This window comes from Streptomyces sp. NPDC019890, assembly GCF_044903445.1.
GTDB lineage: Bacteria > Actinomycetota > Actinomycetes > Streptomycetales > Streptomycetaceae > Streptomyces.
In genome coordinates, this window is the sequence record NZ_JBJDQK010000004.1 from 306253 (window position 1) to 357657 (window position 51405).

Below are 51405 nucleotides of genomic sequence, written 5' to 3' on the forward strand. Positions count from 1 at the left end.
GATGCCCTCGATCGCATGGCCCGCCCCCGCCCGCAGGCCGACCGCGATCGCGACCGCCTCCTCGTCGTCGAGGAGCAGCGGCGGCATCGCGGCCCCGGCGACCAGGCGGTAGCCGCCCACCGCGCCCTTCGTCGCCTCCACCGGATAACCGAGATCCCGCAGCCGGTCGATGTCGCGCCGGATCGTCCGCGGACTCACCTCAAGGCGCTCGGCGAGCTCGCTGCCCGGCCATTCGCGCGGAGTCTGGAGGAGGGAGAGCAGATTCAGCAGTCGTGCCGGAGTGTCCGTCATGTTTCCAGGATGCCAGCGAACTAGGACGCGACCTGACCTATATGGCCGCTACCTTCTTGCCATGAGTTCACAGCCCGCCGTACCGGGTACGGCTTCAGACCGCCGCCGATGGATCGCGCTCGCCATCGTCATGACCGCGGCCTTCATGGACCTGGTCGACGTCACCATCGTCAATATCGCGATCCCGAGCATCGAGCGGGACCTCGGGGCCTCCTTCGGCGCGATCCAGTGGATCACCGCCGGATACGCGCTCGCCTTCGCCGCCGGTCTGATCACGGGAGGCCGGCTCGGTGACATCTACGGCCGCAAGCGGCTGTTCCTGATCGGCATCACCGGCTTCACACTCGCCTCCGCGCTCTGCGGCTTCGCCCCGAACGAGGAGATGCTGGTTGCCTCCCGGCTGCTCCAGGGCGCGGCCGCCGCGATGATGGTGCCGCAGGTGCTCGCGATCATCCATGTCACCTTCCCGGCGCACGAACGCGGCAAGGTCTTCGGGATGTTCGGCGCGATCATCGGCCTCGGCGCGGTGTCGGGCCCGCTGCTCGGCGCACTGCTGACCCAGTGGAACCTCTTCGGCCTCGAATGGCGGCCGATCTTCCTGATCAACCTGCCGGTGGGCATCGCCGGGCTGATCCTTGGCCGGAAGTTCATCAGCGAGTCCCGCGCCCCGAAGGCGCTCCGGCTCGACCTGGTCGGCGTCGCGCTCGTCACCCTCGGTCTGCTGATGCTGATATACCCGCTGACCCGCGGCCGCGAGCTGGGCTGGCCGCTCTGGGGCCATCTGTGCATGGTCGGCAGCCTGGTCGTCTTCGCCGTGTTCGTGGCGTACGAGAAGCACAAGACGCGCAAGGACGGGTCGCCGCTCGTCGAGCTGTCGCTGTTCAAGGTGAAGAGCTTCGCGGCCGGCATCGCCGTGCAGCTCACCTTCGGGATCGTCTGCGGGATCTTCTTCCTGGTGTGGACGCTGTACATGCAGATAGGTCTGGGCTGGAGCCCGCTGCGCGCGGGTCTGACCGGCGTCCCGTTCTCGATCGCGGTCTCGACGGCGGCCGGGTTGTCCGTACAGAAGCTGGTGCCCCGCTTCGGCCGGAAGGTGCTTCAGGCGGGCGCGGTGACGATGGCCGCGGGTCTGCTGCTCTACATCTGGGAGGCCGGGCGCTACGGCACCGGGATCCACTCCTGGCAGATGGCGCTGCCGTTGGTGGTCATGGGCGTCGGCATGGGGCTGATCGTGGCGCCGCTGACGGACGCGGTGCTGTCGGACGTGCCGCGCGAGCACTCGGGCTCGGCGTCCGGACTGATCAACACCACCATGCAGATGGGCAATGCGCTGGGGCTGGGTCTTGTCTCGGTGGTCTTCTTCGGCTCGATCGACGACCGGATGGCGCCGAGCGCGGTCGGGACGGCGTTCGCGGAGGCGTTCCAGAACTCGCTGTGGTGGGTGGTGGCGGTGCTGGTCGTGATCTTCGCGGTGATGTTCGCGCTGCCGGCGCGGCCGAAGCAGCATGTGGAAGGCGCGGAGCCGGACCCTGTCGAGGCCGCCGTGGAGCCCGCGCTCGCCCACTGAGGCGTCTGCCTGCGGGAAGCGAGAAGACCCGGCCCCGAGAGTCCTCGGGGCCGGGTCTCCGATGTACGACTCGGACGTGGTCGTGGCGAGGTCAACGTACCCGCGCGCGCAGCTCCATCGCTTCGCGCGCGGTGTGCTCGGCGCAGTACACCTCGCACATATGGCGGCCGTCCGGCGTCGCCGTGTGCTCCACTTCCCACAGGCTCGTCTCGGTGCCGTCGAGCAGCAGGAACGCGTGCTCGTACAGCGTGAAGCCCGCGTCCTTGCCTTCCACCTGGCACTGACGGCCGAAGACCTGCGTGATGTGGTGGGCGAACGCGGCCCGCAGCCGGAGTGCGGTCTCCTCGCCCGGCCGGTCGGCGTTCTCCGCGCGGCGCAGCACACGGCGCGCGTGGTCCGCGGAGTTGTCCGGGACGTACATCCGGGGGAGCGGGGCGGGAGGAGCCGTCATCACACTGGCGAGGAGCTCCAGATCGGCGTCGAGATCCGCGTCACAGACGGCGTCGGGATCACCGCCCGCGGAGCCAGCAAAGCCCGGGAAACCGGCGGGCAGCCGGGATGCGGCGAGCCGGGCCTCCGACTCCTCGGTGTACAGCTCGTGCTGCTCGTCGCTGTCGCGACCTGTGTTGTGCACCAGCTCCCACAGCACGAGCGAGCTGCCGTCGCTGAGCAGATAGGCATGCCGGTACGTCGCGCGGTGCAGGGCCGCGCTGTGGTGCGAGGAGTGCAGCGAACTGGCGTGCGCCAGCGCCGATCCGAGCCGCTCGACCGTCGCATCCGGCAGGTCGAAGGAGTTGAGCGCCCGACCCAGGAGTCGCTCGAGGTGCGTCTCGGTTGTCTCGTAGGGATCGTTCAAGGTGGGTCTCCAGGCCGTCGCCGCAAGTCACTTGGTGATAGCTAAACGTAGCGCTTGGGTCTGACAACGTGTCCGGGGTTCGGGAAAACGAGGGGCGTGCGGGGGAAGTTCCCGCCCCCCGGGCAACCGCCTTGTCCCGTACGTCAGTCGATGTCGTACAGGTCCCGGTACGAAGGGAAGACCCCGCCGGGACCCTCGACGCCCCGGGCCACGAGGACCGCCCGTACGATCGCCCGCGTCACCACGTCCGCGCCCGCAGCGAGCACTTCGTTGAGGGCGAGCGGGCTCGCGGCCGTCAGTGGGACGGCGCCGGTGGCGAGGGTGAAGACGGTGTCCCCGTCGTTGAGGAGATGCACCGGGCGTACGGCGCGGGCAATGCCGTCGTGCGCCGTGCCCGCGAGCTTCTGCGCCTGGGCACGGGTGAGATCGGCGTCGGTGGCGACGACGGCGAGGGTCGTGTTGAGCGGGGGGCGGCCGTTCTTCTCGCGCACCTCGGTGAGCCGGAGCTGGGCCGCGGCGTGCACGTCGGGGCTGGGGTACGCGATGCGGCCGCCGATGTACTGCCCGTACAGCGCGCCCGTCCGCGGATCCACCGCCGAGCCCACGGCGTTGGCCACGACGAGCGCGGCGACGGTGATCCCGGAGTCCAGGACGGTGCTCGCGGTGCCGATCCCGCCCTTGAGCTGCCCGACGACCGCACCCGTGCCCGCGCCGACGCCGCCCTCCTCGACCGGCGCGCCCTCGTCCGTACGGGCTGCTGCTTCGACGGCGGCACGTCCGGTTGCGGCGTCCGGTCTGGCGCGCCAGTCGCCGCCGCGGCCCAGGTCGAAGACGCAGGCGGCGGGGACGACCGGCACGACATGGGACGGGGCGGGGCCCACCCGTACGCCCCGGCCCTGCTCCTCCAGCCATGCCATCACGCCGGCGGCGGAGTCGAGGCCGTAGGCGCTGCCGCCCGTCAGTACGAGCGCCTCGACGCGCTGGACGAGATTGCGCGGGTCGAGTGCGTCGGTCTCCCGGGTGCCGGGGCCGCCGCCCCGTACATCCACGGCGGCGATCGCGCCGCCCGCGGGGGCGAGGACGACGGTGGTGCCGCTGAGGGCGCGCTCACCGGGCACACGCGCGTGGCCGACGCGGAGGCCGGTCACGTCCGTCAACCCGCCGGCCGGCTCGTGCGCGAGTCCGCCCGTCGGGGCGTCATGTGTTGCCATGACGCCCATGCGTACCACGGGACTTGGCCCCGCACCCCGGACCTCGGAATGTCGCGGCCGTGGCGTCGGTCACGACGCGGCCGCCGTCCGGGCGGTGAGCGTGACGCCGACCGCGACCGCCGCCGTCGCCACGAGACCGGCCGCCGGGACCGCCCACTCCCCGGCGAACGTGCAGAGCAGAATCGCCGCCGAGGTGGCGGGCAGGATGAGTTGCTGGGCGATCCCCACCTTGAAGTAGCGCGCGTGCAGTGCCCACACCAGCAGCATGAAGACGGCGGCGGGGACGGTGACGGCGGCCGACGCTGCCGTGGTGGAGATATGCGCCTTGCCCACGGCCTGCTCCACCGCCACCTCGATGCCCGCGCCGATCGCGGCGGCCGACGCAAAGATCCCGTAGTGGCCGTAACCCCACAGGAATCCCTCCTTGTTGGAGGCAAGGCGGTCGTGGGCGGGGACCACGAAGTAGATCCACCAGGCGGCGAAGACGGTCAGGAGCCCGCCTGCGGCGATCGGCAGCACATCGCCCAGCGCGTCGTTCTCGTCGACGCCGGACTTCACGGCGACGGTGGCCGCGGCGATGGTCTCGCCGAGCACGATGATGGTGAACAGGCCGTAGCGCTCGGCGATGTGGTGCGGGTGCCAGTGGGTGTGGAAGTCCTTCTCGGCGTACACCGGCACGCACATCTCGGCGATCGCCATGACCAGGAAGATCCAGCCGCGGGCCGACTCGGGCGTGAACAGCAGGGCGCTCCAGCCGATCTGACAGAAGATCACGCCGCTCGCGTACCGCAGGGCCATGGTCCGCTCGGCGCCGGACGCGGCCCGCGCGACTCTCAGCCACTGCGAGGTCAGCGCGAGGCGCATCACCAGATAGCCGAGCCAGACGAGGAGGAAGTCGCGGTCCTGGAAGGCGCGGGAGACACCGGCCGCGAGGATCAGGACGCCGGCGATCTGGACGAGGGTGACCACGCGGTAGAGGGCGTCGTCGTTGTCGTACGCCGACGCGAACCAGGTGAAGTTCATCCACGCCCACCAGATGGCGAAGAAGACCATCACGTAGCTGAGGATGCCGTCCGCCGTGTGCTGCTCGGCGACGGAGTGCACCAGCTGGATACCGGCCTGGGCGATCGCCACGACGAAGCAGAGGTCGAAGAAGAGCTCAAGGGGGGTTGCGGCGCGGTGCTCCTCGTCGCGCTGCCGGGCGACGAGGGGGCGGAGGGGGCGCAACGGGTTCGACGGATTCGGCGGGTTCGATGGGCTGCCGGCGCGTGGCGTGTCAGTCATATGCCAAGCACAGCAGAGGGCGGGTGGCGGGCGACCTGGACGCGCGAGGGTGCGGTGGTGGGGCGGGGCGTGGGGCGGGCGCGGCGGCTGGAGTCGGCGGTTTGTCCGCCCCACCCCCGCCCCTTCCCGAAACCGGGGGCTCCGCCCCGGGCCCCCGGGCTGTCGGGGCTCCGCCCCGGGCCCCGCGCGGCAGCTTCGCGCCGCGGACGCAGCCTGCGAGCCTGCCGCCGTCTCCCGGGGCGGTGCCCCCCGGGCCCCCGCACGGCAGCTTCGCGCCGCGGACACAGCACGCGGGCTCCCCACCGCGCCCCACCCGCGGCCCGTACTCGTCGCTGCCGCCGTACCCTGGACGCATGAGTACCGCCCCCGCCCCCGGACCGCGTGATGCGAAGCAGCCGCGGCAGCAGGCCCCGAAGCCGAAGCTGATCTTTGACGATCCGCTGGACCAGCAGTCCTCGGACGATACGGACCGTGGGTGGGGGGAGCGGCCTCTTGCGGGTGGCGACAGTGCATCCGATCTCGCGCGCTTCCTCGACGAAAAGCCGCCCCACCACATCTGAGCCGTCGCTACTGGTCGCGCCCCGAGCCCCGCTGGGCCACCAACGCGTCGCGGATCTCCTTCAGTATTTCGAGCTCGGTCAGCTCGACCACTTCCTTCGCGCCTTCCTTGGCCGCCTCCCGGTCCGCCCGCCTCGCCAGGTACTTGGCCATGGGCAGGACCATCAGGAAGTAGACGACGGTAGCGGTGATCAGGAAGGTGAGCGTGGCGCTGAGCACCGAGCCCCACATGATCGGAATGCCGCTGGTGGCCTCGCCGGTCTTGGGGTCGGTCACACACGGACTCTTCAGACAGTAGGTGTACTTGGTGAGGTCCTTCGTGCCGAATGCCCCGACCAGCGGGCTGATGACGCCCTTCACCACCGAGTTCACGATCTGGGTGAACGCCGCGCCGATGACCACTGCGACGGCCAGGTCGATCACATTGCCGCGCATCAGAAAGGTCTTGAAGCCCTCCAGGACGCTGACCTTCTTCTCGTTCACCACTGATCCTCTCTTCGTATGTGCAGGACACGGAATCAAACGCTCCGCAACCTACGTCAGCGCCTGACCACGCTGTCCGGTCCGCGTATACGAAGAGATGGTCTGACGAGACGTCAGTAAGATTCAGCACACTGTCACCGCCAGCCGGGAGGTCGCCCCCGCGCCCGCCAGCGCTGCTGCGGTGGCCCGTGGAACGGACAGCACCACCAGCGCGCCGCCGTCCCCAACCGGCTCCCGAGTCATGGGTACTTGGGCGACCCGCGCCCCCGACGCCACCACCCGCGCATCGGAGGCTTCCCCAGCGGGGGAGTCGGCGGCGGCGATCACATCGACCCGGTCTCCCGGGCGCAGCAACCGCACCGTCGCGGCGTCCGCGATGCGCACCGGAGCGGACACCATCTCGGCGGCGGGCCGACGTTCGCGCTGCGCCGCCGTTGGCGCCCCGGCCTCCGTGCCGTCCGCCCCACGGGCACCCGAAGCGGCAAGCGCCGCCGCCGTCATGGCGAGACCGGCCGCCAGCGCACGGCGTCGCCGACGCATCGCCCGCCGCAGCCGGTGGGCCCCGCCGCGCACCCGCACGGGCGTGAAGGGCGGCACACCAAGAGGTTCAGGCGCGGGAGAAGAAGGGAGGGGAGGAAGGGGAGGGGGAGAAGGGAGGAGCGACATGACACGCACCGCCTGTCGTGAGGAGTGGAGCAGGAGTGGAGCTGGACCAAGCACTCCTCACGATCCACCGTCCGCCCGCATCCTGCTGACGCCTGTGGACGACCCCTGCCCTGTGGACAACTCCCTCACCCGGGCGAGCGATTACGGCAGCTCGATCCCCGGATCGATGCCGCCCAGCGCCCTCCGGCACAGACAGTCCCGCGCCCCGTCCGCCGGCAGCCCCGCCACCGCGTCGAAGAGCACCGTACGCAGTCGGTCCACATTGGCGGCGAAGACCTTCAGCACCTCCTCGTGGGAGACGCCCTCACCCGATTCGGCCCCCGCGTCCAGGTCCGTCACCAGGGTCATCGACGTGTAGCAGAGCTCCAGCTCACGGGCGAGCATCGCCTCCGGATGTCCGGTCATGCCGATCACCGACCAGCCCATCGCCGCGTACCAGCGCGACTCCGCCCGGGTCGAGAAACGCGGCCCTTCGACCACCACCAGCGTCCCGCCGTCCACCGGCTCCCAGTCGCGCCCGCGCGCCGCGGCGAGCGCGGCCTTGCGCCCCTCGGGGCAGTAGGGATCGGCCGGCGACACATGCACCACGTTCGGAATGCTCCCGTCCGGGAGCGGCAGCCCGTCGAAATACGTCTGCGCCCGCGTCTGCGTACGGTCCACGAACTGATCCGGTACGAGCAGCGTTCCCGGCCCGTACTCCGGCCGCAGCCCGCCCACCGCGCACGGTCCCAGCACCTGTCGTACGCCCACCGACCTCAGCGCCCACAGATTGGCGCGGTAGTTGATGCGGTGCGGCGGCAGATGGTGGCCGCGCCCGTGCCGGGGCAGGAAGGCGACCCGGCGCCCGGCGATCTCGCCGAGGAAGAGCGAGTCGCTGGGCGGGCCGTAAGGCGTCTCCACCTGGATCTCGGTGACGTCGTCGAGGAAGGAGTAGAAGCCCGAGCCGCCGATCACACCGATCTCGGCGGAGTCCGACAGTGCGTTCGCGTTGGTCGCCATGGCGATCACAGTATCCGGACGCAAAAACGCAGAGGACCCCACCGTACGAAACGGCAGGGTCCTGCGGAGGCGAGGATCAAGCAGCCAAGATCAAGCCAGGATCAAGCAGCCAGGATCAAGCAGACAGGTCAATCGGGCGTCAGGCGGCCGAGCTGCTGCCGCTCGACGAGGACGTGCTCGACGAGGACGAGGACGAGGACGTGCTCGACGAAGACGAGGTCGACGTCGCGGGCTTCGAGTCCGACGACTTCGCGCTCGTGGACGAGGCCGACGACGCGGGCGCGCTGCTCGACGACGACCCGCGGCTGTCATTGCGGTAGAAGCCGGAGCCCTTGAAGACAATGCCGACCGCCGAGAACACCTTCTTAAGGCGTCCGTCGCAGCCCGGGCATACGGTCAGGGCGTCATCGGTGAACTTCTGCACCGCCTCGAGGCCCTCGCCGCATTCGGTGCACTGGTACTGGTACGTAGGCACTGTGTCTTCCTCCTGGCACTCTCACTCTATGAGTGCTAACGACGGTCCATAGTGACGTATTCCGCTGGATCAGTCCACCGCCACGGGCACGCGGTGACCCATGCCACGTGCCGCGATCCGCCCCGAAGCCCTCGGCGAGAGCCGCGAGCGCAGGGCCAGGAGGGTGGTCAGCGCCAGCACGGTGCCGACCAGCGGGACCGCGAATCCGGCGCTCGCGCCGTTCTCGTCGGCCAGCCGTCCGGCGACCGTCACCGCCGCCGCCTGGCCCAGCGCCACCGCGCCCGTCAGCCAGGTGAACGCCTCGGTGCGTGCCGAGGCGGGTACCAGTGACTCCACCAGGGTGTAGCCGCTGATCAGGGCGGGCGCGATGCAGAGGCCGATCAGCAGCCCAAGACTCGCGAGGAGTGCCACCGAGTGCACCGTCCAGAGCGCGGAGGCCGCCAGAGTGAGCCCGGCATAGCCGAGCACCAGCCGCCGCCGCGGCCCGCTCTTCCACGCGACTGCGCCGCACGCGATGCCCGCCAGCATGTTGCCGGCCGCGAAGATTCCGTACAGCAGACCGTTGGCTCCGGGGTTGCCGATCTCCTCGGCGAAGGCGGTCAGTGAGACCTGCATTCCACCGAAGACCGAGCCGATGCCGAGGAAGGCCACGGCGAGCACCCGGACTCCGGGGACGGAGAGGGCGGACACGTGCGGCCGGTCGGCCGTCGCGGCGGGCCGGACCGCGGGCTGCGTACGGCTCTGGGCGGCGAAGAGCAGACCACCGGCCAGGGTCAGTCCGGCCTCGGCGATCAGTCCGGCCGCCGGGTGGACGCCCGTGGCGAGCGCGGTCGCGAGCACCGGCCCGACGACAAAGGTGAACTCGTCGGTCACGGACTCGAAGGCCGCCGCCGTCGACATCAGTGGCGAGCCTTCCAGCTTGACGGCCCAGCGGGCGCGCACCATCGGGCCGATCTGCGGTACGGACGCACCCGTCGGGACGGCGGCGGCGAACAGCGCCCACAGGGGCGCGTGCGCCAGCGCGAGCGCGATCAGAGCGGCACCGGAAGCGGCGTGCACCAGCACGCCCGGCAGCAGTACGGCCCGCTGTCCGAAGCGGTCGGCGAGCTTGCCGCTCTGCGGTGCGAACAGGGCCATGGAGACGCCGGTGACGGCGGCGACCGCGCCGGCGCTGCCGTACGAACCGGTGGTGTGCTGGACGAGCAGCACGATGCCGATGGTCAGCATCGCGAAGGGCTGGCGTGCCAGGAAGCCGGGGAGCAGGAATGTCCAGGCGCCCGGGGTGCGCAGAAGCTGCCCGTAGCCAGGACGGTTCTCGACCGTGGATGCCACGGTCCGTGCCTTTCTGCCGCCTGGTAGCGCTCCCCTGGGTGTACGGGAGCCGCCGAGAGCTGTCCTCTTGCGCGGATCTGCGGTAGATACCGGGGCCTACTGCGAGGGCTCCGCGGCCGCCATACGGTCGCGCCAGCTCTGCGTCAGGCAGAGTTGGTCGATCAGTGTGCCTTCATGATACAGGGATTCTCGCGATCGCTCCTGGGAAATGGGTCACACAGTCACCGATCCGCCTGCGATTAGCCGGATCTTCTTCCACGGTTTCCCCGGCCCGGGTGGTTTCCGGGATTCCGGGGTCTCGGAGCCCGGGCGGATTTTGGCCGCGTTCCGGGGCTCCCGAGGGTTCCCAAGGGCGCACGTCGTCCCGCCGCCTCAAGCGACTCCGCCGACTCCGCCGACTCCGCCGTTTCCACCCGTCCCCAGCCAGTCCGCCAGCTTTCCGCCCTGGCCGACGGCCCGCAGCCGCCGCTCCGCCGCGTCCCGCACCGGATCCGTCGCCACCACCAGCAGCTCGTCGCCCCGCCGCAGCACGGTCGTCGGCAGCGGTACGAAGCTCTTCCCGTCCCGTACGACAAGGGTGACCGCCGACCCCGGGGGCAGCCGCAGCTCCGCGACCTCCACTCCGTGCATCTTCGACTCGTCGGGGATCGCCACCGAGAGCAGATGCCCGCGCAGCCGCTCCAGCGGCGCCGACTCGATGCCCAGGTCGGCGGCCTCCGAACGGTCACCGAGCCGCAGTGCCTTCGCCACCCACGGCAGCGTCGGACCCTGTACCAGGGTGTAGACGACGACCAGGACGAAGACGATGTTGAAGACCCGGTCGCTGCCCTCGATGCCGTACACCATCGGGATGGTGGCGAGAATGATGGGCACGGCGCCGCGCAGGCCCGCCCACGACATCAGCACCTGCTCCCGCCAGGGAATACGGAAGGGCAGCAGACTGGCGAACACTTCCAGCGGCCGCGCCACCACGGTCAGCACCAGGCCCACGACCACGGCCGGCAGGATGTCGTCGCCGAGTTCGTGCGGGGTCACCAGCAGGCCGAGCAGGACGAACATGCCGATCTGGGCGATCCAGCCGAGCCCTTCGGCGAATCCGCGGTTCGCGGGCGCGTGCGGGAGCTTGGAGTTCCCGAGCACCATCGAGGCGAGATAGACGGCGAGGAAGCCACTGCCGTGCGCCATGGCGCCGGCGGCGTACGCGACCACCGCGATCGCCATCACCGCGATCGGGTACAGACCCGATGCGGGCAGCGCCACATGCCGCAGCCCGAAGGCGCCCAGCCAGCCCGCCGTGAGTCCGATTGCCGCACCGATCAGCAGCTCCAGCGCGATCTTCCCGACCAGCACGTACCAGTCGTCGATGGGTCCGGCCGTCGAGAAGGCCACCACCAGGATCACCACGGGGGCGTCGTTGAAGCCCGACTCGGCCTCCAGCACACCGGTCACCCGGGACGGCAGCGGCACTCTGCGCAGTACGGAGAAGACCGCGGCGGCGTCCGTCGACGAGACGACCGCACCGATGATGAGCGCCTGCCGCCACTCAAGTCCGACCAGATAATGAGCTCCTGCGGCCGTGATGCCCACGCTCACCGCGACGCCGACGGTCGACAGTGCGACCGCCGCGGGCAACGCGGGTTTGACCTGCTTCCACTTGGTGCCAAGTCCACCCTCGGCCAGGATCACCACAAGCGCGGCATAGCCGATCACCTGCGTCAGCACCGCGTCGTTGAACTGGACGTGGAAGATGCCGTCCTGACCGATCGCGACCCCTATACCGAGATACAGGAGCAGGCTGGGAAGCCCGCTGCGGGAGGAGATGCGCACGGCCGCGACGGCGATGAGCAGAACGAGCGAGCAGATGAGCAGGAGTTCATTGAGCCGGTGGACAGTCAGTGGCCGATCCTTCCCCTCGCGCCTACGTGCCGGATCGTTCCTCCGACGGGCGACACATCGTTACCTTACCTAATCTTTAACATTTCCTTGCCGTGGTAGATCATTTGTGCGAGCCCTGAGGTCCGGGGACCGGCTTACGGATACCGCGTCAGGGCCGGTGGAACGCTGCGCCTATGGTTGCTCCAGCACTCCAGGACCAGCCTGCGCCTCGAAGGACAGCGATGCCCGCCAACACAACCGCCTCTTCCCCCAAGAAGAAGAAGGGGCGACGCGCCCGCCTGCTCGTGTTCTTCCTGGTGCTGGCGCTTGTCGCGGGTGTCGGATACGGCACGTACTGGAGCATCAGCACGGTGCGCGCCTCGTATCCGCAGACCAACGGGACGATCAAGCTCGCGGGCCTCAAGGGCCAGGTCGAGGTCAGGCGCGACAGCTTCGGCATTCCGCAGATCTATGCGGACAGTGACGAAGACCTGTTCCGCGCCCAGGGCTTCGTCCAGGCGCAGGACCGCTTCTGGGAGATGGACGTCCGCCGCCATATGACGGCCGGCCGGCTCTCCGAGATGTTCGGCTCCGGACAGGTCGAGACGGATGCCTTCCTGCGCACCCTCGGCTGGCGCCAGGTTGCCGAGCGGGAGTACGAGACCAAGCTCTCGCCGGACACCAAGAAGTACCTCCAGGCGTATGCGGAGGGCGTCAACGCTTATCTCAAGGGCAAGGACGGCAAGGAACTCTCCGTCGAGTACGCGGCCCTGTCCTTCGCGAACGACTACAAGCCCGAACAGTGGACTCCGGTCGACTCGGTGGCCTGGCTCAAGGCGATGGCCTGGGACCTGCGCGGCAATATGCAGGACGAGATCGACCGCTCGCTGCTGACCAGCAGGCTCACCGAGAAGCAGATCAAGGACCTCTACCCGGAGTATCCGTACGACAGGAACAAGCCGATCGTCCAGGAGGGCGGGATCAGCCCCGCCACCGGGAAGTTCGATCCGGACGCCAAGCCGTCCGACGTGTCGGGCAACGGCGGACAGGGCAGCGCGGCAGGCGCGGCCCAGGGCCTCAACTCCCAGCTCGCCGCGCTTTCGAAGACGCTCGACACGATCCCCTCGCTGCTGGGCCCGAGCGGCAGCGGCATCGGCTCCAACTCCTGGGTCGTCTCCGGCAGGTACACGACGACCGACAAGCCGCTGCTGGCCAATGACCCGCATCTCGCGCCGCAGCTGCCCTCCGTCTGGTACCAGATGGGGCTGCACTGCCGTACGGTCTCCCCCTCCTGCCAGTACGACACCGCCGGCTACACCTTCTCCGGCACGCCGGGCGTGATAATCGGTCACAACCAGAACATCGCCTGGGGCTTCACCAACCTCGGCGCGGACGTCACCGACCTCTACCTGGAGAAGCTGTCCGGCGACAGCTACGAGGTGGGCGGCGAAGAGAAGAAGCTGACCACCCGCAAGGAGGTCATCAAGGTCGCGGGCGAGTCCAGCAAGACGATCACGGTCCGCTCCACCGGGCACGGACCGCTGGTCTCCGACCGCAGCAGCGAGCTGGAGAAGGTCGGCCGGCAGGCCCCCGTGTCCAATGCCGCCCCCGACCGCGGCGCCGGATACGCGGTCGCGCTGCAGTGGACCGCGCTCCAGCCCGGCAGGTCCATGGACGCGATCTTCGAGCTCAACCGCGCCAAGGACTTCAAGTCCTTCCGTGCGGCCGCCAAGAACTTCGAGGTTCCCTCGCAGAACCTCGTCTACGCCGACGCCGAGGGCCACATCGGCTACCAGGCCCCGGGCACGATCCCGGTGCGTGCCAAGGGCGACGGCTCGGTCCCCGCGCCTGGCTGGGACCCCGCGTACAAGTGGAAGGGCTTCATCCCCTTCGACGAGCTGCCGTACGAGTTCGACCCCGACCGCGGCTACATCGTCACCGCCAACCAGGCGGTCGTGGACGCCAAGAAGTACCGGTATCTGCTCACCAAGGACTACGGCTACGGCACCCGCAGCCAGCGGATCAACGACCTCATCGAGTCGAAGATCCAGGGCGGCGGCAAGATCTCGACCGAAGACATGCGCGCCATGCAGATGGACAACAGCAGCGAGATGGCCAAGCTGCTGACGCCGTATCTGCTGAAGATCGACATTTCGGACCCGTACGTCCGTGAGGCACAGAAGCTGCTGGAGGGCTGGGACTACACCCAGGAGCCGGACTCCGGCGCGGCCGCGTACTTCAACGCGGTCTGGCGCAATGTCCTCAAACTCGCCTTCGGCAACAAGCTGCCCAAGGAGCTGCGGGTGGAGGGCGAGTGCCTGAACGTCCGCCCGGCCGACAGCTCGGCCCCGGACGACGAGCTCAGCGAGCGGGTGCGCGAGTGCGGCCAGCGCGACACGGAGTCGGCGCAGCCGGACGGCGGCGACCGCTGGTTCGAGGTCGTACGCAGGATCCTCAAGGACGAGGGCAACGAGTGGTGGCGGGCACCGGCCGGACGTACGGAGAAGGCGGCGACCAACCGTGACCAGCTGCTCGCCCGGGCCATGGACGACGCCCGTTGGGAGCTGACCGCCAAGCTCGGCAAGGACGCCTCCAGCTGGAGCTGGGGCAGGCTGCACCAGCTGACGCTGAAGAACCAGACGCTCGGCACCGACGGTCCCGGCTTCCTGCAGTTCGTGCTCAACCGCGGCCCGTGGAATCTGGGCGGCGGCGAGGCGGCGGTCAATGCGACCGGCTGGAACGCCGCAGGCGGGTACGGCGTGATCTGGGTGCCGTCGATGCGGATGGTCGTCAACGTCGGCGACTGGGACAAGTCCCGCTGGATCAATCTGAGCGGTGCCTCGGGCCACGCGTACAGCGCGCACTACACCGACCAGACCGACAAGTGGGCCAAGGGCGAACTCCTCGACTGGGCCTACGGCGAGCAGGCGGTGAAGGCGAAGACCGTCGACACCCTCAAGCTCACGCCGTAAAGCGTCTGATCGACCCGGGTGTGACCACCGCGTGCACGGGGTGGTCGTGCGGCTCCTGCGGGACCCGCTCGACCACCTCGTTCGCGTACAGCAGCACCACCAGCGCCGGGTCGGCGCCGGCCGCCGTCAGGCGGGCGAGCACCCGGTCGTACGAGCCGCCCCCGCGGCCGAGACGCATACCGCGCGAGTCCACCGCGAGCCCGGGAAGGAGCACGGCATCCGCTTCGATCACTGCGTCCACGCCGAGCCGCTCGCCGTCCGGCTCCAGCAGGCCGCGGCCGGCCCGCACCAGATGCTCCGGGCCCTCGTACACGCCCCAGTCCAGATCGTTGTCCGGCTTCAGGACCGGCAGCAGGACGCGTACGCCCCGCGCGCGCAGCGCGTCGAGCAGCGCGCGCGTGCCGGGCTCGCGCCCGACCGAGACATATGCCGCGACTGTGCCCGCATCGGCCAATTCCGCAAGGCTCAGGGCCTGTCGGGCGAGAACCGCGGCGGCCTGTTCGACGTCTTCAGTGGACATCAGGCCCCGGGCCGCGAGGAGTTCGCGCCGTACCGCACTCTTTCCGGACAAGTCGCCACACATCGCGCGATCACAAACCTCTCGTATACGCCTTTATGAGAAGGAAGTTAACCGGAGGCTCATCTTCAGCGCATAGTCACCGGATATGGTGATCCGCATGACTCAGTCGCACCCCAGGATCAGCAAGGCTGTCATCCCCGCCGCAGGCCTCGGCACCCGGTTCCTGCCGGCCACGAAAGCCACTCCCAAAGAGATGCTGCCTGTGGTCGACAAGCCCGCGATCCAGTACGTCGTCGAAGAGGCGGTCTCGGCCGGGCTCTCCGACGTGCTCATGATCACGGGCCGCAACAAGCGCCCCCTCGAGGACCACTTCGACCGCAATTACGAGCTGGAGGAGGCGCTCAAGAGCAAGGGCGACGCCGGCCGGCTCGCAAAGGTCCAGGAGTCGAGCGACCTCGCCACCATGCACTACGTCCGTCAGGGCGACCCACGCGGCCTCGGCCACGCCGTCCTGTGCGCCGCCCCGCACGTCGGCGACCAGCCCTTCGCGGTCCTCCTCGGCGACGACCTCATCGACCCGCGCGACCCGCTGCTCGCCCGTATGGTCGAGATCCAGGAGCGTGAGGGCGGCAGCGTCATCGCGCTGATGGAGGTCGACCCCGCCCAGATCCATCTGTACGGCTGCGCGGCCGTCGAGGCCACCGGCGAGTCCGACGTCGTCAGGGTGACCAAGCTGGTCGAGAAGCCCGACCCGGCCGAGGCCCCGAGCAACCTCGCCATCATCGGTCGCTATGTCCTGGACCCGGCCGTCTTCGAGATACTTCGCCAGACCGAGCCGGGCCGCGGCAACGAGATCCAGCTGACCGACGCCCTGGAGAAGCTCGCCGAGGACGAGAAGGTGGGCGGCCCGGTGCACGGGGTGATCTTCAAGGGCCGCCGGTATGACACAGGCGACCGCGGGGACTATCTGCGGGCAATTGTCAGACTCGCGTGCGAACGTGAAGACCTGGGCCCGGAGTTCCGGTCCTGGCTTCGCAGTTATGTGACCGAGGAGATGTAACACCGTGAGCAGCACGATCTGGTCGGTGGACGACCACCTGGAGGACATCCTCGGCGCGATCCGCCCGCTCGATCCGATCGAGCTGCAGCTGCCCGACGCCCAGGGCTGCGTCCTGGTCGAGGACGTCACCGTGCCGGTCGCGCTGCCGCCCTTCGACAACAGCTCCATGGACGGTTACGCGGTCCGCATCGCCGACGTCGCGGGCGCCGGCGAGGAGTTCCCCGCGGTCCTCACCGTGATCGGCGATGTGGCGGCAGGCAGCGGCGGGCTGCCCACGGTCGGACCGGGCGAGGCCGCCCGCATCATGACCGGTGCCCCGCTGCCGCCCGGCGCCGAGGCGGTCGTCCCGGTCGAGTGGACCGACGGCGGCACCGGCGAGGGAGCGGCCACCACGATGCGTCCGGCGGGCGAAGCCCCTCAGGGCGCGAGCGGTGAGGTCCGCGTCCACCGCCCGGTCGAGGCCCGCGCCCATGTGCGCTCGCGCGGCAGCGACGTCCAGGCGGGTGACCTGGCGCTGGAGGCGGGCACGGTGCTCGGCCCGCCCCAGATCGGTCTGCTCGCCGCCATCGGCCGCGGCACCGTGCGGGTGCGGCCCCGGCCGCGCGTCGTCGTGCTCTCCACCGGCAGCGAACTGGTCCAGCCCGGCGAGAGGCTGGCCGAGGGGCAGATCTACGACTCCAACAGCTTCGCCCTGTGCGCCGCCGCCCGCGACGCGGGCGCGCTGTCCTACCGGGTCGGTGCGGTCACCGACGACGCGGAGATCCTGCGCGCCACCATCGAGGACCAGCTGATCCGCGCCGATCTGCTGGTCACGACGGGCGGCGTCAGCGTCGGTGCGTACGACGTCGTCAAGGAGGCGCTCTCCTCGGTGGGTGACGAGGACGTGCCGGGCAGCGGGGTCGACTTCCGCAAGCTCGCCATGCAGCCCGGCAAGCCGCAGGGCTTCGGCTCGATCGGCCCGGAGCACACGCCGCTGCTGGCCCTGCCGGGCAATCCCGTCTCCTCGTACGTCTCCTTCGAGCTGTTCGTACGACCCGCGATCAGGGCCCTGATGGGGCTGAAGGACGTCCATCGCCCGAAGGTGCGGGCCGCGCTGAAGGCCGACAAGGCGCTGTCGTCACCCGAGGGCAAGCGGCAGTTCCTGCGCGGTGCGTACGACTCCGGGTCGGGCACCGTCTCCCCGGTCGGCGGCTCCGGCTCCCATCTGATCGCCGCCCTCGCCCATGCCGACTGCCTGATCGTCGTCCCGGAGGCGGACACCTCGGTGGAGCCCGGGGCGGAGGTGGAAGTGGTCCTCCTCGGCTGACCTGCTTACGGTGGCGGTACCGTGTCTGCCCACACAGGCCCCGCAGGGCCCTGACCGGGAGCGCCACAGCAGATGAGTACCCAAGGCAGGCTGACGCACATCGACGAGGCGGGGGCGGCCCGTATGGTCGACGTCTCGGGAAAGGACGTCACCGCACGCACCGCCCGCGCCAGTGGCCGGGTGCTGGTCTCCGCGCAGGTCGTGGAGCTGCTGCGGGGTGAGGGCGTCCCCAAGGGCGATGCGCTCGCCACGGCCCGGATCGCGGGCATCATGGGCGCCAAGCGCACCCCCGATCTGATCCCGCTCTGCCACCCGCTCGCCGTATCCGGCGTCACGCTGGATCTGGCGGTCGCCGACGACGCCGTGGAGATCACCGCCACGGTGAAGACCACCGACCGTACGGGGGTCGAGATGGAGGCCCTGACCGCGGTCTCGGTCGCCGCCCTCACCGTCGTCGACATGGTGAAGGCCGTCGACAAGGGCGCGGTGATCACCGACATCCGGGTCGAGGAGAAGACGGGCGGCAAGTCCGGCGACTGGAGCCGGTCATGAACCCGCCGCGCGCCGGTGAGGTCTACAGCCACAGCCACGGGACGGGATCCGAAGCGGCCCGGCGTGCCCTGGTCGTCACCGCCTCCAACCGCGCCGCCGCCGGTGTGTACGAGGACAAGGGCGGACCCATCCTCGCCGGGGGTCTTGCCGCGCTGGGCTTCCAGGTGGACGGCCCGCGCGTGGTCCCGGACGGCGATCCGGTGGAGCAGGCCCTGCGGGAAGGGGTGGCCGCCGCGTACGACGTCATCCTCACCACCGGCGGCACCGGTATCTCGCCCACCGACAGGACGCCCGAGGTCACCCGCAGCGTCCTGGACCACGAGATCCCCGGCATCCCCGAGGCGATCCGCGCGTACGGACGCGAGAAGGTGCCCGCCGCCGCGCTGTCCCGGGGGCTTGCCGGCGTCGCCGGCCGCACCTTGATCGTCAACCTCCCCGGTTCCACCGGCGGGGTGCGCGACGGGCTCGCCGTACTGGAGCAGCTGCTGGTGCACGCCGTGGACCAGATCCGCGGCGGCGACCACCCAAGACCCACCGGGAGCCCGAGCTGAACGCCTCCTGGCCCGTGGTCCTGGCGGACGGCGATGTGGTCCTCCGCCCCATAAAGCTGCGCGACCAGCGCAACTGGCGCGAGGTCAACCGGCGCAACAGGGACTGGCTGAGGCCCTGGGAGGCGACCGTTCCGCCGCCCGCGCCCGGCGCACCGCACACCCAGCGCCCCACGTACCGGCAGATGGTCCGCCATCTGCGCCTCGAGGCCAACGCGGGCCGGATGCTGCCCTTCGTCATCGAGTACCAGGGCAGTCTGGTGGGCCAGTTGACGGTCGCCGGGATCACCTGGGGCTCGATGTGCTCGGGCCATGTCGGCTACTGGGTGGACCGGGAGGTCGCGGGCCGGGGGGTGATGCCGACCGCCGTCGCGCTCGCCGTCGACCACTGTTTCCGTGTCGTCGGACTGCACCGCATCGAGGTCTGCATTCGGCCCGAGAACGGCCCCAGTCGCCGGGTGGTGGAGAAACTCGGATTCCGCGACGAGGGACTGCGCCCGCGTTATCTCCACATCGACGGCGCGTGGCGGGACCATCTGGTGTTCGCCCTCACCTCCGAAGAGGTGCCCGAAGGACTGCTCCGCCGCTGGCACCAGGCACGACCCGGAACACACCGGGAAATAAAATAAGTGTTCGAAATACCTCGCTGTCGACCATGCGCTGATCTGAACAATCGCAAAAAAAGTCCGTGATATCAGCCAGTTCGTGCGACACACCGGGCCAATTGGCGGATGCCCTTGCGAGAACACCTCTACCGTGTGATGCGTGAGCAGCAGCGGCCTCATCTACGCAGTCATCGTCGGGGCCTGGGCCGCCTACTTGGTGCCGATGTGGCTCCGCAGGCAGGACGAGCTCAATGAAGCCCGTCCGACGGAACGCTTCTCGACCGCCATCCGGCTGCTGTCCGGACGCGGGGCAATGGAGCGCCGATACGCCAAGGAGCTGCGGGAGCGCAACGCGGAGCAGGGCGAGCCCGGCGTGGACCCGGATGCCGCCACGGACCGTTTGAGTTCCGTGGACGTCCGGGCCTTCGCCGCGCCCCCGGCCCGTACCGAAGCCCGGATGGATGTACCGGCCCGCCCGGCGCCGGACCGGGCCCCGCAGGCCCGCCCGGCCTCGGATCCGGCGGCCCAGGCCCGGTCCGTGCCCGAGCAGGGGGGTCCGGACCGGACACGGCGTCCGCGCCCCCGGCCGGACGGCCCCGCCGCCGAGCGCGCCCGGCGCAGCAAGGTGCTGGCCCGCCGCAGACGCACCACCGTGGTCCTCTTCCTCGCGTTCACGCTGGGCGCGATCGTGGCCGCGGTCGGCGGACTGGGCTTCCTGTGGGCCCCGGGCGTCCCGGCCATACTGCTCAGCGCGTACATCGTGCATCTGCGCGCCCAGGAGCGACGGCGCTTCGTGTTCACCATGGACCGGCGTCGGGCGGAGGCCGCGGCGCAGCGGCTGCGCGAGAACCGCCTCCGCCGGCCCCAGACCGCGGCCGCCTCGGCCGCCGACCCCGACGAGGAGCCCGAACCGGGACCCGAGCCCGAACCTGCCGCCACGCTCTCCCCGCAGGAGGCCGGCCGGCGCGCGCTCGTCGAGCAGACGGACCACGCGGAGTGGGTCGACCAGCAGCGCGAGCGCGGACCGGCACGCGGCGACAGCTGGGAGCCGGTCCCGGTCCCGCTGCCGACGTACGTCACCGCGCCCGTCGCCCCGCGGGCCACGGGCGGAGTCGAGGTCGGCGACCCGGAGACCTGGAGCGCGGCCCGCTCGTCGACGGCCGAGCCGACCTCGGCGCCGGCCCCGGCGGCCGAACCGCCGCGTCAGCGGCAGGCCCCGTCGCGCCGCACGCGCGAGCGCGGTCGCACGCCGCTCTTCGACCAGTACGCGGACGAGGACCGGCCGCGCGCCGCCAACGAGTAGGCGTGCGACCAGGGCGTGACCAGCGAGGGAACGGATTTCCAAGCACCCCGACGGGGATGCTAGAGTTTCACTCGTTGCAAGGGCCTGTGGCGCAGTCTGGTAGCGCACCTCGTTCGCATCGAGGGGGTCTGGGGTTCAAATCCCCACAGGTCCACAACAACTGACGAGGTCCCGTCCGATCATCACGATCGGGCGGGACCTCGTCGTTGTGCTTGGCGACGTTGCGCATGCCGTCCGGACGGAATCAGCTTTTAATGCTGAATGTCCGCTTCGGCTTCCCGTCGGGAGAAACGCATGCTGCGTCGGCTCGGTGAATGGTGCGCTCGGCGCTGTGTGTTGGTCATCGTGGCCTGGCTGATTGCGCTGGCGGGTCTTCAGGTGCTGAATCACACCTACGGCGGCGACTACTCCGACGACTTCTCGCTGCCGGGCACCCAGTCGCAGGACGGGCTGGACGTGCTCAAGAAGCACGATCCCGCAGCCGGGGGTTACGGCAGCCAGATCGTGCTGCACGACACCGCGAAGCCGCTCACCGACTTCGGCTCGCAGATGTCCTCGGCGGTCGCCAGCCTCCAGAAGCTGCCGCATGTGCTCTCCGCGCAGAGTCCGCTGCCGCCCGCGGGCACGACTCCGCCCCCGCCGCCGCCCGGACCGAACGTCGGCCCGCTGTCCACGGATGGCGCAACCGGCTACATCACCGTCCGCTTCGACGTTCAGCCCTCCACTTTGGGGGACTCGTATCTCGACGGGGTGGACTCGGCCGTCAAGCCACTGCGGGACGCCGGGGTGGAGGTGGAGTACGGCGGTCCGCTCGGGGAGCTGGCCCGGCCCGCGGCCAACGACCGGATCAGTGAGCTGATCGGGTTCGCGGTGGCGATCGTGGTGCTGCTGGTCGGATTCGGCAGTGTGATCGCCGCCGGGGTACCGCTGGTGACGGCACTGATCAGCGTGATCTGCGGGCTCGCCTGTCTGGCCCTGCTCGCCGCCGCGTTCACCTTCGCCACGGTCTCACCCACCCTGGCCACCATGATCGGTCTCGGTGTGGGGATCGACTACGCGCTGTTCCTGCTCACCCGGCACCGGCAGAACATCATGGACGGCATGGATCCGGCGAGGGCCGCCGGGCACGCGGTGTCCACCAGCGGTCGGGCCGTGCTCGTCTCCGGCTGCACGGTCATCATCGCCCTGTCCGGCCTCTGGGTCTCCGGGATCAGCTTCATCGGCAAACTCGGCGTGGCCGCCGCCGTCACCGTGATCACGGCGGTCGCCGGCGCGCTCACCCTGGTGCCCGCCCTGCTGGGGCTGATCGGCCGGCGGATCGACAAGTACCACGTGCGCAGGCCGATCGCGGAGACGGAAGCGGAGCCCGGTGCCGAGGCACACGGCACCTGGCACCGGTACGCGCAGCGCGTCGAGCGCCGCCCGTGGACGTTCCTGACCGGCGGCGTGATCGTCGTCGCCGTACTCGCCATCCCGCTCTTCTCCATCCAGCTCGGCCACATCGGGGACGGCGCGGATCCCACGTCCTTCACGGACCGGCGTGCGTACGACCTGATGTCCAACGCCTTCGGGCCCGGCTCCAACGGGCCGTTGACCCTCGTCATCGACCAGACCTCGGTGCCCGCCGCCGACCGGTCGGCGCTCGCCACACAGGCACAGAAGGCGCTCACCGATGTGCCGAACGCCGCCACCATCACTCCGCTGAAACCCACTCAGGACGGGGACGTCCTGGTCGGCACGGCCTACTCGACTCAGGCGCCGCAGGACGAGAAGACCACAGAGCTGGTCAACCACATGGTGGACGACGTCCTGCCCGACGCCGTCAAGGGCACTGCCGCCAAGGGCTATGTGACGGGCACGACGGCCGCCCAGGTCGACTTCCTGGACATCGTCTCCAGCCGGCTGCTCCTGATCATCCTGGTGGTGGTCGCGCTCGCCTTCCTCACCATCCTGATCGTCTTCCGCGGGGTACTGGTCGCGCTCAAGGCCGCCGTGCTCAACGTCCTGTCGATCGCCGCTTCTTACGGAGTCGTCGTCGCCGTCTTCCAGTGGGGCTGGGGCGGCCCGGCGCTGGGAGTGTCGGGCGATGTGCCCATCGAGAGCTATGTGCCGATGATGATGTTCGCGATCGTCTTCGGCCTGAGCATGGACTACGAGATCTTCCTGCTCTCCCGCGTCCATGAGGCCTGGCTGCGCACGGGTGACCCGAAGGCGAGCGTGGCGCATGCGCTGGAGATCACCGCACGGGTGATCACCTGTGCGGCCCTGATCATGGTCAGCGTCTTCGCCGCCTTCATCATCAGCGACAACATCGTGGTGAAGATGCTGGGGCTCGGCCTTGCCGTGAGCGTGCTCATCGACGCGACCGTGGTGCGGCTGCTGCTGGTCCCGGCGGTGATGACGCTGCTCGGCAAGTCCGCGTGGTGGACGCCGCGGTGGCTGGACCGGATCCTGCCGCATGTGGACACGGAGGGCGAGCACGAGGCCGGCGCCGCCGCGCCGGGAAAGGCCGGAACACCGCGCTGACGCGGGCTCGGGTCGCAACTCGCGGGCGACTTACGGGGGTTGTCCGCCGAAGCGCCGGGGGAGACCGGCGGGAGCCGAGCCGCCCCCGCCGACCGCCCGCGCGGCTCAGGAGACCTGGGCCTTGTCGTAGAGCGCCTTCGCGTCATTGCCGAAGTACGGGCCGAACATCCGGTTCGGCAGGAAGGTGTAGCCGAAGCTGTTCACCGAGGCCTGCAGACCGGTGCCGGCGGACTCGCTGAAGGACGTGAACCAGGGGCCGCCGCTGGAGCCGCCCGTCATATTGCAGCCCAGGCTGTGGTCCTGCGAGAAGAGGAAGTCCTTCGAGGAGTTCCCGCTGCAGTAGACCAGCTTGGTCCCGTCGTACGGAGCGGCCGCGGGGAAGCCGAAGGCGTACATCTGCTTGTTGTAGCCGCCGTTGAAGGACAGGCCCTGCGCACCGACGACCGAGGCGAGCTTCTGGCCGTTCAGCGGGGCGACGACCGCCGCGCCGACGTCGTAGTTGATGTCCTCGCTCGCCTGCCACTGCGGGGTGGTCAGCGTCTTGGTGGCGCTCCACTGGCCGTACGGCGCCTGGCCGTTGCTGTACGCGGGCACGAAGACCCAGTTGGTGTGCCAGCTGCCCTGGTACTTCACGCAGTGGCCCGCCGTGATCACCGTGCTGCCGTTCTGGCTGGTGACCGAGTCGCCCGAGCAGGAGGCCGTACGCCCCTGGAAGGTGAAGAAGACCCGGCCGGACGTCTTGACCACCGCGCCGCCGCCCGTCCATGCTCCGCCCGCCTGCGGGAAGGACATGACCGAGACGCCGGTGGGGGATATGCGGGTCTCAGTGCCCCCGCGCTTCGGGGCCCTGAGCGCCTTGAGCCCGTTCCGGGTCAGCGGCAGCAGATCGAGCGGGGTTGCGTGGCGCATCCGCTCGGCGGTCCAAAAGCCCTTCGTCTGCTGCTGCTTGAAGACCGTGGGGGTGGGGGAGGGAGCGGGGGCGGCGCCGGCGGCGGTGGCCGACAGTGCGCCGGCGACCAGGGTGCCGACGGCCAGCAGGATCGCTGCGGCAGTGCGATGGCGTCTCACGCATATCTCCTTCTGCCGTGCCCGCGCGTGGTGTCGCGCGGGCAGGGTGGGGAATGAGGCGGTGCGGATCGGCGTGCGTGAGGCAGAGTGCCACGGGAAGCGCAATTATGTCAGGGGCGCGACAAGGCCTTCGCGAAGCAGCGGCTGTTCTCGTACTCGCGGTAGTGACCGAATTTCGCGCACGTCTCATAGCCGGCAGAGGTGTAGAGCGCGATCGCCTCGGGCTGCTTGGTACCGGTCTCCAGCACCATCCGGACACGGCCGGCGGCGCGGGCGTCGTCCTCCAGGGCGGTGAGAATCCGGCGGGCGAGACCGAGACCGCGCACCTCGGGGATCACATACATGCGCTTGAGCTCGGCGTCGCCGTCGCTGTAGCCCTCGTCGTTCTCGTCCTGGCAGCGCCAGCCGCCGGTCGCCACGGGGCGGTCCTGATCGTCGTACGCCAGGAGGTAGAGCCCGAGCGGCGGCATGAACATCGAGGGGTCGAGGGGGGTGGCATCGCCCCCGTCCCCGTACCTGCGGGCGTATTCGAGCTGGACCTCGTCGTTGAGCTTGACGGCGTCGGGGTGGTCGAAGGGCACCTGGCGGAAATGCATGCGTAAGAGGGTACGTGTATGCGAATGCGGGCTGCCGGTCTGGTGCTCGGTAGGGTGCCGGGATGCTCACCGTGACGACCGTGAATGTGAATGGGCTGCGCGCCGCGGCCAAGAAGGGCTTCGTGGAGTGGCTGGCCGGCACTGCCGCGGATGTGATCTGCCTCCAGGAGGTACGGGCCGAGGCACACCAGCTCCCGGACGAGGTCCGCGAGCCGGCCGGCTGGCACACGGTGCACGCCCCGGCCCTGGCGAAGGGGCGCGCGGGCGTCTCCCTCTATACGCGGCGTGAGCCGGACCGGGTGCAAACCGGCTTCGGGTCGAGCGAGTTCGACGCGAGTGGTCGGTACGTCGAGGCGGATCTGCCGGGCGTCACGGTCGCGAGCCTGTACCTGCCGTCGGGGGAGGTGGGGACGGAGAAGCAGGACGAGAAGATGCGGTTCATGGCGGAGTTCCTGCCGTATCTGCGCGAACTGAAGGCGCGGTCGGCGGCGGACGGCCGTGAGGTGGTGGTGTGCGGCGACTGGAACATCGCGCACCGCGAGGCGGACCTCAAGAACTGGCGGGGCAACAAGAAGAACTCCGGCTTTCTGCCGGAGGAGCGGGAGTGGCTGTCCCGGGTCTTCGACGAGGCGGAGTACGTGGACGTGATGCGGGCGCTGCATCCGGATGTGGAGGGGCCGTACTCGTGGTGGTCGTACCGGGGGCGGGCCTTCGACAACGACACGGGGTGGCGGATCGACTATCAGGTGGCGACGGTGGGGCTGGCGGGGCGCGCGGTGAAGGCGTGGGTGGAGCGGGCGGCGACGCATGGGGAGCGGTGGAGTGATCATGCGCCGGTGAGCGCGGTGTATGAGCTGTAGGTGGGTTCCCCGAACCGGGGCTCTGCCCCGGACCCCGGGGGAAGTGTTCGCGGGGCTGACGCCGCGTACGCCGGGTGCGGCAGCTTCGCGCCGCGGGGCGCGTATCTGCGGGGTGCCGTGGCTCGGGCCGGGGCTTGTTCCCCCACCCCGCCCCTTCCCGAAACTGGGGGCTTCGCCCCCAGACTCCCAGTCCTCAATCGCCGGACGGGCTGAAAATTCAGCCCCGCCCTGCGGGCCGGGGGGAGGGGTTCGCGGGGGCTGACGCCCCCGCACCCCGGTGCGGCAGCTTCGCGCCGCGGGACGGCTCCGTCACCCCCGTCTGCGGCAGCTTCGCTCCGCGGGGTGGCTCTGCGACCCCGGTCCGCGGCAGTATGCGCCGCGCGTGGCCCCGTATCCCCGGTCTGCGCAGCCGCCGCGTCGCCCCGCGCACCCGTCGGGCCGTGCGGGGCAGCCGCGGTCTGCCCCGCACGGCAGGCCGAAGCCGCGGCGCGAAGCTGCCGCGGCAGTCAGGGGGTGTGGGGGTACCCCGTACCCCCACATTTCAGGGCGGGCGGGTGGGGAAAACGCGCCCCTCACACCACCCGCACCCTTCAGTCCCTGTAGTCCTGGCGGAACTTGTCCTCCGCCTCGCGCATCATCTCGTCCGTAGGCCGCACCAGCTCATCCCCCTGCGCAGTCCGCTCCCACGCCTCGTCGTGCCTGCTGCTCGGCGCCCGCTTCGGCTGTTCCTTGAGCTTCTTCTTGTCCTGGGACTGGCCTTTCCTGCCCATGGAAGTTCACTCCTCGGGGTGTGAGGGGCCGAGGACGAACACCCCCGGACCCCCGACCAGCCTGGCACGCAGGAACATTCCACGCATTTCGATCAATGCCGCTGCGTGCGCTCCGCCTCGTCCGCCGCCCCGCCCGCCCCCACGAGCCCCTTCCCGACCCCGCCGAGCCGCGGTTCGAAGCGCCTCATCTCCCGCTGGCCCACCACGCCGATGAGTGACGGCAGATACCCCCGCACCGACTGCATCCCCCGCAGCCACCACTGTGCGTACACATGCGGGGAACGCCGTTCGATCCCCGCCACGATCCGGTCCACTGCCGGGCCCAGCGGGTAGGTACGGTTCGCCGGCCACGGCAGCCGCTGCCGCAGCTCCCGCATCACCTCGTCCTGGTCCGCGCCCCGCACCATGTCCGTGTCCGTCCAGGACAGATAGCCGACACCGACCCGCACACCCCGGTGGCCGACCTCCGCCCGCAGGCTGTGCGCGAACGCCTCCACGCCCGATTTCGACGCGCAGTACGCCGTCATCATCGGCGCCGGCGTGATCGCCGCCAGCGACGCGATCTGCAGGAAGTAGCCCCGGCTCTCCATCAGGACCGGCAGGAACGCCCGCCCCGTCACCGCACTCCCGATCAGATTGACCTCGATCACCCGCCGCCACGCCACCGGGTCCGAGTCCAGGAAAGGACCGCCCGAGGCCACGCCTGCGTTCGCGACCACGATGTCGACCTTGCCGAAGCGTTCCTTGACCTCCTGCGCGACCTGCGTCATCGCCCCGTGGTCCGTGACGTCGGCATGCCACCAGTCGCTGTCGGTGTGCAGCTTGCCCGAGACCTGCTTCAGCTCGTCCGGCTCCAGGCCGACCAGTGCCACTGTCGCGCCGCGCGCCGAGAGCTTGCGGGCCAGCAGCTCGCCCACGCCTCGTGCCGCGCCGGTGACGACCGCGACCTGTCCCTCCAGGCTCACCCTGCTCATGCGGCCTCCTCCTTCGCCTTCACCAACGTAGTCACCAGCTCACGGATCTTCGCGGTGACAGCCTCCGGCGCCTCCACGGGCGTCATGTGTCCCATCCCGTCGAGCTCCACGAGCTCCAGGCACTGGGGCAGCGCGGCGGCAAGACGCCGCGCGTGCACGATCGGAGTGAGCCGGTCCGCCGTGCCCGACAGCACGACCGTGGGCACCCTCAACTCCCGTACACCCGCGTCGAGATCGAGCCCGGCGAGTACCTGCGACCAGGTCACCCGGGACATCCGTGGGCAGGCGTGCACGATACGGGCGCACTCCGCGACCCGCTCCGGCGCCGAACCGGGGCCCATCGTCGCGTACTTGAGGATGCGCTTGGAGAGCGGCGTCACGGGACCGAGCGGGGCTCGCGCGCCGAGGATCAGCCCGGTGAGTCTCGTGCGCAGCCGCCCGGCGCGCATCGGCAGTATCAGGGACTCGTCGATCAGCCGTGAACTGCCCGTACTGCACAGCAGCACCGACGCCGCGTGCTCCGTGAACGCGGCCCGCCCGGACGCCGCCATCAGCGTCATCCCGCCCATCGAGTGCCCGGCGAGCACGGCCTTCTCGCCCGGCGACAGTGCGGCGCCGAGCACCGCCTCCAGGTCGTCGGCGAGTACGTCGGTGCCGACCGCGGTGGCCGGGGTGCGGCCGTGCCCCCGCTGGTCGTAGACGACGACCCGGTGATCGCCCGCCAGTTCCCGGATCTGCGCGGCCCAGAACTCGGTCGAGCAGGTCCAGCCGTGGGCCAGTACGACGGCGGGCGCGCCGTCCGGGCCGTGCACCTCGACATGGATCTGCGATCCGTCGGCCGAGACGGCGGTCAGTGTCCGGCTCATCGCGCAACCTCCGCGGCTTCGGAGGCTTCCGCGGCCTCCACGGCAGGCCGGACATCCTTCGCGGGTACGCGTACGACCTCGTACTCCGCGAGGTCCACCGCACGCGTCGCCTTCCGGAACTCCCCCGTCGTCCCCGGCCAGATCGTCGTGTTGCGGCCGTTGGCGTCCAGATACCAGCTGGTGCAGCCGCCGGTCTGCCACACGGTCCGCTTCATCCGCTCCTGCACCCGCCGGTTCCACGCGCCCACCGCGGACGGCCGGGCGGCCAGCGCCGCGCGTCCGCCCAGGACGTTCAACTGCCGCATGTAGTCGGCCATGTAGTTCAGCTGCGACTCGATCATCAGGATCATCGAGGAGTTCCCCAGCCCCGTGTTGGGGCCGATGATCGTCATCCAGTTGGGGAAACCGGCCGCGGTCGCGCCGCGCAGCGACTGCATCCCGTCCTTCCACGACTTGGCGAGGGTGATCCCGTCCGCGCCGACCACGCGGTCGGCGATCGGCATGTCCGTCACATGGAATCCGGTGCCGAAGACGATCGCGTCTGCCTCGGTCTGCGTACCGTCGGCGGCGACGAGCGTCGATCCCCGTACCTCCGCCAGCCCGGAGGCCACCACATCCACATTGGTCCTGGCGAGCGCCGGGTAGTACTCGCTCGACAGCAGGATCCGCTTGCAGCCGATGCGGTACGAGGGCGTCAACGTGGCCCGCAGGGCCGGGTCCTTGATGGACTTGGCCATGTTCGCCCTGGCCATCGCCTCGATCAGCCCGAGCTCGTTCGGGCGCTTGGTGAAGGCCGAGACCTGCAACTCCCTGATGCCCCACAGCAGTCCGCGCCGCGCGACCCCGGTGAACGGCAGCTGCCGGTGCAGCCAGCGCTCGACTCCCGTGATCTGCCGGTCCATCCGCGGCAACACCCACGGCGGCGTGCGCTGGAAGAGGGTCAGCTTCGCGGCCTGCGGCTGGATCGCGGGCACGATCTGGATCGCGGACGCGCCGGTGCCGATCATGGCGACGCGCTTGCCGCGCAGGTCGTAGTCGTGGTCCCAGCGGGAGGAGTGGAAGACCTTGCCGGGGAATTCGGCGAGACCCGGGATCTCCGGGATCTTGGGGTCGGACAGCGGTCCGGTCGCGGAGACGACCACATCCGCGGTGAGTGTCCCCTGGGAGGTCTCGATCTCCCAGCGCAGTTCGTCGCGGTCCCAGCGCATCATCAGCACTTCGTGGTTGAAGCGGATGTGGGAGCGGAGCCGGAAGGTGTCCGCGACATGCTCCAGATAGGCGCGGATGTGCTCCTGGCCGGAGAAGGTACGGGGCCAGTCGGGGTTGGGCGCGAAGGAGAACGAGTAGAGGTGCGAGGGCACGTCACAGGCGCACCCGGGGTAGCTGTTGTCCCGCCAGGTCCCGCCGACCGAGTCCGCACGCTCCAGGACGACGAAGTCGGTGATCCCTTCGCGGCGCAGCCGGACCGCGGCGCCCAGGCCGCCGAAGCCGGATCCGATCACCGCCACCCGTACGTGCTCGTGTCGTGAGTGCTCGCGCTGGCCCATGCCGCCGCCTCCCGCTGGACGTCCCAACCATGCCAGCAATCACTGGCATGGTTGGGAGAGTAGAGGAGCGGCATACCTTGCGGTAGGGGTAGGACGCGACAAGTTACCGGTGGTACAACATAGGCTTCCGCTGTGGCAGACGTACGCGAGTACCGCATGGAAGAGCTGGCCAAGGAGGCCGGCATCACGGTGCGCACGTTGCGCTTCTACCGCGAGCGCGGGCTGGTACCCCCGCCTCGCCGCGAGGGCCGTATCGCGTGGTACGACGACCACCACCTGGCCAGGCTGCGTACGATCGCCGCGCTGCTGGAGCGCGGCCACACACTGAACGGGATCGCGGATCTGGCCACGGCGTTCGAGAGCGGCCGGGACGTCGGCGACGTCCTGGGTCTGGGCGCTCCCACCGAGGAGGAGCCGATCCGGCTCACCCCCCAGGAACTGGCCGACTACTTCGAGGGCGAGGTCACCCCCGAGAACCTGGCGGCCGCGCTGGACCTCGGCTATCTGGCGACGGACGGCGACGAGATCGTCCACATCAGCCGCCGCCTGCTGGAGGTCTCCTCGGCACTGGTACGGGAGGGCGTGCCGCTCTCGGAGGTCCTGGAGGTGGGCCGCAAGGTGCGCGCCCACGCCGATGCCCTGGCGGACCTCTTCGTCGAGACCCTGCAGGCCCACACGGCGGAGGGCGAAGTGGAGAGGCTGCGCCCGCTGGCGAAGAGCGTGGTGGAGGCGGAGCTCTCCATGGCCATGGACCGGCGGCTGAGGAAGTAGCCGGGCGCTCGCGAACATGGGGGCGCTCCCATGTCACTTCCGCCGCCGCCCCCCACGTCCCTTCCGGCGCGGCGGAAGCTTCGGGCGGCGTAGATCCGGTGTTCCCTCGTAGTCCGGCGGAGTCGCCGCGGGGTGGGTCTTCAGCAGCTCCAGTGCCAGTTGGATGGCGTCGTCCAGCTGTACATGGCGGCCCTCGGCCCAGTCCAGGGGGGTGCGCAGCGCGTCCACGTCCGGGTCGACGCCGTGGTTCTCGATGGACCAGCCGTACGCGTCGAACCACGCCGCGTTCATCGGGACCGTGATCACCGTGCCGTCGCCCAGGCGGTGGCGGCCCGTCATGCCCACCACGCCGCCCCATGTCCGGCTGCCCACCACCGGGCCCAGGCCCAGCAGTTTGAACGCCGCCGTGATCATGTCGCCGTCGGAGGACGTCGCCTCGTCGGCCAGCGCGACGATCGGGCCGCGTGGCGCGTTGGAGGCGTACGAGACGGGCTGGGCGTTCCGCGTCAGGTCCCAGCCGATGATCTTGCGGGTCAGTTTCTCGATCACCAGCTCGCTGATGTGGCCGCCCGCGTTGCCCCGCACGTCCACGATCAGCGCGGGGCGCGACATCGCCATCCGCAGATCGCGGTTGAACTGGGCCCAGCCCGAGCCGCCCATGTCCGGGATATGCAGATAGCCGCACGTATCGCCGCTCAACTCCCGTACCACCTCACGGCGTTTGGCCACCCAGTCCTGGTACCGCAGCGGCCGCTCGTCCACCAGCGGGACGACCGCGACCCGCCGGGAGGGCCCATCGCCCTCCGGCGGCCGGAAGGTCAGCTCGACGGTCGTGCCGCCGGCCGCCGAGAGCATCGGGTAGGGGCCCGTCACCGGATCCACCCGCCGGCCGTCCACATGCGTGAGGATCGCGCCGTCGCGGATGCCCGTGCCCGCCAGCGGCGAGCGCGCCTTGGAGTCGGACGATTCGCCCGGCAGAATCCTGGCGACCACCCAGTCGCCGTTCCGGCGGACCAGATTCGCCCCCAGCAGCCCCATCGGCCGCTGGTAGTGCGGCGGCCCCTCGTTGCGCCGGGCGGGCGTGACGTACGCATGGGACGTGCCCAGTTCGCCCAGCACCTCGCGCAGCAGATCAGCGAACTCGTCCGGCGCCGCGACACGTTCGACCAGCGGACGGTACTGATCGAGCACCGCGTCCCAGTCGATCCCGCACATGCCGGGCTCCCAGAAGTACGCGCGGATGATCCGGCCCGCCTCGTCGTACGCCTGGCGCCATTCGGACGCCGGGTCCACCTGGTGCAGGATCCGGCGCAGGTCCAGATAGACCGTCGAGTCGATGTCGCCGGACTCGGTCGCCGGGACGGCCCGCAGCTCCCCTTCGTCCACGACCACCAGCCGGCTGCCGTCGCCGCTGACCGAGAACCAGTCGACATGGCCGACGAGTTCGGTCCGCCGCGCCTTGGTGATGTCGAAGTGTTCGAGGGCGGGGCGGCCGGAGGTGTCCGCCGGGTTGGCGAAGGTCTCGCCGAGCGCCCCGGAGATCGGCCAGCGCAGCCAGACCAGGCCACCGCCGCTGACGGGATGGAGCGCCGAGTACTTGGAGGCCGACACCGGGAGGGGTGTCACCCGGCTCTCCAGCCCCTCGACCTCGACCGTCACCGTTCCGTCCCCGCCCCCGTTGGCGGGCTCGTCCAGAGGGTCGAGCCCGCCCGCCGCGGGCCGTCCGTCCGGCAGCAGCGCGAAGGGCGAGGGAGTGGCCGAGGACAGCGGTACGAGATAGGGGCGGCAGCCCAGCGGGAAGGACAGGTCCCCGGTATGCACGTCGTACACCGGGTCGAAGCCCCGCCAGGACAGAAACGCGAGGTAGCGGCCGTCGCGCGTGAAGACCGGATTCTCGTCCTCGAAGCGGCCGTTGGTGACGTCGACGATCGTACGGTCGTTGATGCGCGCCATCTTGATCTGCCGCAGCGAGCGGCCGATGCCCGGGTGCGACCAGGTCAGCCAGTGCCCGTCGGGCGAGAACGCCAGATCGCGGACCGGGCCGTTGCCGGAGCGGATCAGTTCGGTGACCTCACCTTCCCCGGCCTCCTCGCTCGCGTCGATCAGCAGCAGGCGGCCGTCGTGCGAGGCGATCGCGAGCCGCTCCCCGTCCGGGTCCGAGACCAGCTCCTGGACCCGGCCCAGCTCGCCGGAGGCCAGCCGCCGCGGCTCCCGGTCGCCGCTCGCCCGCGGCAGATGGGCGATCTCGATCGCGTCCTCGCCGTCCGCGTCGGTGACATACGCGACCTGGCCGCTGCTGCCGAGCATCTCCGGCCTCCGGACCCGTACGCCCGGGGTGTCCGCGATCGTCCGCGCCGGACCGTCGCGGTGCGTGAGCCAGTACAGGCTGCCGCGTACGGAGACGGCGCTGGCCCGCCCCGTCGTGTCCACCGCGATCGCGTTCACGTGATGGGCGGCGGGCACCTGGTACGTACGCCGTCCGGCGCGCGGCCCGCCGAGCCGCACCGCCAGCTTGCGCGGCTCGGCGTCCGGCGTCAGTTCGTCGACGATCCACAGGTCGCCCGCGCACTGGTAGACAACCCTGCGACCGTCGCTCGAGGCGTGCCGGGCATAGAAGGCGTCATGATCGGTGTGCCGCTGGAGATCGGTCCCGTCGGGCCGGCAGGAGTAGAGATTGCCGATGCCCTCGTGGTCGGAGAGGAACGCGATGCGACCCGAGACGAACATCGGGCAGTCCAGATGGCCGTTCAGATCGGCGAGCAGCCGCTCGCCATGCAGCCAGAGCCGGCCCGTCGCCCCGCCGCGATACCGCTTCCAGGCGGCCGGCTCGTGCGGCGGCTTGCCGGTGAGCAGCAGCGTGCGGTGTTCTCCCTCGGTGTCCATGACCTGGATGTCGGAGGCCGGGCCCCAGGGGAGCCGGCGGCCCGGGGAGCCGTCGGTGTCCACCTTGTAGGCCCAGGAGAAGTACGAGAACGGCTGGCCGTGCGAGGAGACGGCGAGGATGTGGCCGTCCGGGTCCCAGCTGCACACCCGGGTGTCGGTCGAGCCCCAGTAGCTCAGCCGCCGCGCGGGCCCGCCGGCGACCGGCGCCAGGTGGATCTCCGGGTCGAGGCTGCGCCAGCTCGTGTACGCGATCTCGCTGCCGTCGGGGGAGAAGCGCGGATGGCCGACTCTGGTGCGGTCGACGGTGAGCCGCCAGGCGCGTTCCGGCCGCTGCCCGGCCGGTACCAGCGGGGCGATCCAGAGGTCGTCCTCGGCGGCGAAGCACAGCACGTCGTCGTGGAGATGAGGGAAACGGAGATACGCGACGTCGTCACTCACCCCCCAATGCTTTCCGCGCTCCGGGGGTGCGGCAACTTGTGGAGCGGGGTGAATCCGCGCCGTGACTCACGCCACAAGCGAAACGATTTCGTTTCGCGGGCGGTCGGGGGTAACGTCAAGGTGTACGAAACCGTTTCGTTCGGCAGTGACGGTGACATTGACGGTGACAGCGAAGTGACGGGAGGTCGACCATGACGCGCAGCCGGCTCACGCCCGAGCGCGAGGCAGAACTGTACGAAGCCGTGCTCGACCTGCTGCGCGAGGTCGGCTACGACGCCCTGACGATGGACGCCGTCGCCGCCCGGACCCGGTCCAGCAAGGCCACGCTCTACCGCCAGTGGCGGAGCAAGCCGGAGCTGGTCGCCAGGGCGCTGCGGCACAACAAGCCGGTGAGTGTCGCCGACATCGACACCGGCACCCTGCGTGGCGACTTCCACGCGATGCTGGAGCGCACCGACGACTGCCAGATGGAGAAGGACTCCGCCCTGATGCGGGGTCTGGCCCAGGCCATCCACGGCAACCCCGATCTCCACCAGGCCCTGCGGGAGCTGCTGATCGAGCCCGAGATCACCGGACTCGACACGCTGCTGCGACGGGCCGTGGAAAGGGGCGAGGTCAGCGTGGACAACCGCGCGCTGGACTTCGTCCCGCACATGCTGGTCGGCGCGTTCGTCGCCCGGCAGCTGATCGAGGACCGGACCCCCGACCGGACCTTCCTCACCGACTACCTGGACGCCGTGGTTCTCCCCGCCCTCGGCGTCTGACCTCCTCCGTACCTCCCCGTACGGCTGATCCCTCCCCGCACCACCCTGACGCGCGCCGCTCTCGTCGTCGGGCCGGCTCCCCATGCCCTGTTCACCTCACACACGGGAGTACGCCCTCGTGGCCACGTTTCTCTACAAACTCGGGCGGTCCGCCTTCCGGCGCCGCCGCCTCGTCGCCCTGCTGTGGGTGGCGCTGCTGGCGCTCGCCGGGGTCGGCGCGGCCTCCGCGTCCACCGCCACCTCCTCGTCCTTCTCGATACCGGGCACGGAGGCGCAGAAGGCCTTCGACCTGCTGGAAGAGCGCTTCCCCGGGGCCAGCCCCGACGGTGCGACCGCCCGCGTCGTCTTCAAGGCGCCCGACGGCGGCAAGATGACCGACGCGGCCAACAAGGCCGAGGTGAACAAGGCGGTCGCCGCGCTGAAGGACGGCTCCGACCAGGTCGCCTCCGTCGCCGACCCGTACACCGCCAAGGCGGTCTCCAAGGACGGCCGTACGGCATACGTGGCCGTCACCTACAAGGTCAGCTCGATGGAGCTGACCGACGAGACCCGCACGGCGCTGGAGAAGACCGGCACCGAGGCCCGTGACTCCGGGCTGACCGTGGAGATCGGCGGCGACGCGCTGCAGGCCGCCCCGGAGACCGGCCCGGGCGAGATCATCGGCGTCGCCATCGCCGCTGTGGTGCTGGTCATCACCTTCGGCTCGCTGGTCGCCGCCGGACTTCCGCTGCTCACCGCGATCATCGGCGTGGGCATCGGCATCTCCACCATCACCGCGCTGGCCAACGTGCTCGACCTGGGCTCCACCACCTCGACGCTCGCGACGATGATCGGCCTCGCGGTCGGCATCGACTACGCGCTGTTCATCGTCTCCCGCTACCGCGCCGAGCTGGCCGAGGGCCGCGAGCGCGAGGAGGCGGCCGGCCGGGCCGTCGGCACCGCGGGCTCCGCGGTCGTCTTCGCCGGCCTGACCGTGGTCATCGCGCTGGTCGGCCTCGCCGTCGTCAACATCCCGATGCTCACCAAGATGGGCTTCGCCGCCGCGGGCACCGTCGTCATCGCGGTCCTCATCGCGCTCACCCTGATCCCCGCGCTGCTCGGCTTCGCCGGCAAGCGGGTGCTCGGCCGCAAGGTCCGCAAGGGCAAGCAGACGAGCGAGAAGCCGAACATGGGCACCCGCTGGTCGCGCTTCGTACTGCGCCGCCCGGTCACCGTGCTGCTCGCCGGAGTTGTCGGTCTCGGCGCCATCGCGGTACCGGCCGCCTCGCTGGAGATGGGTCTGCCGGACGACGGCTCCCAGCCGGTCTCGACCACCCAGCGCAAGGCGTACGACCTGCTGTCGGACGGCTTCGGCCCCGGCTTCAGCGGCCCGCTGCTGGTGGTCGTCGACGGCGACAAGAGCGCGGCCGAGCGTACGGTCAAGCAGATCCGGGGTCTCGACGGCGTCGTGGCCGTCACGCCGCCGACCCCGAACAAGGCCGGCGACACCTCGATGATCACGGTCATCCCCAAGGACCGCCCGTCCTCGGTCGAGACCGAGGACCTCGTCCACTCCATCCGGGCCGACAGCGGTGACGATGTGCTGGTCACCGGCGCCACCGCGATGAACATCGACTTCTCGCAGAAGATGAACGACGCGCTGCTGCCCTATCTCGCGCTCGTCGTCGGTCTCGCCTTCCTGCTGCTGATGCTGGTCTTCCGCTCCGTGCTGGTGCCGCTGAAGGCGGCTCTCGGCTTCCTGCTGTCCGTCGTCGCGGCGCTGGGCGCGGTCGTCGCGGTCTTCCAATGGGGCTGGCTGGGCTCGCTGTTCGGGGTGGAGCAGACCGGCCCGATCATGTCGATGATGCCGATCTTCATGGTGGGCGTCGTGTTCGGCCTGGCCATGGACTACGAGGTCTTCCTGGTCACGCGGATGCGTGAGGCGTATGTCCACGGCGAGCGGCCCGGCGAGGCGATCGTCACCGGCTTCAAGCACGGGGCCCGGGTGGTCACGGCCGCGGCCGTGATCATGATCGCGGTGTTCTCCGGCTTCATCGGCTCGAGCGAGCAGATGATCAAGATGATCGGCTTCGGTCTCGCGATCGCCGTCTTCTTCGACGCCTTCGTGGTCCGGATGGCGATCGTGCCTGCCGTGCTCGCGCTGCTCGGCCACAAGGCGTGGTGGCTGCCGCGCTGGCTGGACCGGGTGCTGCCGAATGTGGACGTGGAGGGCGAGAAGCTGCACAAGGAACTGGCGGGCGGCGCGGCGGACGCCGGTCCCCAGGACCCGGACGAGGAGCGCGCGTTGGCGCGCGTCTGAGTCCGCGTAGACCCCGGGATGTGCGTTGTTGAGCGGCACGTGCTCCCGGCAGCGCGACGGCGCCGTGGGGACGGGGACCGTCGCGCAACCCGATGGCCGCGCTCGTCACCTCCGGGTGGCGGGTGCGGCCATCTCGTATGTCTCCCGCAGAAAGCGGATCAGCGTCTTCGAGTCGAACTGGACCACCGCTACGCCGTCCGGCGTATGGAACTCGAGGATGGCCAGCACCCGGCCGCACGGCCAGACTCCGACGTCGCCGATGCGGGCCGGCACGCGCAGCCCCTTCTCCAGCAGTTCGCGGGGAAACGTCCAGGCGCGGCCGCTGGGGAACCCGAAGCGCACTGCCTGCGGATCCTCCTCCGGGTCGTAACCCAGGGTTACCTCGACGGATCGGTACTGGGGAGCGTCGGTAATGATTCTGGCCAATGCATGATTCTCGACGACGGGTGACATTGGCCGCTCCTCACTTCGTCCTCTTTGTCCTCTAATGTCCCATATATCCGGCCAGATGCTCGACTCCATCTGTGACGAACTTGCTCTTGCATATGGTTTGCAACAAGGCTCTATCATTGAACAGTTATTCATCTGTCCGAAGCGGAGCCCGCCATGCATGTCCCTGACGGATTCATCAACGCGCCGGTGTCGGTGGCCGCCGGAGCCGTCGCCGCCGGTGCCGTTGCCGTCAGCATCCGCGGCGCCCGCCGTGAGCTTGGGGGTACCTCCCATGCCGCAGGCCATGGGGGAGAGAACACCGCGCCCTTGGCGGGCCTCGTCGCCGCGTTCATCTTCGCCGTGCAGATGCTGAACTTCCCCGTCGCCGCCGGCACCAGCGGACATCTGCTCGGAGGCGCGCTCGCCGCCATCCTCGTCGGTCCCTACACCGGCGTGCTCTGCATATCCGTCGTGCTGCTGATGCAGGGCATCCTCTTCGCCGACGGCGGCCTCACCGCTCTCGGCGTCAACATCACCGTCATGGGCGTCGTCACGGTCGTCGTCTCGTACGCGCTCTTCCGCGGCCTGGTCACGGTGCTGCCGCGCAAGCGCCGCTCGGTGACCGTCGCCTCCTTCGCCGCCGCGCTCGTCTCCGTGCCTGCCGCGGCCACCGTCTTCACCGCGATCTATGCGATCGGGGGGACGACCGATGTCCCGGTGGGCAAGGTGCTCACCGCGATGGTCGGCGTCCATGTCCTGATCGGGATCGGCGAGGCCGCGATCACCATGCTGACGGTCGGGGCCGTCATCGCCGTACGCCCCGACCTCGTCCACGGGGCCCGCGGACTGGCCGCCCCGCTGAAGCTGCGCGTCGGCGGCGAACTCGTCGACGCCCCCGCGGCCGCCCCCGTCGCCGCCCGGTCCCTGCGGGCCGTCTGGGCGACCGGCCTGGTCACCGCCCTCGTGCTGGCGGGCTTCGTCTCCTACTACGCATCCGCGAGCCCCGACGGCCTGGAGAAGGTCGCCGCCGACAAGGGCATCGACAAAAAGGTCGAGGACCACGCGGCGAAGGACTCCCCACTCGCCGACTACGGAGTCAAGGACATCGCCGACGCCCGGATCTCCGGCGGCCTCGCGGGCGTGATCGGCGTCGGCGTCACGGTCGCCGCGGGCACCGGCATCTTCTGGTCGGTGCGCCGCCGCCAGACGAAGGACGCGGGGCCCGCACGCGTACCGGACGCCGTCTGACATGGGCGCGGGCCACACGCACAAGCTCTACCGGCACGGGCACTCGCCGGTCCACCTACTGCCGCCGCACTGCAAGCTCGCGGCCGTGTTCGCCTTCGTACTCGTCGTGGTCTGCACGCCGCGCGAGGTGATGTGGGCCTTCGCTCTGTACGCGGTGCTGCTCGCCGCGGTCGCGGTCGTTGCCCGTATCCCTGCCGGATTCCTGCTGCGGCGCCTGCTCATCGAGATCCCGTTCGTGGCCTTCGCGGTCCTGATGCCCTTCGTGGTCCCCGGCGAGCAGGTCCACGTCCTCGGCCTGTCGGTGAGCGTCCCCGGTCTGTGGGGCGCCTGGAACGTCCTCGCCAAGGGCACGCTCGGAGTCGCCGCCTCGGTGATCCTTGCCTCGACGACCGAGCTGCGCTCCCTGCTCCTCGGCCTGCAGCGGCTCAAACTGCCGCCGATGCTGGTCCAGATCGCGTCCTTCATGATCCGCTACGGCGATGTCGTCACCGACGAGATGCGCCGTATGTCGATTGCGCGCAGGTCGCGCGGTTTCGAGGCGAAGGGCGTGCGGCACTGGGGCGTCCTCGGCAAGTCCGCCGGCGCGCTCTTCATCCGCTCCTACGAGCGCGGTGAGCGGGTCCATCTGGCGATGGTCAGCCGCGGGTACGCCGGGACCATGCCGGTCATCGACGAGGTGACCGCGAGCCGGGCGCAGTGGACGTACGCCGCCGCACTCCCCCTCTCGGCTCTCGCCGTCTGTCTGCTGGGATGGACCCTATGACCACCGCATCTCTTGAGGTCAGCGGCCTCGCCTACGCCTACCCCGACGGACACCAGGCGCTCTTCGGCGTCGACCTGACGGTCGGGCGCAGCGAGCGGGTCGCCCTGCTCGGCCCCAACGGTGCCGGCAAGACCACGCTCGTCCTGCATCTCAACGGCATCCTCGCGGGCGGCGTCGGCTCGGTCTCGGTCGCGGGCCTGCCGGTCGCCAAGGCGAACCTCGCGGAGATCCGCCGCCGGGTGGGCATCGTCTTCCAGGACCCGGACGACCAGCTCTTCATGCCGACGGTCAGGGAGGACGTGGCCTTCGGCCCGGCGGCGGCGGGGCTGCGCGGCGCGGAGCTGGAGGCGCGGGTCGTCTCGGCGCTGACCCGGGTCGGCATGGAGCGGTACGCGGACCGGCCCCCGCACCACCTCTCCTTCGGCCAGCGGCGCCGGGTCGCGGTCGCCACGGTGCTGGCGATGGAGCCGGAGATCCTGGTGCTGGACGAGCCCTCGTCCAATCTGGACCCGGCGTCGCGGCGTGAACTGGCCGACATCCTGCGGTCGTTGGACGTGACCGTGCTGATGGTGACGCACGACCTGCCGTATGCGCTGGAGCTGTGCCCGCGGTCGGTGATCCTCAGCGAGGGCGTGATCGCGGCGGACGGGGCGACGCAGAAGCTGCTGGGCGACGAGGAACTGATGCGGGCGCACCGACTGGAGCTCCCGTTCGGCTTCGACCCCGCATCTGTTTCGCTGTGAACCCTTTCGTGATCCTTCTCGTGGTCCCTCTCGCCGGGCTTGGTCCTCTCGCCGGGCTTGATCCCTGTCGCCGGGCTTGCTCCCTCCCGCTGAGCTGACCCGCGAGTCAAGTCCGGCGGGGCCCGTTGCACCATGGGGGGATGAGCGGGAGCGGAAGGGCAGGCGCAGTGGACGTCCGGGGCACAGTGACGCAGGGCTTCGAGCCGGTCAAGGACGCCTTCCTGCGCAACTTCGAGCAGCGCGGCGAACGCGGCGCCGCCGTCGCCGTCTACCGGGACGGCCGCAAGGTCGTCGACCTGTGGGCCGGCACCAGGGACGTCGACGGCCATGAGCCCTGGGCCGTGGACACCGCGCAGATCGTCCGCTCCGCGACCAAGGGCATCGCCGCGGCCGTCGTCCTCCTGCTCCACCAGCGCGGCCAGATCGACCTGGACGCCCCGGTCGGCACGTACTGGCCGGAGTTCAAGGCGGCGGGCAAGGAGCGCGTCGTCGTACGCCAACTGCTCTCGCACCGCGCCGGGCTGCCTGTCCTGGACCGCCCGCTCACCCCGGCCGAGGCCGCCGACGGCGTGAGCGGCCCGGCCGCGCTCGCCGCGCAGCGCCCCGCCTGGGAGCCGGGCACGGCACACGGCTACCACGCCCAGACCTACAGCTGGCTGCTCGGCGAACTGGTACGGCGCCTCACGGGCCGCACCACAGGCCGCTGGGTCGCCGAGGAGATCGCCCGCCCGCTCGGCCTGGACTTCTGGATCGGGCTGCCGCAGGACGACGCACACCGGGTGGGGTGCCTCGGCCCGGTCGACGAGCCCGCGGCGGCGGACGGCGGCGGCCTCAAGCTGCGCCCCAAGCCCGCCGTCTCCGCGGCCTACCGCGATCCCGAATCCCTCACCCGGCGCGCCTTCGGGGCGATCGACCCGGCCCCCGACGAGAATGACCCCGCCTACCGCGCCGCCGAACTCCCCGCGTCCAACGGCATCTCCACCGCCCGTGCGCTCGCCCGCTTCTACGCAGCCACCATCGGCGATGTCGACGGCGGACGCCGGCTCTTCGCCCCCGCCACGCTCACCCTGGCCCGCACTGAGGAGTCGGCGGGAGCCGACCGCGTGCTGGTCGTGCCCACCCGCTTCGGCCTCGGCTTCATGCTGCACGGTCCGGCCTCCCCGCTGTTCGGCCCGGGCTCCTTCGGCCACCCCGGCCGCGGCGGCTCGCTCGGCTTCGCCGACCCCGAGTCGGGGATCGCGCTCGGCTACGTAACCAACGGTCTGCGCAAGGGCGTTACCGCGGATCCGCGGGCCCAGGCGCTGATCAGGGCGGTACGTTCAGCGCTCTGAGCAGCGCGACGAGACGGTTCGAGGGGCACGGCGTACTGATCACGGGCGCGGCGCGCGGAATCGGCGAGGCGACCGACCGGCGGCTGGCCTCCGAAGGGGCCCGCGTCCTGGTCACCGACGTGGACGCCGAGCGCGCCGCGAAGTCCGCCGGGGACATCCCGGGGGCCGACTCCCTCGGCTGCGACGTGGGCGACCGCACGGCGGTCGAAGCGGCCGTCGCGTACGCCGTCGAGCGCCTCGGCACCCTCGACGTGCTGGTCAACAACGCCTTCTCGTACAGCCTCGACACCCCGCTCTCCGAGGACCAGCCGGACGAGACCTGGCACCGGGACCTCGACATCTGCCTGACCGGCGCCTTCCTCCGGTGCAAGCACCGGCTCCACTGGAGCGGCTGACGCCGCGCCTCTTATTGGTGCCGTGCTGCCGCACCTGGCCGCGTCCGGCCGCGGCGCGATCGTCAACATCGGCTCGATCAACTCCGAGCAGGACTTCGGCAACCACGCCTACAGCGCGGCCAAGGCGGGCCTGGCCTCACTGACCCGCACCCTGGCCGACGACGCGGCCGCGCGCGGCGTGCACGACGCTGCGTGTGGACGGCGGACTGCTCGCGGTGAACACGGCGTTCATGCGGGCTGTCGAGGGCGACTGAGCGGTTATGCCCCGCCTCTGACAGTCCGCTTGTGACGGTGCGCGTCTGTACAACGCGGCTATGCCGGTCGGGGTGTCTGGCGGCGCTGCCCGGCCGCCAGGACGAAGGTCACGGTTATCAGCAGTGCCCACGCCCCGAACTTCGCCACCGACACCGGCTGCCAGCCACCGAGCTGGTCCGGATAGCTCCAGGCGCCCGCGTACGTCGCGATGTTCTCCGCCACCCAGAGGAAGAACCCGATGAGCACGAACGACAGGGCGAGCGGCATCCGGTAGCTGTGCGCGCCCACGCGGTAGCGCACGAACGTCCCGGCGGTTGCGCACAGCAGCAGCACGGCGAGCACCCAGCGGAGGTCGGGCAGCCAGTGGTGGCTGAAGAAGTTCAGATAGACCGCACCGGCGAGGGCGGCCATGATCCGCGGCCGGTAACCGTCCAGGCGCAGTTCGAACAGGTGCCAGGCACGGCAGACGTAACTGCCCACGGCCGCGTACAGAAACCCGCCGTACAGCGGCACGCCCGCGACCTTGGTCAGGGCATCCTCCGGGTAACTCCAGGACCCCATCCGCACCTTGACCAGCTCGAAGAGCAGCCCGATCAGATGGCATCCGGCGATGACCGCGGTGTCGCGGGCGCTGTCCCACCCGACCTTCCTGGCCAGCACCGCGAGCAGGACCCCGTACACCAGCACCAGGTCGTAGCGGGCGATCGGCAGGTCGTCGGGCAGGAGCCGCGAGACCGCGATGCCGCCGACGAGCGCGAACGCGAAGGCGCAGCAGCGGGCCTGCAGCCAGCCGAAGCGGATCAGCTGATGAGCGCAGCGCGAGATCATCCCCATGCCGGGACAGACGCCTGGAGCACCCCGCGCGGTTCGATGATCCTCACCTCGCGCGCAGCATCGGGCCGATGCCCACCACCATCAGCCCCGCCGCCGCGGTCCTCGGGGCGCCGCCCCGTCACGACAGGACCTAAGCCCTGTCCGGCCGATCTTGCCGGGTTCGCGCGCCCTGGCACGCACATCTGCCGCGTTGTCGTCAGTCGCCGACGCTCCGCGTCGGCTCCTTCCTCCGCCTTGCATCTGCACGCACCAGACCCCGCTCACTGATCCGGCCTGATCGACCGGACAGGACCTAGTCGATCACGACCTGGCCGTGGGCCGGCTTGCCCGGGCCGTCCTTCTTCTCCGTGCCCTTCTCGGGTGCCGCCAGGCGCGGAAGACCGAGCCGACCGTTGCCCTTCTCCGGGTGGTTGTCGGGACCGCTCAGGTTCTTCCTGACCGAGTCCAGGATCGTCAGCCCCTGGCCGACCAGGCCCGCCGCGATCTCGCCGAGGCCGTCGGCGCCGTTGAGCACATTGACATTCGCGCCGGCGAGGCCGCCCGCGGCCTCCTTCACGATCTGCGGCAGCTGGTCGATCAGCATCCGGTCCAGCGCCACCCGGTCGTACGAGGCGGCGGCCTCGGCCTGGATCTTCATCCGCTCCGCCTCGGCCACGGCCAGCACCTTGATCCGTTCAGCCTCGGCCTCGGCCGGCTTGACGATCTCGGCCACCAACTGCTGCTGGCGGAGCTGGGCCGCGCGCTGGGCAAGCTCAGTCTGCGCGGCGAGCACCTCCTGCTGCGCGTGCGCCTGCGCCAGCGGCCCGGCCTGCGCCGCCTTGGCCTGTGCGCGGTCCACCTCCGCCGAGTACTCCGCCTGCACCACCGCGGTCTGCCGGGCGTATTCGGCCTGGTTCCGCGCGGCCACCTGCTGCGCCTCGACCGACGCCTGGGTGGCCTGGGCCTGGGCGATCTGGGCCTGCCGCTGGATGGCCGCCTTGTGCGGAGCCGACATCGCGTCGATGTAGCCGACGTCTCCGTCGTCGATCGACTGGATCTGCAGCGAGTCCACAATCAGACCGATCTTGGCCATCTCGGTCTTCGACGTGTCCAGGACCTCGGCCGCGAGCTTCTGCCGCTCGGTGACGATCTCCTCGACCGTCATCGAGCCGATGATGGCGCGCAGGTGGCCGGCGAAGATCCGGCCGGTCAGCACCGACATCTGGTCCTGGTCGGAGAGGAATCGCTGGCCTGCGTTGATGATGCTCTCGGTGTCGTTGCCGACCTTGAAAGCGATCACGGCGCGGACGTTGAGTGCGATGCCCTGCCTGGTGACACAGGTCTCGGTGACCTCGGCCTCGCACATCGACAGTGTGAGGAAGCGGGTCTTGCGGAAGATGGGGAGCACGAACTTGCCGTGGCCTGTCACCACACGGAACGGCGCACCCCCCAGCCCACGCCTGCCTCCCGAGATCAGCATCGCCTCGTCGGGGGCGGGAACTCGGTAACCGAACATCGTTCGTCTCCTTAACCAGCGCCGACGGCGCCGCCGCCCAACGCATCCAACGGATCGGCCCACTCGATGACGTCTACGTGGCGATTGCCACGGGATCCGATCACGAGCACGGTCGCGCCCCTCGGCAGGGGTTCTTCGGACCAGGCGAGGAATGTCTCGGATCCGCCTCTGACCCGCACCAGAATCTCGCCGGGACCGGCCGAACCACGTGTGCCGATAAGCAGCTCTCCCGGACAGCCGATCACGGCCTCGTCCTGTGCCACTGGCGGCCGCCTCCCTCGTTCTGTTCCCTCTTTCAGACCTTAGTCCTGCTGGGATCATCGGCCTATCCTCGGGGGGTCCCACCTTGATCCAACAGGACACGCCCGACCCAGGTCACCAGGGAGACCGCTGGTCGGTGGCCTGTGTCCCGCCTGCATCGCGTCGGCTGACGATCAGGACCGTCTCATCTCTGCGCTCGCACGGAGCTTCGCGATGCCTTGGAGGCGGAGGCGACGGGAGATGTCGCCCGACACCAGCGGTGTCCGGGACAGCCTGCCGGTGCAGGCGGTCCCGGGGCCGTCGTCAGGTGCCGGCGGCGCTCACAGCCGGCAGAACAGCCGTCCCGCGTTGCGCAGGGAGTGGGCCGCGACCTGCTTGCCGAGGACCAGGCCGACCTCGTCGGCCGTGCGGGTGTGGATGCCCGAGAACACGCGCGCGTCCAGGTTCTCCTCGGACAGCTGGTGCCAGGAGGTGTAGGTGCGGGTCACCCCCGGGGCGGTGGGGCTGGTCATCGTGAACGGCGGCGTGCGCGAGGCGGTGAGCACCGAGAGGATCGTCTCCGCCGCACCGGCGTAGGTGTTGTGGCCGCTGGGGTATTCGGGGTGGGACGGTGCGGCGTGCAGCGACGTCCACTGGGGGTCGGGGTCGATCGTGCCGGTGCGGATGGCCGTGACCGGGCGCCAGCGCAGGTAGGTGTACTTGCTGTCGGACGTGGCGATCTGCGTGTCCACCAGGGCGACGTGGAACAGGGCCACCAGCCTGGCCTTCCCTGCTGTGGACGACGACGACCGGGACACGGCCACCCGCAGCGGCTCGGTGAACATCGGCAGCGAGCCGCCGAGCCAGAAGGTGGCGGTCTCGGTCTGTCGCTGGGTGCGTCGGGTGCTGTTCTCGGCACCGTAGGCACGGACCTCGGCCAGGTCGGTGCGGTAGCGCGCGGAGTCCAGGGCGGGCGGCGCGGGCACCCGGAACTGGTCCGCCCTCTCCAGCAGGAAGGGCCTGGCGAAGCGGTTGCCGTTCTGCTGGGCGGCTGCGAAGGCGGGCGGGGTCGGCTGCCACACTCCCGCTGTCGCTGGCGGCACAGTGAACGGCTTGTTCACCGAGGCCGGGTCCAGGCCGTCGTCCTTCCGGGACGCGAGCACCAGCCGCGCCTCGCGGGCACCGGCAGCCACACCGCGGGTCTCGGCCGGACCGTCGGGAATGCGGCCCAGTGTCGTGGCGAGTGCGGCGTCCAACTCCTTGGCGCGGGAGGGGACGAGGCTGACCAGCGCGTCGTGCACGGCGGAGGCCACGGCGGCGTCCTGGAAGTCGCGCCGGGCGACGCCGGACGGCACCGTTCGGGTGGCCCGCGCCGCCGCGAGCCAACTGATCGCCCAGGTACGGCTGTTGGTGATCTGGGTCTGGGCGCCGCCGGCCGCGACGGTCGCGGCCGTGGTGTCGTACCAGTCGAGCGCCACGGACGGACGCGGCCGCTGTTCGGCCGCCACGACGGGGGCTGCGGTGGCGGACGCGGCCAAGAACGCGGCCGAGCCCAACGCCACCGCGGTGGTGCGGAGGGGACGGGCCCTACGGCGGGTCTTCGCTGGATTCACTCGTACTCCTTCACGGATCGTTCGCTCCGAACGCCGAAGGAGTCCGGATGCCTGCGACCTCGGCGTTCACGGAAGCGATTGGTCCGATCCCAGCAGCGCGTCCCGCCCATGGCCAGGGTTACAGACCGTAAGGTCCAGAACTTTCGGGGAAGGCGTGGGCCTTTCGGTGAGGAGTGGGGCCGGGCGATCCCGATCGCAATCCGGTCGCAGTCCCGATCCCGATCCCGATCGCGAGGTTGCTCGGCGATCTTTCGACTGATGTGCTCCTGACGCTCGAAGGCGGCTGAGGGCGATCAACTCGCCCGCAGCATCAGACCGATGCCCACCACCATCAGCCCCGCCGCCGCGATCCTCGGACCGCCGAACCTCTCCTTGAAGAACACCGCCCCGATCGCGGCGCCGACGATGATCGAAGTCAAGCGTTGCTGAAGCAGTAATTAGTTGCCTGGTCAGGGCAGGGGTCGAGAGCGCGGGCAGTCAGAGCCGACGGTTCACGACGAGGCTGGGCGGGCTGACTCGGACTACTTCTCCATGCGGTAGAACACCTTGTCGCCGCGCGATTCCGCCCCGTAGGCCTCGTAGAAGGCCAACGCGGGCGGGTTGTCACCGTCGGCGGTCCACTCGATGCGGGAACATCCGGAGGCGCTGGCCGCATCCTTCAGCGCGGCCATGAAGAGTCCCGCGATGCCGCGGCGTCGTGCGGGCTCACGTACGTACAGCTCTTTCAGATACAGGGACGTGTCTGCTCCGGCGGCGGGCCAGAGGAACGAGAAGCTGGCGAGGCCAAGCACCTCCGACGCTTCGCGAGCGAGTAGAACCGTGGCGACGGGGTGATCGCCGAAGAGGGCGGCCGTGATCTGGTCGACGCTGCCCGGAAGGGCTTCGCCACCGTAGTAAGCCTCAATCTCCCCGAGGATCTCGGAGATCACTGCTACGTCCTCAGGCGTCGCCCGGTCGATCGTCACCATCGTCATCCGTCCCTCTCCCCGGGGGCAGCGCCAACACCTCGCGCAGTACCCGCATTTCCTGCACCGACTGTCGTGCCTTCGGCACAGTAGTCGTCAGCTCTTGGGCTCGGTAGATGATCAGGGCTGAGCGATGCGCCGACGGGAGGTTCACGATGGTGTCGGTCGCAAGTGTGGCGGCTCCTGCAAGATCGCCTTCGAATGCAAGGCACGCCGCTTGATCCAGGTAGATCAAGGCTCGGTCTGTGTGGTCTCCAGCGGGGTAGAGCTCCAGCGCGCGGGCCTGTTCGTCCCTGGCTCGCCCGATCTCCTTCAGGTGCGTCCACGCGTTTCCTGAATGAAACCGAAGCTGGGATTCGGAGTATCCGAACGCTGACCCGATGCGGTCGCCCGGGTCGAGCCGTTCCAGGGCTGTCGCTGCACTGGTCAGTGCGGCGGCCGCTTCGTTCTTGTGCCCCAGTAGGGCGTGTGCGCGGGCTTCAAGTGGTGCAGCGAGAGCCGGGCCAACGCAGGGCAGGCCGCCCGCCAGTTGCTGAGCGCGGCAGGCCAGTTCAACGGCGCCCTCTATGTCGTGGCTGTAGTAGAGCTGGTACGCCTCCTGGGCGTAGATCCATGACAGAGTCGCCCGGTCTTCAGCTGCTGCCGCGGCGGCCCGTCCCGTGCGCCACCAGTCACGACTCGACGGGTCCCCAAGCTTCAGCAGCGTGAGCGCCATGAGCCCGGACATCTGGGCCAGAGCCAACGTGAGCCTGCGCCGGACTGGTGGCGGGTGACGATGTGTCAGTACACGTTGTAGATCGGCTATGTCGCTGATCAACTCGGGCAGTAGGTCGCCTTCGGGACGGTAGCGGGTTGCCCGGCCGTAGCGGGCGACGGTGTATTCCCAGTCGTCCAGCCCGGCATCCGTCATAGCCCCGGCTGCAAGAGCGTCAGAGAGTCCGCGCTGTAGGGCGGCGGCCTGCTCCAGGGCTCTCATCTCTGGCCGAACAGCGGCAAGCGCGACGAGCTCTCCGCGCGCTCCCAACGCCTTGTCCAGGGCTGCGGCGAGTGGCGGTGTGGGGCGACGCTTGCCGTTCTCGAGGTCGCCAACCATCGTCTTGCTGCAATTCGCGAGTTGGGCTACGTCGCGAATTGAACGGCTGCCGCGCAGCCGTCGTAACGCTTCCCCGAATGCGTCTTCGGCCATTGGGCGTCCTCATGTCCGCAGTGTCCACAGCATTGCGGACGGCAGCGGACAGGATTCTCTCGGGTCCGGCCATCCACATCCGCAACGCTACTCCTAGGCACTGATCACGGATAGTGAAACGGAGATCGCCATGCCTGAGGACACGACGCTGAAAACGGGCGAACTCGCGCTGGACGTCCGCCAGCACGAGATCGGCCGAGTGATGGGGCACGTTGGCCCATACGTTCAGATGCGCCCGAAGGAAGGCGGTCGGGAGTGGGACGCGCGCCCAGAGGATGTGCAGGTCCTGGGCACTGACGAGTCGCCGAGTGAGGCGTGATGGCTCAGGTGATGGCGCTGAGGGTGCAGCGCGGGGACTGGGTGAGCGCGCACGGGCATTGGCGCGAGGTCAAGGCGGTGCGCTCTGGCCGGTACGCCTCAGGCGGCCCACTGGTGGTGCTGATCTTCAAGTCGGGCCCTTCGCTGCGGGTGAATGCGGCCCACGTACTGACGGTGGAACACCGCGGCAGGGCTGCGCGAGGTAGCAGGAAGGAAGGCGGCCGTAATGGCTGAGCGGACAGTGTGGCGGTTCGTGAACTGGGTCTTGCAGCTTGACACCTCGGGGAGCGGGCCGATCTATGAGACCGAATGCACGACGTGCGGCGAATCCTCAGAAGCCGCTGAAGACAAAGAGGCACCAGAGGTGTGGTGCTTACAACACGCGGGCCGTTCCGGGCACACGGGATTCCGCGCACTAACGACCACATTCTTCCGGGCGACGCAGGTTGAGAGTGGCGGTGCGGACTGATGAGGCAGCGATTATGCGCCATCGGAATAGTCGTCTTCTGGATCGCTGTGTACGTGCCATTGGCGGTGATCAGTGATCCCTGCTCGCACAGCTTCTAACTTCCGGCTCTCATAGACCGGTTGCGTGCCATTTGAACCACCCACGGCGACCGATTCGGGTCAGGGTCGCGCATCACAACCGCATACGAAGACCGGACCACCCCTCGCCTGGAAGCAACCGGGGTGGTCCGGCAAGGAATCCCATGATCAGGACCCTGGTGCCGATGGTACCGGGGCCGCCGTCGTGCCCACGATCGGTGATCCCCTGAAGGTCGCAGTCAAGCCAGTACGCGGGGAAGGGACTTGAGACAGATGCATGACCCAGAGGACGCGGGTTTCGAGAGCGAGCCGTTCGATCCTGACGACGTGGTTTGGGTTCGCGGGGTGGACTACGTCGCGGGCTGGCGGGACGCGACCGACGCCGGGAGGGGGCTGGCGGCGGCGTTGGCGGCGGCTGGATTCGATACGACGGGGCTCGAATGGCGGGCCAGGACGAATGGGGACGGGTCCGGGGCGGTGCGTCTTGTGCTGTCGGCGGCAGCGGCTCATGACGTGGCGGCACTGGTGCGGGCGATTGCCCGGCTGGGCAAGGTCGGCTGAGCCATGCGCTGCATGTGGGCGGACAGGGCGGGTGCCGCCTCCTGTCCGGGGAGTCAGGCGCTCTTGGGCTTCCTGCCGCTGGTCTTCTTCGCGGGCGTCTTGCGTGCCGTGGTCTTCTTGGCGGCAGCGCTTTTCTTGGCCGTGGTCGTCTTCTTCGCGGCCTTCTTCTGCGGCATCTCGTGCACGGTGGCGCTCTCGCCGCTTTGGCCGCGCGATTCCTTGGCCGCCTTCACGGAGGCGTTGAGTGCGGCCATGAGGTCGACGACTTGCCCGGCCGGCCCGGGCTCGCCCTCCGGCTTGGGCAGCTGCTTGCCCGCGGCCTTGGCCTGGATGATCTCTTCGAGGGCTTCGCGGTAGTGGTCGGTGTATTCGGAGATGTCGTCGGCCGCCATGGCTTCCATGAGCCGGACGGCGGAGTCGATCGCGGAGTCGTCCAGCTCGATGGTCTTCGGTGTGAGTTCGGTGGGGTCGCGGATCTCGTCGGGCCAGCGCATCGCGTGAAGGACGATCGCGTCCTCTCTGATCCGCAACAGTCCGAGGCGTTCCCGGTTGTGCCAGGCGAACTTGGCGACGGCGACCTTCGCGCTGCGCTCCAGAGCCTTGCGCAGCAGCACGTAGGGCTTGGCGGCGACGGCTCCGTCGGCGGCCAGGTAGTAGGAGTCGCCGATGCGTACCGGGTCGATGCTGTCGGCGGGCACGAACGCGACGATGTCGATGGCCTTCGCTGTCGGCAGCGGCATGCTGTCCAGGTCTTCGTCAGTGACCTCGACGAGCGTGTCTCTGGAGAGCTCGTAGCCTCTGCCGATTTCGTCATTGCTCAGCTGCTTGCCGTCGAGCTCGCACACCTTGCGGGTGCGGATCCGGCCCTGGTCTTCCAGGTGGTACTGGTGGAAGTGGATCGAGCGGTCCTCGGTGGCGGGCAACACCTTGATGGGGATGGTGACCAGGCCAAACGAGATCGCACCGCTCCACACGGGCCTCGGCATGGGGAACCTCCTCCACCTGAGAGCACCAGCGTAAAACGCCACAAAGGCCACAGCATGCGCAGCGATAACACGCGCGTCCACTGCGCAAGAAATCGAACACATGATTGAATCTGGTCTATGGCCGACACCGCCTTTCCGCCCGACCTGGTGCAGGCTCAGCGCGACTGGCGCCGCACCTATGGAGAGCTCGCCGATCACCAGGAGGACCACGCCACGGTGCTGCGTCGTCGTCTGCTGCGGCGGTCCACCCGCCCGCTCTGGCACCCGTTCCGGGCAGGCGTGCCGCTGGCGGACCCTGATGTCAGCGAGAGCCGCTGTGCTCGCCCCCGGCCACGTGTTGTAGTCCGCTGCCCAGGCAGGTCAGTCCCTACAGGGCCCTTCGAGAAGGGGCCCGCAGACTGGCGAGGTTGTTGCGGGTGGTGAGGGTGTTGGGGTGGTCGGGGCCGAGGACCCGCTCGAAGTCGGCCAGCACCTGCTCGCCCAGGGCGAGGGCCTCCTCGATTCGCCCGACATCGGCATAGGAGACGATGAGGTTGTTGCGGGAGCGCAGGGTGTCGGGGTGGTCGGGGCCCAGGACCCGCTCCCGGTCGGCCAGCACCCGCTCACGCAGGGCGAGGGCCTCCTCGATACGCCCGACATCGGCATAGGAGTTCGCCAGGTTGTTGCGGG

Annotated in this window: 48 protein-coding genes, 1 tRNA gene and 2 pseudogenes (1 of these 51 only partly in view); 23 read left to right on the forward strand and 28 right to left on the reverse strand. The window is 69.9% G+C overall.

The features are described from left to right. Positions 1 to 291, reverse strand: the start of a protein-coding gene (locus ACI2LP_RS13730) for a helix-turn-helix transcriptional regulator (RefSeq protein WP_404724717.1). Its footprint begins 666 nt before the window's first position; only the first 291 of its 957 coding nucleotides appear in the window; the start codon lies at positions 289 to 291; its stop codon lies beyond the left edge, outside the window. A 61-nt stretch (positions 292 to 352) separates the two neighbouring features. Between ACI2LP_RS13730 and ACI2LP_RS13735 the strand changes: the two genes are divergently transcribed. Continuing rightward, complete coding sequence (locus ACI2LP_RS13735; RefSeq protein ID WP_404724718.1) at positions 353 to 1858, forward strand: MFS transporter; 1506 nt, start codon at positions 353 to 355, stop codon at positions 1856 to 1858. A 91-nt stretch (positions 1859 to 1949) separates the two neighbouring features. On the opposite strand, the gene ACI2LP_RS13740 is transcribed toward ACI2LP_RS13735, so the two are convergent. The 3 genes from ACI2LP_RS13740 to ACI2LP_RS13750 form a co-directional block, all read right to left on the reverse strand. Continuing rightward, a complete protein-coding gene (locus ACI2LP_RS13740; RefSeq protein ID WP_404724719.1) occupies positions 1950 to 2714 on the reverse strand; it encodes a DUF6227 family protein in 765 nt (254 codons plus the stop codon). Positions 2715 to 2857: 143 nt separating this feature from the next. Continuing rightward, entirely contained in the window at positions 2858 to 3925 is a 1068-nt protein-coding gene (locus tag ACI2LP_RS13745) for a P1 family peptidase (RefSeq protein ID WP_404724720.1), read from the reverse strand. Between the two features lie 69 nt (positions 3926 to 3994). Next, positions 3995 to 5209 carry a low temperature requirement protein A gene (locus ACI2LP_RS13750; RefSeq protein ID WP_404724721.1) on the reverse strand — a complete coding sequence of 405 codons (1215 nt, stop codon included), beginning with the start codon at positions 5207 to 5209 and terminating at the stop codon, positions 3995 to 3997. Between the two features lie 353 nt (positions 5210 to 5562). On the opposite strand from ACI2LP_RS13750, the gene ACI2LP_RS13755 reads away from it, so the two are divergent. Continuing rightward, the gene (locus ACI2LP_RS13755) at positions 5563 to 5769 is read left to right on the forward strand and encodes a hypothetical protein (RefSeq protein ID WP_404724722.1); all 207 of its coding nucleotides are present in this window, start codon (positions 5563 to 5565) and stop codon (positions 5767 to 5769) included. Between the two features lie 7 nt (positions 5770 to 5776). On the opposite strand, the gene mscL is transcribed toward ACI2LP_RS13755, so the two are convergent. The 6 genes from mscL to ACI2LP_RS13785 all read right to left on the reverse strand — a co-directional run bounded on the left by mscL (position 5777) and on the right by ACI2LP_RS13785 (position 11618). Further along, a complete protein-coding gene (mscL, locus tag ACI2LP_RS13760) occupies positions 5777 to 6250 on the reverse strand; it encodes a large conductance mechanosensitive channel protein MscL (protein ID WP_404724723.1) in 474 nt (157 codons plus the stop codon). Between the two features lie 123 nt (positions 6251 to 6373). Next, positions 6374 to 6916 carry a hypothetical protein gene (locus tag ACI2LP_RS13765; RefSeq protein ID WP_404724724.1) on the reverse strand — a complete coding sequence of 181 codons (543 nt, stop codon included), beginning with the start codon at positions 6914 to 6916 and terminating at the stop codon, positions 6374 to 6376. Between the two features lie 141 nt (positions 6917 to 7057). Then, positions 7058 to 7915 (reverse strand): S-methyl-5'-thioadenosine phosphorylase, encoded by an 858-nt coding sequence (locus tag ACI2LP_RS13770; RefSeq protein WP_404724725.1) that lies wholly within the window; start codon positions 7913 to 7915, stop codon positions 7058 to 7060. 139 nt (positions 7916 to 8054) lie between these two features. Then, a complete protein-coding gene (locus tag ACI2LP_RS13775; protein WP_404724726.1) occupies positions 8055 to 8390 on the reverse strand; it encodes an FmdB family zinc ribbon protein in 336 nt (111 codons plus the stop codon). Positions 8391 to 8459: 69 nt separating this feature from the next. Next, positions 8460 to 9722: an MFS transporter gene (locus tag ACI2LP_RS13780; protein WP_404724727.1), complete on the reverse strand. Its 1263-nt coding sequence runs from the start codon at positions 9720 to 9722 to the stop codon at positions 8460 to 8462. A 372-nt stretch (positions 9723 to 10094) separates the two neighbouring features. Continuing rightward, the gene (locus ACI2LP_RS13785; RefSeq protein WP_404724931.1) at positions 10095 to 11618 is read right to left on the reverse strand and encodes a potassium/proton antiporter; all 1524 of its coding nucleotides are present in this window, start codon (positions 11616 to 11618) and stop codon (positions 10095 to 10097) included. Positions 11619 to 11839: 221 nt separating this feature from the next. On the opposite strand from ACI2LP_RS13785, the gene ACI2LP_RS13790 reads away from it, so the two are divergent. Beyond that, positions 11840 to 14569 carry a penicillin acylase family protein gene (locus ACI2LP_RS13790; RefSeq protein ID WP_404724728.1) on the forward strand — a complete coding sequence of 910 codons (2730 nt, stop codon included), beginning with the start codon at positions 11840 to 11842 and terminating at the stop codon, positions 14567 to 14569. Here the strand turns inward: ACI2LP_RS13790 and ACI2LP_RS13795 are convergent. Further along, complete coding sequence (locus ACI2LP_RS13795) at positions 14559 to 15152, reverse strand: 5-formyltetrahydrofolate cyclo-ligase (protein ID WP_404724729.1); 594 nt, start codon at positions 15150 to 15152, stop codon at positions 14559 to 14561. The two genes, ACI2LP_RS13790 and ACI2LP_RS13795, sit on opposite strands and share 11 nt — an antisense overlap. Before the next feature lie 94 nt (positions 15153 to 15246). On the opposite strand from ACI2LP_RS13795, the gene galU reads away from it, so the two are divergent. The 8 genes from galU (at position 15247) to ACI2LP_RS13835 (ending at position 22989) form a co-directional block, all read left to right on the forward strand. After that, a complete protein-coding gene (galU, locus tag ACI2LP_RS13800; protein ID WP_404724730.1) occupies positions 15247 to 16149 on the forward strand; it encodes a UTP--glucose-1-phosphate uridylyltransferase GalU in 903 nt (300 codons plus the stop codon). Between the two features lie 4 nt (positions 16150 to 16153). Further along, positions 16154 to 17455, forward strand: a complete 1302-nt coding sequence (gene glp / locus ACI2LP_RS13805) for a gephyrin-like molybdotransferase Glp (protein WP_404724731.1) — start codon at positions 16154 to 16156, stop codon at positions 17453 to 17455. A 72-nt stretch (positions 17456 to 17527) separates the two neighbouring features. Further along, positions 17528 to 18007 carry a cyclic pyranopterin monophosphate synthase MoaC gene (gene moaC / locus ACI2LP_RS13810; RefSeq protein WP_404724732.1) on the forward strand — a complete coding sequence of 160 codons (480 nt, stop codon included), beginning with the start codon at positions 17528 to 17530 and terminating at the stop codon, positions 18005 to 18007. After that, positions 18004 to 18558 carry a molybdenum cofactor biosynthesis protein B gene (locus ACI2LP_RS13815; RefSeq protein WP_404724733.1) on the forward strand — a complete coding sequence of 185 codons (555 nt, stop codon included), beginning with the start codon at positions 18004 to 18006 and terminating at the stop codon, positions 18556 to 18558. Before moaC ends, ACI2LP_RS13815 begins: the two co-directional genes overlap by 4 nt. Positions 18559 to 18572: 14 nt before the next feature. Continuing rightward, a complete protein-coding gene (locus tag ACI2LP_RS13820) occupies positions 18573 to 19184 on the forward strand; it encodes a GNAT family N-acetyltransferase (RefSeq protein WP_404724734.1) in 612 nt (203 codons plus the stop codon). 136 nt (positions 19185 to 19320) lie between these two features. Beyond that, the gene (gene glpR / locus ACI2LP_RS13825; protein ID WP_404724735.1) at positions 19321 to 20463 is read left to right on the forward strand and encodes a gephyrin-like molybdotransferase receptor GlpR; all 1143 of its coding nucleotides are present in this window, start codon (positions 19321 to 19323) and stop codon (positions 20461 to 20463) included. A gap of 80 nt (positions 20464 to 20543) precedes the next feature. Further along, a tRNA-Ala gene (locus ACI2LP_RS13830) sits at positions 20544 to 20617 on the forward strand. 107 nt (positions 20618 to 20724) lie between these two features. Next, positions 20725 to 22989, forward strand: coding sequence for an MMPL family transporter (locus ACI2LP_RS13835; protein WP_404724736.1), 2265 nt, complete (start codon positions 20725 to 20727; stop codon positions 22987 to 22989). Between the two features lie 105 nt (positions 22990 to 23094). On the opposite strand, the gene ACI2LP_RS13840 is transcribed toward ACI2LP_RS13835, so the two are convergent. Further along, positions 23095 to 24057: a trypsin-like serine peptidase gene (locus ACI2LP_RS13840; protein ID WP_404724737.1), complete on the reverse strand. Its 963-nt coding sequence runs from the start codon at positions 24055 to 24057 to the stop codon at positions 23095 to 23097. 110 nt (positions 24058 to 24167) lie between these two features. Continuing rightward, on the reverse strand, positions 24168 to 24653 hold the full coding sequence (locus tag ACI2LP_RS13845) for a GNAT family N-acetyltransferase (protein ID WP_404724738.1): 486 nt from the start codon (positions 24651 to 24653) through the stop codon (positions 24168 to 24170). A 62-nt stretch (positions 24654 to 24715) separates the two neighbouring features. Here ACI2LP_RS13845 and ACI2LP_RS13850 point away from each other — a divergent pair, with 62 nt between their 5' ends. Further along, the gene (locus ACI2LP_RS13850; RefSeq protein WP_404724739.1) at positions 24716 to 25513 is read left to right on the forward strand and encodes an exodeoxyribonuclease III; all 798 of its coding nucleotides are present in this window, start codon (positions 24716 to 24718) and stop codon (positions 25511 to 25513) included. 590 nt (positions 25514 to 26103) lie between these two features. On the opposite strand, the gene ACI2LP_RS13855 is transcribed toward ACI2LP_RS13850, so the two are convergent. The 4 genes from ACI2LP_RS13855 to ACI2LP_RS13870 form a co-directional block, all read right to left on the reverse strand. Further along, on the reverse strand, positions 26104 to 26283 hold the full coding sequence (locus tag ACI2LP_RS13855; protein ID WP_404724740.1) for a hypothetical protein: 180 nt from the start codon (positions 26281 to 26283) through the stop codon (positions 26104 to 26106). A 92-nt stretch (positions 26284 to 26375) separates the two neighbouring features. Beyond that, positions 26376 to 27257: an SDR family oxidoreductase gene (locus tag ACI2LP_RS13860; protein WP_404724741.1), complete on the reverse strand. Its 882-nt coding sequence runs from the start codon at positions 27255 to 27257 to the stop codon at positions 26376 to 26378. Then, positions 27254 to 28123, reverse strand: a complete 870-nt coding sequence (locus tag ACI2LP_RS13865) for an alpha/beta fold hydrolase (RefSeq protein ID WP_404724742.1) — start codon at positions 28121 to 28123, stop codon at positions 27254 to 27256. The genes ACI2LP_RS13860 and ACI2LP_RS13865 overlap by 4 nt, the downstream gene beginning before the upstream one ends. Beyond that, positions 28120 to 29670 carry a flavin-containing monooxygenase gene (locus tag ACI2LP_RS13870; protein ID WP_404724743.1) on the reverse strand — a complete coding sequence of 517 codons (1551 nt, stop codon included), beginning with the start codon at positions 29668 to 29670 and terminating at the stop codon, positions 28120 to 28122. Before ACI2LP_RS13870 ends, ACI2LP_RS13865 begins: the two co-directional genes overlap by 4 nt. A gap of 156 nt (positions 29671 to 29826) precedes the next feature. Between ACI2LP_RS13870 and ACI2LP_RS13875 the strand changes: the two genes are divergently transcribed. Then, a complete protein-coding gene (locus ACI2LP_RS13875; protein ID WP_404724932.1) occupies positions 29827 to 30441 on the forward strand; it encodes a MerR family transcriptional regulator in 615 nt (204 codons plus the stop codon). A 33-nt stretch (positions 30442 to 30474) separates the two neighbouring features. On the opposite strand, the gene ACI2LP_RS13880 is transcribed toward ACI2LP_RS13875, so the two are convergent. Next, a complete protein-coding gene (locus ACI2LP_RS13880) occupies positions 30475 to 33762 on the reverse strand; it encodes a S41 family peptidase (RefSeq protein WP_404724744.1) in 3288 nt (1095 codons plus the stop codon). Positions 33763 to 33953: 191 nt separating this feature from the next. Here ACI2LP_RS13880 and ACI2LP_RS13885 point away from each other — a divergent pair, with 191 nt between their 5' ends. Together ACI2LP_RS13885 and ACI2LP_RS13890 are read left to right on the forward strand one after the other, a co-directional pair. Continuing rightward, complete coding sequence (locus ACI2LP_RS13885; RefSeq protein ID WP_404724745.1) at positions 33954 to 34526, forward strand: TetR/AcrR family transcriptional regulator; 573 nt, start codon at positions 33954 to 33956, stop codon at positions 34524 to 34526. Positions 34527 to 34644: 118 nt separating this feature from the next. After that, positions 34645 to 36825: an MMPL family transporter gene (locus ACI2LP_RS13890; protein ID WP_404724746.1), complete on the forward strand. Its 2181-nt coding sequence runs from the start codon at positions 34645 to 34647 to the stop codon at positions 36823 to 36825. A gap of 105 nt (positions 36826 to 36930) precedes the next feature. Here ACI2LP_RS13890 and ACI2LP_RS13895 read toward each other — a convergent pair whose 3' ends face one another. Further along, positions 36931 to 37251, reverse strand: a complete 321-nt coding sequence (locus tag ACI2LP_RS13895) for an SsgA family sporulation/cell division regulator (protein WP_404724747.1) — start codon at positions 37249 to 37251, stop codon at positions 36931 to 36933. 180 nt (positions 37252 to 37431) lie between these two features. Between ACI2LP_RS13895 and ACI2LP_RS13900 the strand changes: the two genes are divergently transcribed. From ACI2LP_RS13900 to ACI2LP_RS13920, 5 genes and pseudogenes are all read left to right on the forward strand, one after another. Continuing rightward, positions 37432 to 38505, forward strand: a complete 1074-nt coding sequence (locus ACI2LP_RS13900; protein ID WP_404724748.1) for an energy-coupling factor ABC transporter permease — start codon at positions 37432 to 37434, stop codon at positions 38503 to 38505. 1 nt (position 38506) lies between these two features. Beyond that, positions 38507 to 39268, forward strand: coding sequence for a cobalt ECF transporter T component CbiQ (gene cbiQ, locus ACI2LP_RS13905; protein WP_404724749.1), 762 nt, complete (start codon positions 38507 to 38509; stop codon positions 39266 to 39268). Further along, a complete protein-coding gene (locus ACI2LP_RS13910; protein ID WP_404724750.1) occupies positions 39256 to 40011 on the forward strand; it encodes an energy-coupling factor ABC transporter ATP-binding protein in 756 nt (251 codons plus the stop codon). The genes cbiQ and ACI2LP_RS13910 overlap by 13 nt, the downstream gene beginning before the upstream one ends. 167 nt (positions 40012 to 40178) lie before the next feature. Next, on the forward strand, positions 40179 to 41342 hold the full coding sequence (locus ACI2LP_RS13915; RefSeq protein WP_404724933.1) for a serine hydrolase domain-containing protein: 1164 nt from the start codon (positions 40179 to 40181) through the stop codon (positions 41340 to 41342). Beyond that, a pseudogene (locus ACI2LP_RS13920) lies at positions 41339 to 41918 on the forward strand (SDR family NAD(P)-dependent oxidoreductase); the annotation flags it as partial. The gene ACI2LP_RS13915 and the pseudogene ACI2LP_RS13920, both read left to right, overlap by 4 nt. Positions 41919 to 42049: 131 nt before the next feature. Here the strand turns inward: ACI2LP_RS13920 and ACI2LP_RS13925 are convergent. The 7 genes and pseudogenes from ACI2LP_RS13925 to ACI2LP_RS13955 all read right to left on the reverse strand — a co-directional run bounded on the left by ACI2LP_RS13925 (position 42050) and on the right by ACI2LP_RS13955 (position 48325). After that, entirely contained in the window at positions 42050 to 42826 is a 777-nt protein-coding gene (locus ACI2LP_RS13925) for a DUF817 domain-containing protein (protein ID WP_404724751.1), read from the reverse strand. 292 nt (positions 42827 to 43118) lie between these two features. Continuing rightward, a complete protein-coding gene (locus ACI2LP_RS13930; RefSeq protein WP_404724752.1) occupies positions 43119 to 44321 on the reverse strand; it encodes an SPFH domain-containing protein in 1203 nt (400 codons plus the stop codon). Positions 44322 to 44332: 11 nt separating this feature from the next. Next, positions 44333 to 44584: a hypothetical protein gene (locus tag ACI2LP_RS13935; RefSeq protein WP_404724753.1), complete on the reverse strand. Its 252-nt coding sequence runs from the start codon at positions 44582 to 44584 to the stop codon at positions 44333 to 44335. 318 nt (positions 44585 to 44902) lie between these two features. After that, a complete protein-coding gene (locus ACI2LP_RS13940) occupies positions 44903 to 46174 on the reverse strand; it encodes a vanadium-dependent haloperoxidase (protein WP_404724754.1) in 1272 nt (423 codons plus the stop codon). 293 nt (positions 46175 to 46467) lie between these two features. Beyond that, positions 46468 to 46596 (reverse strand): annotated as a pseudogene (locus ACI2LP_RS13945) (EamA family transporter); the annotation flags it as partial. A 99-nt stretch (positions 46597 to 46695) separates the two neighbouring features. Further along, positions 46696 to 47142, reverse strand: a complete 447-nt coding sequence (locus ACI2LP_RS13950; RefSeq protein WP_404724755.1) for a GNAT family N-acetyltransferase — start codon at positions 47140 to 47142, stop codon at positions 46696 to 46698. Further along, positions 47114 to 48325, reverse strand: a complete 1212-nt coding sequence (locus tag ACI2LP_RS13955) for a helix-turn-helix domain-containing protein (protein WP_404724756.1) — start codon at positions 48323 to 48325, stop codon at positions 47114 to 47116. Before ACI2LP_RS13955 ends, ACI2LP_RS13950 begins: the two co-directional genes overlap by 29 nt. Before the next feature lie 130 nt (positions 48326 to 48455). Between ACI2LP_RS13955 and ACI2LP_RS13960 the strand changes: the two genes are divergently transcribed. From ACI2LP_RS13960 to ACI2LP_RS13970, 3 genes are all read left to right on the forward strand, one after another. Next, positions 48456 to 48644, forward strand: coding sequence for a hypothetical protein (locus ACI2LP_RS13960; protein ID WP_404724757.1), 189 nt, complete (start codon positions 48456 to 48458; stop codon positions 48642 to 48644). Continuing rightward, a complete protein-coding gene (locus ACI2LP_RS13965) occupies positions 48644 to 48877 on the forward strand; it encodes a hypothetical protein (RefSeq protein ID WP_404724758.1) in 234 nt (77 codons plus the stop codon). The genes ACI2LP_RS13960 and ACI2LP_RS13965 overlap by 1 nt, the downstream gene beginning before the upstream one ends. 585 nt (positions 48878 to 49462) lie before the next feature. Beyond that, positions 49463 to 49750 (forward strand): hypothetical protein, encoded by a 288-nt coding sequence (locus ACI2LP_RS13970; RefSeq protein ID WP_404724759.1) that lies wholly within the window; start codon positions 49463 to 49465, stop codon positions 49748 to 49750. Positions 49751 to 49803: 53 nt separating this feature from the next. Here the strand turns inward: ACI2LP_RS13970 and ACI2LP_RS13975 are convergent, their stop codons facing one another. Then, entirely contained in the window at positions 49804 to 50736 is a 933-nt protein-coding gene (locus tag ACI2LP_RS13975; protein ID WP_404724760.1) for a Ku protein, read from the reverse strand. A gap of 367 nt (positions 50737 to 51103) precedes the next feature. Further along, the coding region (locus ACI2LP_RS13980) for a tetratricopeptide repeat protein (protein ID WP_404724761.1) at positions 51104 to 51405 on the reverse strand (302 nt) is incomplete at its 5' end.

Excerpts from the sequence above, each read along its gene's own strand:
- ACI2LP_RS13860 (WP_404724741.1), bottom strand. The coding sequence starts at position 27,257 with ATGAGCAGGGTGAGCCTGGAGGGACAGGTCGCGGTCGTCACCGGCGCG.
- ACI2LP_RS13815 (WP_404724733.1), top strand. The coding sequence starts at position 18,004 with ATGAACCCGCCGCGCGCCGGTGAGGTCTACAGCCACAGCCACGGGACG.
- ACI2LP_RS13770 (WP_404724725.1), bottom strand. The coding sequence starts at position 7,915 with ATGGCGACCAACGCGAACGCACTGTCGGACTCCGCCGAGATCGGTGTG.
- ACI2LP_RS13795 (WP_404724729.1), bottom strand. The coding sequence starts at position 15,152 with ATGTGTGGCGACTTGTCCGGAAAGAGTGCGGTACGGCGCGAACTCCTC.
- ACI2LP_RS13900 (WP_404724748.1), top strand. The coding sequence starts at position 37,432 with ATGCATGTCCCTGACGGATTCATCAACGCGCCGGTGTCGGTGGCCGCC.
- ACI2LP_RS13835 (WP_404724736.1), top strand. The coding sequence starts at position 20,725 with ATGTCCGCTTCGGCTTCCCGTCGGGAGAAACGCATGCTGCGTCGGCTC.
- ACI2LP_RS13875 (WP_404724932.1), top strand. The coding sequence starts at position 29,827 with ATGGAAGAGCTGGCCAAGGAGGCCGGCATCACGGTGCGCACGTTGCGC.
- ACI2LP_RS13870 (WP_404724743.1), bottom strand. The coding sequence starts at position 29,670 with ATGGGCCAGCGCGAGCACTCACGACACGAGCACGTACGGGTGGCGGTG.
- cbiQ (WP_404724749.1), top strand. The coding sequence starts at position 38,507 with ATGGGCGCGGGCCACACGCACAAGCTCTACCGGCACGGGCACTCGCCG.
- ACI2LP_RS13925 (WP_404724751.1), bottom strand. The coding sequence starts at position 42,826 with ATGGGGATGATCTCGCGCTGCGCTCATCAGCTGATCCGCTTCGGCTGG.
- ACI2LP_RS13850 (WP_404724739.1), top strand. The coding sequence starts at position 24,716 with ATGCTCACCGTGACGACCGTGAATGTGAATGGGCTGCGCGCCGCGGCC.
- ACI2LP_RS13755 (WP_404724722.1), top strand. The coding sequence starts at position 5,563 with ATGAGTACCGCCCCCGCCCCCGGACCGCGTGATGCGAAGCAGCCGCGG.
- ACI2LP_RS13970 (WP_404724759.1), top strand. The coding sequence starts at position 49,463 with ATGCATGACCCAGAGGACGCGGGTTTCGAGAGCGAGCCGTTCGATCCT.
- ACI2LP_RS13855 (WP_404724740.1), bottom strand. The coding sequence starts at position 26,283 with ATGGGCAGGAAAGGCCAGTCCCAGGACAAGAAGAAGCTCAAGGAACAG.
- moaC (WP_404724732.1), top strand. The coding sequence starts at position 17,528 with ATGAGTACCCAAGGCAGGCTGACGCACATCGACGAGGCGGGGGCGGCC.
- ACI2LP_RS13930 (WP_404724752.1), bottom strand. The coding sequence starts at position 44,321 with ATGTTCGGTTACCGAGTTCCCGCCCCCGACGAGGCGATGCTGATCTCG.
- ACI2LP_RS13750 (WP_404724721.1), bottom strand. The coding sequence starts at position 5,209 with ATGACTGACACGCCACGCGCCGGCAGCCCATCGAACCCGCCGAATCCG.
- ACI2LP_RS13745 (WP_404724720.1), bottom strand. The coding sequence starts at position 3,925 with ATGGCAACACATGACGCCCCGACGGGCGGACTCGCGCACGAGCCGGCC.
- ACI2LP_RS13765 (WP_404724724.1), bottom strand. The coding sequence starts at position 6,916 with ATGTCGCTCCTCCCTTCTCCCCCTCCCCTTCCTCCCCTCCCTTCTTCT.
- ACI2LP_RS13885 (WP_404724745.1), top strand. The coding sequence starts at position 33,954 with ATGACGCGCAGCCGGCTCACGCCCGAGCGCGAGGCAGAACTGTACGAA.
- ACI2LP_RS13955 (WP_404724756.1), bottom strand. The coding sequence starts at position 48,325 with ATGGCCGAAGACGCATTCGGGGAAGCGTTACGACGGCTGCGCGGCAGC.
- ACI2LP_RS13950 (WP_404724755.1), bottom strand. The coding sequence starts at position 47,142 with ATGGTGACGATCGACCGGGCGACGCCTGAGGACGTAGCAGTGATCTCC.
- ACI2LP_RS13790 (WP_404724728.1), top strand. The coding sequence starts at position 11,840 with ATGCCCGCCAACACAACCGCCTCTTCCCCCAAGAAGAAGAAGGGGCGA.
- ACI2LP_RS13975 (WP_404724760.1), bottom strand. The coding sequence starts at position 50,736 with ATGCCGAGGCCCGTGTGGAGCGGTGCGATCTCGTTTGGCCTGGTCACC.
- ACI2LP_RS13865 (WP_404724742.1), bottom strand. The coding sequence starts at position 28,123 with ATGAGCCGGACACTGACCGCCGTCTCGGCCGACGGATCGCAGATCCAT.
- ACI2LP_RS13965 (WP_404724758.1), top strand. The coding sequence starts at position 48,644 with ATGGCTCAGGTGATGGCGCTGAGGGTGCAGCGCGGGGACTGGGTGAGC.
- galU (WP_404724730.1), top strand. The coding sequence starts at position 15,247 with ATGACTCAGTCGCACCCCAGGATCAGCAAGGCTGTCATCCCCGCCGCA.
- ACI2LP_RS13735 (WP_404724718.1), top strand. The coding sequence starts at position 353 with ATGAGTTCACAGCCCGCCGTACCGGGTACGGCTTCAGACCGCCGCCGA.
- ACI2LP_RS13845 (WP_404724738.1), bottom strand. The coding sequence starts at position 24,653 with ATGCATTTCCGCCAGGTGCCCTTCGACCACCCCGACGCCGTCAAGCTC.
- ACI2LP_RS13960 (WP_404724757.1), top strand. The coding sequence starts at position 48,456 with ATGCCTGAGGACACGACGCTGAAAACGGGCGAACTCGCGCTGGACGTC.
- ACI2LP_RS13910 (WP_404724750.1), top strand. The coding sequence starts at position 39,256 with ATGGACCCTATGACCACCGCATCTCTTGAGGTCAGCGGCCTCGCCTAC.